Below are 49,225 nucleotides of genomic sequence, written 5' to 3' on the forward strand. Positions count from 1 at the left end.
TGTAGCAGTCCTCAACAGATTTACGGAATTAGGTCGACCACTTACCCAAGTTACGCCTTAAATTTGGCTCAATTAGGGGCGCTTTGCATTTCAAATCTTTGTGCAACAAAGCCTCTATAAATCAAAAACCTTAGAAGGCTTCATTCCTGCATTGAATCAAAGTGTCACATTTAAAGTAAAGAAAATTGATGCCGAAGGTGAGTTTGCAACGATAAAAACCACACGACAAACTGGTGGATATGATATTCGAAGCTTTAAATTCCATCTAAGCCCTACAAAGAATATTCCTGATCTCAAAGTTGGGATGAGCGTTTTATTTAATATCGAAGAGGCAAAGTAACACATGCTTGCCATAATGCTTCGTGAAATACGCTCTTTAAAGCGCTATAAAGCTGATTTATTTATGGCAATCATCGCGCCATTATTGGTCATTATACTTTTTGGCAGCATGTTTTCAGCTGGTAAACCTGATCACTTACCCATCGTTGTGATTGATCAAGATCAAAGCGAGATGAGCCGAAAAGTTATTCATGCTTTAAGCGTGAATCACACTATAAAAATTAAAACGATTACAACCAGTCAAGATGAAGCAGAACAATTAATCAATAAAACAGATGCTTGGGGTTTTGTATTTATTCCTGAAGGTGCTGAGCAGCGCTTAGTTAGTGCACAAGATGCACAAATTAGTATTGCTTATAATCAATCTTTCTTTAGCGTTGGGAATACAATCTCATCAGCGATGTTGATCAGCACCTTAAATGGAATTGCTGAATATATGGGAGATGATTATTTGTCAAATACCATCCCCTATATAGAAATACCTACACCTCACATAAAAATATCCACTTTATATAATCCTAATATGAGTTATGAACTGTTCTTGGAGCCATTTATGGTGCCAGCAGTTTTACATTTATTATTATGCTGTTGTGTTGCTTTTGCAGTTGGTCAGGAATTTAAACGTAATACATTCAATCAGTGGGTCACTGGTGGAACTGCAATCCACACTTTACTCGGTAAATTATTAGTTTATGTACTCATTTTTTGCTTTTGGACTTGGTGTTGGATGTTTTGGCTATCGAATATCCGAGGTTATTTCATACCAGGTTCCATCTGTTTAATCCTTACCGCTCAATTTTTCTTGTACTTCGCCTATGCCGTCATTAGTAGTTCTGTAGTATTGGCGACGCAAGATCTGGCAAAAACCTTTGGCTTTTTAGCTTTGTATGGTGGTTCTTCTCCTAGTTTTTCAGGAATCACCCTCCCCCTAAATAATGCACCTGTATTTACTCAAATTTGGTCAATGCTGATTCCCTACACACCTTATGCAAAGTTACAAACTGAACAATGGGTGATTGGCAGCGATCCAATAATTTCACTTATTCCACTTTCTATCTTAATTGCTTTCTCAGCATTGTTCTTCTTTGTGAGTATTCGATTACTTCGAAAATTGACTCAGGAGCAATGCGTATGAAAACATTTTTAAATTATTATCTGCAAACCTTTAAAAATATTGCAGCAAATACCTCAATCTTCACCACGCTCATTGCTGCTGTCATTTTATATAGTTTTTTTTATCCAACTGCTTATAAAGCACAAACAGCGGAAGATATTCCGATTGTTATCGTAGATGAAGAGCAAAGTGTTTTAAGTTCGAAAATCATTAGCCAAGTTTCAAATAGTCCTCATGTGAAAATCATGACAGTAACTGATAATTTCTTAGAGGCAAAAAAATTAGTTCAAAATCAGCAAGCAGAAGGTATTTTACTTTTACCCGATAGTCTGACCAATAGCATCACACGTGGTGAAATGGGAGGCATAGGTCTATATTTAAGTACAGCTTATTTCATTCAAACGAAAGAAGTTGGCATAGGTTTAGCAGGTTCTATTGAAGCAACCTTGCAAGAATTTTTGGAAAAATTCGGTGATGCAACTCCTTTTAAACCAGAACTTTCTATTCATCAAATTCCGCTCTTTAATACATTATCTGGATATGGAAGTTATATTTTTCCTGCTGTAGCGAGTTTAATCATTCATCAGACGCTGTTATTAGGTCTCGCTATGTTGATTGCGAGCTATCGTGAATCAGGTTGGATCGCAAAACCAATCGAGTTTTGGGCAACTTTTACAGCAATTCTCACAATAGGTTGTCTTGGTTGTTTATATCTCTTCGGTTTTACATTTTGGCTTTATGACTATCCTCATGGTGGAAATTTCTGGGGAATGCTGCTTACAACGCCAGTTTATGTAAGTTGTATTATCGGTCTAGCGATGCTGGTTGGATCTTTGGTGGATATGCCTGAACGTGTAGGACATTTAATTGTTGTCACCTCAGTTCCTCTTTTCTTATTAACAGGTACTGCTTGGCCACATGCCGCTATGCCTGAATGGATGCAATATTTAGCTTGGATTCTTCCATCTACACATGGTGTTCAAATGTTTGTGCAATTAAATCAGATGGGTGTACCTACAGCAATCGTGATACCTAAACTGATTTATCTAGCAACTCTTGGTGGAATCTTGTTGGCTTGCTCTTATTATCGTTTAGTCATGCTAAAGCCAATAAAAAAGGAAGCTAATTAGCTTCCTTTTTTTAACAACTTATAACTTAAGCTTCTGGAGTATCATCTTTAGGTTCTACTAAAGCTTCCTCAGAATTTAAAGCATCAAGCTCAGTATTTTCTACTGATTGCTCTATAGTCTCTAACTCTTCGTCTTCTTCTACAGCTTCAATAGATACAACACCAACTAATGTTTCAGCGTCACTCAATCGAATCAGACGAACACCTTGTGCGTTACGACCTGTGGTTGCCACTTCTGCTGCACGTGTACGAACCAAAGTACCACCATCAGAAATCAACATCAGCTCTTTGGTTTCATCAATCGATACAGCACTGATTAATTCACCATTACGCTCACTCGTTTTAATCGCAATAACACCCTTACCACCACGTTTCTTGGTCGGGAAGTCATCAACTGGAGTACGCTTACCATATCCATTTGCACAAGCACATAACACTTCACCTGTTTCTGGAACAACAACAAGTGAAACAATACGGCTTACAACATTAGAATCGGAAGAATCGTCATTATCATCGCTGTCATCATTTTCAACTTCAGCATCTTCTACGTCGATCGTGTTACTTGCAAAACTAACACGCATACCACGTACACCTTTCGCAGTACGTCCCATTGCACGAACATCTGTCTCAGCAAAGCGAATCGCTTTACCTTCATTTGAGAACAACATGATCTGCTGATTACCATCCGTAATCGCAACACCGATCAAGGTATCTTCTTCATTTAACTCAATAGCACGTAAGCCATTAGAGCGAACATTACTAAACTGTTCTAACTCAACACGTTTAACCGTACCTGATGCCGTAGCCATAAACACATAGTGATTTTCAGGGAACTCAGTCAACGGTAAGATCGCGGTAATCGTTTCATTCGCTTCCAATGGTAACAAGTTCACCATCGGGCGTCCTTTAGCACCACGAGAGGCTTGAGGTACCTCAAACACTCTCAAGCGATAAACTTTACCAACATTTGTAAAGCACAATACTGTCGCGTGGTTAGATGCAACAATCAAATGCTGAATAATGTCATCATCTTTCATTGAGGTTGCAGATTTACCACGACCACCACGACGTTGAGCTTGATAATCCGAAAGTGGTTGCGTTTTTGCATAACCTGTTTGAGAAACAGTGAGTACCACTTGTTCTTCAGGGATTAAGTCTTCACGACAGAAATCAACACCAGATTCAACGATTTCTGTACGACGTGCATCACCATACTGTTGCAGGATTAAAGCAAGCTCTTCACGAATTACGTTCATCAATAAATTAAAGTCATTTAAAATCGCCGTTAATTCAGCAATTTGACCTAAAATCTCAGTATATTCAGCGTGCAACTTATCTTGTTCAAGACCCGTCAAACGATGTAAACGTAATTCAAGAATCGCATTCACCTGTGTTGGTGATAAACGATAAATATCTCCTGACAGACCAAATGGACGTGCGGGATCTTCCCCTTCAATTTCATCTGGACGAACTGAAATAGCGCCAGCTTTTTCTAGAAGTGCGACAACACCACCACCAGCCCATTCACCAGCCTGTAAACGCTCACGTGCTTCACTAGGATTGGCAGAAGTCTTAATGGTTTCAATAATGGCATCAATATTCGCTAATGCAACAGTCAAACCTTCTAAGATATGCCCACGTTCACGTGCTTTGCGAAGCTCATACATGGTGCGGCGTGTCACAACTTCTTGGCGGTGACGGATAAATGCCGCAATAATATCTTTAAGATTCATCAATTTTGGCTGACCATTATCTAGGCAGACCATATTGATGCTGAAAGAGTTTTGCAGTTGGGTGTGTAAGAATAAATTATTTACAATGACTTCCGCGTTTTCGCCACGCTTCAAATCAATTGCAATACGCATCCCTTCCTTATCTGACTCATCTCGAAGTTCAGAAATTCCTTCAAGTTTCTTTTCTTTAACTAGTTCAGCTATACGCTCAATCGTTTTTGCTTTATTGACCTGATATGGAATTTCAGTAAAGACGATAGTCGTACGACCCGTTTTCTGATCTTCTTCGAAATGATACTTACCACGGATATGAAGACGACCTTTACCCGTACGATAAGCATCTACAATACCTGATTTACCGTAAATAATACCGCCAGTTGGGAAGTCAGGACCAGTAATATGCTCCATCAATCCTTCAATAGAAATATTCGGATTATTGGCATAGGCTAAACAAGCATTGACGACCTCAGTCATATTATGCGGCGCCATATTGGTCGCCATACCTACTGCAATACCTGTTGTACCATTGATCAAAAGATTAGGAATACGAGTTGGCATCACTTGCGGAATACGCTCAGAACCGTCGTAGTTATCTTCCCAATCAACCGTGTCTTTTTCTAAGTCGGCCAAAATTTCATGGGTAAGCTTTTGCATGCGGACTTCGGTATAACGCATTGCCGCCGCACTATCGCCATCGACAGAACCAAAGTTACCTTGACCATCGACCAACATATAACGCAAGCTAAAATCTTGAGCCATACGAACAATCGTTTCATAGACTGCACTGTCACCATGAGGGTGATATTTACCGATTACATCACCCACTACACGAGCAGATTTTTTATACGCTTTGTTATAATCATTGCCCAATTCGTGCATTGCGAATAATACGCGACGATGAACAGGTTTGAGACCGTCTCTCACATCTGGCAATGCACGAGATACGATTACGCTCATTGCATAATCTAAATATGAATGCTTGAGTTCGTCCTCAATGGCAATCGGTCTGATTTCCGATACGCTCATGCATACTCCTTGTTTACAGATAGAAACATCTACCTGTTTTTATGTCTTCAATCTTGCAAAAATTTAGCTCAAAAAGATTGAACTAAAAATAAAAAATACAGCGAAAAATTATAGCATAAACAACCAACTAACAGGGAGTTAAACCCATTGAAAATAGCATTTTTTTACAATAAAAAATTGATTAGAATTAGTAAGTTAAAAAATATTTTTTGATTGTGAACTTTCAACAATATTTTTTTAATGTGGTGGCTAAAATACGAGCAAAAACATCATAAAATTTTAATCTTAAAATCATTACTTCACGTCGATTACGAATTAAAATTTATGATCATTTTTATGTAATTAGCGATATAAATCTGCTTGCTCTCTTTGGAAATATATTAAATCCAATGCTAATGAAAAGCCTGTTATTTGAAAAATCATGCTATGCAGCTGACCACGGTGATGGGTCTGATGATTAAAGATATGCGCGAGCACTTCAATAAGAGGCTCAGTATGGCGCTGCCCGTGTCGTGTGTAAGAAATGGTACCATGAAATGCTTCATCATTAAGCTGCTGCACGAATGCAATCATGCTTTGATCTTTAAAGAATCTCGCATTAGTGAGCGAATCTAAGTCTGCATGAACAATCTCATCTAAAGCATACTGAGACTGCACTACTCTATGAATACGCTCGAACCATAAAATATCAGCGACCAATATATGATTTGCTGTACGAAACAATGACTCGAAATAAGCCCCACAATTTTGATTGATTTGGTCTTCATTTAAGTCTTTTAAAACAAAGAATAATTTTTGATTCGCCCAAGCGTTATAATTTGCCAACATCAAAAAATATTTTTTAAAACTATAACTCATTAATTAGATCCATTTTTTATTATAATTTTTAACATAAAAAAGCGCTCCTGAGCAGAGCAGTAAAGTATCGCTTTAACCGCCTGCGCAAGAGCGCTTTAAACTTTAATTCAGTGAATTAAAGTTTAGATACCAATTCTGGTACAACAGTGTTCAAATCACCAACTAACCAGTAGTCAGCAACGCTGTTGATTGGTGCTTCTTCGTCTTTGTTGATAGCAACAATAACTTTAGAATCTTTCATACCAGCTAAGTGCTGGATCGCACCAGAGATACCGATTGCCATGTATAGATCAGGCGCAACGATTTTACCAGTTTGACCAACTTGGAAGTCGTTAGGTACGAAACCAGCATCAACTGCTGCACGTGATGCACCTTGTGCAGCACCAAGCTTGTCAGCTAATGGGTCAAGTACTTTATGGTAGTTCTCACCAGAACCTACACCACGACCACCAGAAACAACAATGCGCGCAGCAGTTAATTCTGGACGATCAAGTTTCACGATTTCTTCGCTTACAAACTTAGAAATACCAGCATCTTTCGCTTCAGCAACAGCTTCAACAGCAGCAGAACCACCTTCAGCAGCTACAGCATCAAACGCTGTACCACGAACTGTACCAACGATAATTGCTTCATCTGATTGAACAGTTGCAATCGCGTTACCAGCGTAGATTGGGCGTTTAAATGTATTTGCAGATTCTACAGAAATGATATCTGTGATCATGCTTACATCAAGAAGTGCAGCAACACGTGGAAGAATGTTCTTACCAGTTGTTGTAGAAGCAGCTAATACGTATTTGTAACCTTTCGCTAAATCCGCAACTAAAGCAGCTACGTTTTCAGCCAATTGGTTTGCATAAGCAGCATTGTCAGCAAGTAATACTTTGCTCACACCAGCAACTTTAGCAGCAGCATCAGCAACTGCTTGAGCGCCAGAACCAGCTACTAATACAGTAATATCACCACCGATTTTTTGAGCTGCCGCAACAACGTTTAAAGTTGCACCGTTAAGTGTCTGGTTGTTGTGATCAGCGATAACTAAAATACTCATGATTGTATCCTTCTGTATTAGATCACTTTCGCTTCGTTTTTCAATTTTTCAACAAGCTCGTCTACAGACTTCACTTGTACGCCAGCTTTACGTTCAGCAGGTGCTTCAACTTTAACAGTTTTAAGTTTAGTACCAGTTGCAACGCCATAATCAGCAGGAGATTTAGTATCAAGTGGCTTCTTACGAGCTTTCATAATGTTTGGAAGAGCAGCATAACGTGGCTCATTCAAACGTAAGTCAGTTGTGATGATTGCAGGAAGTGCAAGCTCAACAGTTTGTAAACCACCGTCGATTTCACGAGTAACTTGAACTTTACCGCCGTCAACTTTAACTTCAGATGCGAAAGTACCTTGACCAGCACCAAGTAAAGCGCCAAGCATTTGACCTACTTGGTTAGAGTCGTCATCAATTGCTTGTTTACCAAGAAGAATAAGTTCTGGTTTCTCAGCATCAACAACGCCTTTGAGGATTTTAGCAACTTCTAGAGCACCAATTTCATCAGCAGTTTCAACTAAAATACCACGGTCAGCACCTAAAGCCATTGCAGAACGGATTTGTTCTTGAGCATCTTTAGGACCCACTGAAACAACAACGATTTCAGAAACTGTTCCTTTTTCTTTTAAGCGAACCGCTTCTTCCACTGCGATTTCACAGAATGGGTTGATTGACATTTTAACGTTAGTAAGGTCAACCCCACTATTGTCCGGCTTAACACGAACTTTAACGTTGGCATCAACCACACGTTTTACAGCGACAAGAGCCTTCATGTAATCCTCGGCTGTTCTAAGCAAGTAAATGTAGTGAAGAGTATTCTAACTCTTCGTTTGAAACTTTTTAGGTGCCCTATCTTGCAATGTATTTGGCATTTCGGTCAAGTCACAATTTCTGCTCGGGGTATAAAAAAGATGAAATGCTCAGTTCACTTATTTGTAGTTATTGATGTAATTGAATTGTTGTGTATTTAATAGGATATTCATTAGGCTTTGATTTTTTTAATATTTTAATATAATTCAACAACCTAAATATCGACTATTTTTTAAATTTGATGGATCTGTAACGGATCATTTCGTGCAAATCAAATCCCCTTTTAGGCTTCAAAAAATATTGGCAATAAAGTAAGAACCCAAAACCGACATGATTCACTCTCATCACATTTTAATAGTCGCTTATTAATCACCCAACTTTGCAACATAATATAACCAAATTTAGTCTTTTTGAGCCCGTGGATGGGTTTGATCATAAACTCTTGCCAATTGATCAAAATCAACATGTGTATAAATTTGTGTAGTAGACAAATTGCTATGTCCTAACATTTCTTGCACTGACCTTAGATCACCACTTGCAGATAACATATGACTGGCAAAACAATGTCTCAGCAAATGAGGGTGTAAATCAACATTCACTCCAGCTCTTTGTGCTTGTAGCTTTACCCGATTCTCAATTTGTCGAGGGGTAAGTCGATTACCACGTTGTGAGATAAAAACAGCACTATCTAAGTTAAATTCACCTTGCCAGATTCGATAAATTTTCAGCCATTCAATTAGACTATCTTTCGCTTTCTGACCAAACGGAACGATTCGAGTCTTATTGCCTTTACCTGTAATTCTTAACAATTGACGATTGAAGTCGATATCTTTAATCATCAAACCTTGTAATTCAGCGAGCCGCAGTCCACTGGAATAAAGTAATTCCAGTATCGCTTTGTCACGCAGCCACAACTGCTGTTCAATTGGTTTATCTGGTGGAGCTTGGTCTAAAATTTGATGTACAGTTTCAATATCGACCATACCTGGCAAGGGTCTAGGCTGTCTTTTTAACTTAAAATCTTCTGATGGATTTTGTTGTAAATATTGTCCTTGCTCAGCCCACTTCATAAACTGGCGTATTGAGGTCAAATGACGCTGCAAACTGCTTGAACTCAACTGATCTTTTTCAACACGATTTGCCAAATATTCGCGTAAGTCAGATGCTTCAATATCGTATAAAGCTAAACTCTTGCTGTCACAAAAGTTAAAAAAATCAGTAAGATCACGTTGATAAGCTTCAATCGTATGTTCTGACTGATTTTGAATAATTCGTTCTTTTAACCACATTGATAGCAGTTTTTCAGGAGCTTCCAAGCTATATTCTCTTGTTTGCATGTGCTATTTATAGCGTAGTTTAACAAATTTTTATTCATTAAAGATTATACAAGCATCGAAGATGAACAATTGATGTAATACAATAAATTTCAAGTTTCGAGCGGTGGCTTTATATAATGCTTACTCTTCTGATCCCTTACCTGATTGCAATCACTTTACTGACCATTACACCTGGATTGGATACAACTTTAGTTATTCGCACAGCAACTATTGAAGGAAAAGCTAAAGCCTTTCAAGCAGCTTTGGGTATCACGCTAGGCTGTATTGTTTGGGGTGTAGTTGTTGCTTGTGGATTAGGTGCGCTTTTAATGACTTCTGATTTGGCATTTAACATGCTGAAATGGATGGGAGCAGCTTACTTAGCTTGGCTTGGTTTAAATTTACTATTGAAACCACGAACTCAACTTGCAGATATAAATGATACGACGAATACTCAAAATTGGTTTGTTAAAGGTTTTTTGGGAAACTTACTCAATCCTAAAGTAGGTGTCTTTTACCTCTCCTTTCTTCCTCAATTTATTCCACACACTGCTTCTCCTGTGATTTGGACGATGGGCTTAGTCATGATCCATGTTGTGATTGGGATTATTTGGTCTATCATTTTAATTTCTGCGATGCAATCAATTTCTGATTACTTAAAACGACCAAAGTTTATTAAGTATATGGATCGTATTACTGGCAGTATTTTTATACTGTTCGCCTTAAAACTAGCATTTAGTAAAAGATAATCAATCCAATAATGTGTTTGTGGAACACCCTCGACATAAAGCTAAATAGTTTCTAAAAACTTATTAATTTGCAACGCGACTTTATTGGCACATTTTTCTGCCAACTGATGATCACCACCCTCGACAATATATAAATTAGATTTTTCAATTAAATGATTTAGATACTTACCTACCTCAACGGGGCTAATTGGATCATGATCACCCCAAATCAATAAGGTTTTGATATCTATCGAGGATATGAATTCCTCGTAATTGATGCTGGTTGTGATAAACCAGTTCGGATATTCTGCGTATTCTTTCTGATAAAATTCACGCCAATCTTGAACCTGAAACTGATCTAAATTGACCCCACCCGAGGTTGCAATCAAGATTAAACCTTTTATTAAAGAAGTTTTTTCTAGTGCAGCTTTGATCGCAAAGATTCCACCCATTGACTGTGCAATTAAGATTGAAGGTTGTTGAATCTGCTCAACAACATAATCACTCAAATCATCAAAACTATTTATATCAGGATGTGCAGCCACACCATGGAAACTTGGATAGGCAATCACTTGCTTTGTGTAAGTTTTGGGAAGTTGTGCAATTAAAGGATACCAAAATTGTGTATTACCTGAAGCGCCTGGAAGAAAAACCAAGTTATTCATTATTATCCTTGAGACTTATTATTCTTAGAGATAAACACCCTACTAAGTGCAAGGTGTTTATTTTCCACTCAATTTAGCTTTGGAAATATCTTAAATCCAGACGCGCATCATAAACATGTGTTGTTGGACCTGTCATCCATACCACATCGCCTTCACGCCAAGCTATATGCAATTTCCCACCAGCTAACTGAACTTCAACTTCATTAGCGAGTAAACCACGGCGCATACCACTGACCGCTGCGGCACAGGCACCTGTACCACAAGCTAAGGTCTCACCTACACCACGTTCAAACACACGTAAGCGAATATGTTTTTCATCAACAATTTGCATAAAACCAGCATTTACTCTTGCTGGAAAACGAGCATGTGATTCAACTTGAGGACCAATTCCTGCAACATCAGCCGTTAATACATCTGGCACGATCGTAACCGCATGAGGATTTCCCATGTTAACGACATCAATGTTGATGCTTTTATTATCAGCAAGACCCAGTTTGTAAAGACCTTCAGTGTCTTCGTGTTCATCCGTTAGGAATGGAATCTCAGCTGGAAGAAACTTCGGAGGACCCATGTTGACACGTACCCAACCATTTGCTCCCAATTCAGGCTCTACAATACCTGCTTTTGTTTGCACACGAATCTTGGTTTTAGTCGTCAGTTGGCGCTCATGTACAAATCGAGCAAAACAACGCACACCATTACCACACTGTTCAACTTCAGAACCATCTGCATTAAAAATACGGTATTTAAAGTCAGCATCTGGAAAATCAGGCGGTTCAACGATAAGTAACTGATCAAAGCCTACGCCAAAATGACGATCAGCTAAACGCTGAATCGTGACTGTATCTAAATAAGCGCGTTGGGTGACAAGGTCAACAACCATAAAATCATTGCCCAAACCATGCATTTTGGTAAATTCTAAATACATCCAATTTACTCCTCAGGCAATAAACGTTCTTTTTCCCAAAGTGATTCGATGGTTTCACGCTCACGTATTAAATAAGCTTGATCACCACTGACCATCACCTCAGCAGCACGACCACGTGTATTATAGTTTGAGCTCATTACAAAACCATAAGCTCCAGCACCCAATACCGCTAAGACATCATTTTCTTGCAGCGCTAAATCACGCTGTTTCCCCAAGAAATCACCTGTTTCACAGATCGCACCGACCAAATCCCATGTTTTTACTTCAACATCTGAATGTGGGGCAACAGATTGAATATCCATCCATGCTTCATATAAAGCAGGACGAATCAAATCGTTCATTGCTGCGTCAATAATTGCAAAATTTCGATGATTCGTTGGTTTCAACAAATCAACCTTTGTCAATAATGCACCTGCATTTGCAGAAATACTACGACCAGGCTCCATATAAACTTTCAAACCTAGTTTTTCTAATACAGGGCGCATCGCATTTGCATATTCAGCAACGGTTGGCGGTGTTTCATCTTTATAGCGCACACCTAAACCACCACCAATATCAATATGTTTGAGGTTGATGCCTAACTTTTTCAACTCTTCAATCATTAAAACCACACGATCAAGCGCATCAACGAATGGCTTGGTCTCAGTCAACTGTGATCCAATATGACAGTCGATCCCGACAATTTCTAAGTTTGGTAAAGACACCGCGTATTGATAAGTTTCATACACTGTATCGCTTGGGATACCGAATTTATTTTCTTTCAAGCCTGTTGAAATATAAGGATGCGTCTTTGCATCGACATCTGGATTGACACGCAATGAAATCGGAGCTTTTTTTCCAAGTTTAGCTGCAACTTTCTGAATACGATCAAGTTCAGCATAAGATTCAACATTGAAACAAGCGATGCCAACATCTAATGCTTTTTCAATGTCCGCTTCTGACTTACCCAAGCCTGAAAAAACGATCTTCGCTGGATTACCACCAGCCGCAAGAACGCGCGCAAGCTCTCCACCAGTCACAATATCAAAACCAGCACCTAGTTTTGCCAAAACATTAAGAACAGCTAAGTTTGAGTTTGATTTCACCGCAAAACAGATTTGATGATCAATAAAATCAAAAGCACGATCCATATCTAGATAATGTTTTTCCAAAGTTGCTTTGGAATAAACATAGAGTGGCGTGCCGAATTGCTGCGCGAGCTGATCAAGTGAACATTGCTCAGCATGCAATACGCCATTAATGCGAGTGAAACTCATGAAGATGTCCTTATTTACAAACTTAAGGTGAGATGGTTTTGACTACTGTGATGATGATGTTGAGTTTTCAACTTGAGTATCATCATCCTTTTGATCAGATGAGCTTTGAGATTGCGATGCATCGTTTTTGTAAAGCAAATACTTTGCTCTTTTATCATGGTTTGGATCAGACGGTAACTGTAAAGCACCAGATTGACCACACGCTGTTAATACAATACTGCTAAACAATAAACTGATCGAACAAATGACTTTAAGCATCTGAGCACCTAATTTTTACAATTCGGAGCAGTATAGCGTGAACCTCAAATTGGCTAAAGTCCAAACATAAAAAAACGCCAACATAAGCTGACGTTTTCATATATCACGGTTGATCTTATTTTTTCTTTGCGAAGAAATAACCAATGATCAGAATAATGAACCAAATTGGACTGACAATCAGAGATTTTCGAGTATCTTCATCCAATGCTAAAACGCCAATCGTACATAAGAAGAAAATAATCACGATCCAGCATGTCATCACACCACCTGGCAATTTAAAAATTGACTGTTCATGAAGTTCAGGAGATCGTTTGCGGTAGTTCATATAACTCCACATAATGATAATCCAAACGCAAATGAACAAAATCGTAGATAAGGTCGTTGCCAAAACAAATGCTGTTACTTCATCGTTAGTTCCGCTTTGTAACTTATATACAAACTGAATCATTGCGCCGATGAAAATACAGATCGCTGAGAAAATCAATGCATTTGCTGGAACAGCTGCTTTAGACAAACCTGCAAATAGTCGAGGCGCTTGTTTATCTGTTGATAAACCAAAAAGCATACGACTCGTTGAGAATACCCCACTGTTCATAGATGACATTACCGAAGATAACACCACCAAATTCATAATAATTGCAGCAGATGCAATACCAGCCTGAGAGAAAATATTCACAAATGGGCTGACTTTAGGATTGATCTGATCCCAAGGCGTGACACTCATTACGACAAAAAGAGCCAAGACATAGAAAATGATAATACGTATTGGAATCGAGTTAATCGCTTTGGGTAAGTTTCTCTGAGGGTCTTGAGTTTCAGCAGCCGTAGTTCCGACAAGCTCTACCCCAACAAATGCAAAAATTGCAATTTGGAATCCTGCAAGGAACCCTTCGAAGCCTTTAGGGAACATACCTCCATGCGTCCATAAGTTTGAAACGCTGGCTACAGTTCCCGATGTATTGGTAAAACCAGTGAAAATCATCCATAAACCTACAAGGATTAATACAATAATCGCTGTGATTTTCACCATTGCAAACCAGAATTCCATTTCACCAAATAACTTCACGGTAACGAGATTCAGACCCAATACGAATGCTATGGCAACGGTACTAATCAACAAACCACCTAAAGGCGTAAATGACTGTCCACCATTAAAAAATTCGAGGTAATAAATGATCGCGGACAGGTCAGCAATACCAATCGTGACCCAACATAACCAATACGTCCAGCCAACGAAATAACCTGCCCACGGACCAATCAAGTCAGTTGATAAATCAATAAATGATTTATAGTTTAGGTTTGAAAGCAATAATTCGCCCAATGCACGCATGACAAAGAACACCATCAAACCAATCAACATATAAATAAATAGAATTGATGGGCCAGCTAAACTAATCGTTTTGCCTGAACCCATAAACAATCCTGTGCCGATTGCGCCACCAATTGCAATCAGTTGAAGATGTCGATTAGATAGACTACGGTGAAGCCCACTTTGCTCGTTGACCTCACCTAAATTTTGATTCGACATTTTTACAAAAACTCTCCAGTATCTTTCGTTCATTAGCTAATGATCAAATCAAAATGACAATTCGCACCATTTAATGGCATCTTCTTGCACTGTAAATTGTTTTGATGATGTTTTAGCTAACCAATTTTTTGTCTGTACAACTCAACATTTCAAGTTAAATACAAATGGGCCTGATCATACGCACAAGGATGCACCAACTCAATGCACTTTTTTGACTCCATATTTTTCAATAGCTTAAAAATTAGGCAATAAAAAAGCAGCCTCTGAAGGCTGCCTTTCTATCTAGATTTTTACTTTAATTTATTATGATATTACTTTTGTTTATTCTTAATACGATCTTCCCAGAACGTAGCATTACGAATACCAAGTTTTACTGGATCAAAAGTAAACTCTTTAACACCTGCTTTTTGCTGCTGTTCATAATCTCTTAATGCTTTAATCGTTGGTTTCCAAATGAAGTAAGTTACAATAATACCAATGATGTTAATCCAAGCCATTAAGCCCACACCGATATCACCAATTCCCCAAATATAGCCTGTCGCACTGATTACGCCATATGATACAGAAAGAATGATGAAGCATTTGGTGATAAATAATAAAGATGGAGTTTTAGTAATATAACTTAAATAAGTAATGTTGGTTTCAGCGATATAGTAATATGCAACAATCGTTGTAAATGCGAAGAAGAATACAGCTAGTGCAACAAAGATTTGTCCAAAACCACCAAATACCGTGCTCACAGCCATTTGTGTAAATGCTGGCGAACCAATTTCAGCTGTAGCAGCAACATTTTGTACAATAAATTGACCAGCTTCTAATGTGCCTTGAACGTTATACATGCCCGTGATCAAAATCATAAACGCAGTTGCTGAACACACAAATAAAGTATCTACATAAATCGAAAACGCTTGAACAAAACCTTGTTGCGCAGGATGCTGTACCTCAGCTGCTGCAGCGGCGTGTGGCCCTGTACCCTGACCTGCTTCATTCGAATAAACACCACGTTTCACCCCCCAACCAATTGCGGCACCCAGACCTGCCATAGGAGAAAAGGCATCAGCAAAAATTAAGGAAATCACATCAGGTAACTTATCAATATTGATGAAGACAATAATTAAAGCCATCAAAATATAGCCTGCCGCCATAAATGGCACCACGAATTCAGCAAATTTTGCAATTCGTTTAATACCACCAAAGATAATGACCGCAAGTAATGCCACAATCACAACTAAAGCTAAAAGCTTATAAGTACCGACGTTTCCAAATACAATCGCACCTTCGCCAGTAATTTGAGTGAATGCATTACCAACCGCATTTGCTTGAATACCTGGTAAGAACAATCCGCAAGATACAATTGCTGCGATTGCAAATAGAATCCCTAACCAACGTTGACCTAGACCACGGTCAAAATAGAATGCAGGACCACCACGATATTGACCTTGATATTCAACTTTATAGATTTGACCCAAGGTTGATTCAACATATGCTGTACTTGCTCCTAAAAAGGCAACGAGCCACATCCAGAAGACCGCACCTGGTCCACCAAAACCAATTGCGGCAGCAACACCTGCAATATTACCTACACCAACACGACCTGACAGTGAAACAGCGAGTGCTTGGAACGATGAAATACCCTGTGCTGATGAACCACCTTTAATGAGAAGTCTCATCATTTCTTTCATTTGTCTAACTTGTACAAACCTTGTCAGAATAGAAAAAAATAGACCTGCACCTAAACATAAATAGATCAGAGCTTTGCTCCAAATAATACTATTTATCCAATCAACAATTTCTGCTGCACTCATATACACCAACCTTTTTTATATAATTAAAAAATATATCAATTGATACATTTTCATTTGTCTGAGCATCAGCAATATTTATGCCATTCAATATAATTCTTATGACAACAAATGAGCAAATGCTCAAAGACCTTCCGTGGAAAAAGTGAATTTAAAGAATTTTTCGACTCAAAAACATACTATATCTTACTTGTAAAAGTCTTATATCGTGTTATTTTTCTGAGCACTTCCCTTTAACCAGTCAATTACGAAAACACCGTTTACTCTTAATTCCTTATCAAGAAAATGAACGATATTGATCTTTTCCGTAATTACTCTACTTTTTAACTAATTTATCGCAAATTTTCAATTTTATATATGGCAAAAATTAAAACTGTTTATCGATGTGAACAATGTGGCGCCGATCATCCAAAATGGGCAGGACAATGCTCTGAATGTGGAGAATGGAATAGCCTCGTAGAAGTTCGCATAGAGCCAATCGTATCCCACAGAGCGCAATCAAAGATGGGAGGCGGTTATGCAGGTCAAGCAGCGAGCATCACAACTCTAAATAAAATTTCCGTTTCACATGAAACTCGTCTAGCTACTGGGATTGGCGAATTTGATCGCGTACTCGGTGGCGGTTTAGTGACTGGATCAGTCGTTTTAATCGGTGGTGACCCCGGTATCGGAAAATCGACCATCTTATTGCAAACAGCTACTCACATGGCAGCAGCTAAAAGTTCCGCTCTTTATGTCACAGGTGAAGAATCATTATCACAAGTCGCTTTACGTGCGCAGCGATTAGATTTACCTACAGACCAGCTCAAAGTAATGGCTGAAACCTGTGTGGAAAGAATCTGTGAAGTATTAGCTCAAGAAAGACCAGCCGTTGCGATTTTAGACTCAATTCAGACCTTATATACAGAAACCTTACAATCTGCACCGGGTGGTGTCTCACAAATCCGTGAATCAGCCGCCCTACTCACACGTTTTGCAAAAAATAGCGGAACAGCGTTATTTATCGTGGGGCATGTAACTAAAGAAGGTGCTTTAGCTGGACCACGTGTGCTTGAACATATGGTGGATTGCGTACTGTATTTCGAAGGTCAGTCGGATTCTCGATATCGTATGATTCGAGCCGTGAAAAACCGTTTCGGAGCAGTCAATGAGCTAGGTGTCTTTGGCATGACCGATAAAGGGTTACGAGAAGTCGCCAATCCCTCCGCTATTTTCCTCAGTCGTTATGATGAAGCCATTCCGGGTTCAATTGTGATGATTAGCCGTGAAGGCACTCGCCCATTACTCGTCGAAGTCCAAGCTCTTGTTGATGATGCACATGCTCAACCTCGGCGTGTTGCATTAGGACTTGAACAAAATCGTCTGAACATGCTGCTTGCAGTAATGCATCGACATGGTGGTGTTCAAACTGCGGGACAAGATGTTTATGTCAATGTCGTAGGTGGATTAAAGATCACGGAAACAGGTTCAGATCTAGCGGTATTACTCGCCTGCGCTTCAAGTTTGCGTGGTAAAGCATTACCACAACAACTGGCTGTTTTTGGTGAAGTTGGTTTATCGGGAGAAATACGCCCTGTTCCGAATGGTCAGGAACGGTTAAAAGAAGCGGCAAAACATGGTTTTAAATATGTGATTTTACCGAGAGCAAATGCGCCACAAAAAAGTATTGATGGTGTTCAAATCATTGCTGTAGCTCGTTTACATGAAGCATTGACTGAAGCAATGCAGCTTAGTGATGAGCTGACATAAAAAAACATACTTTTTTAGTTGAAATTATCAACGAATACCTTCATAAATACACTTACATCTTGGAATTAAATAGGAATTTTCGATGCAAGTACACCAGCGTGGCTTGATGGCAGCTTTATTGATGGCAACATTGGTCGCAGCACCAGTTGCAGAAGCTAAACGTGCGGGCGGTGGCAAAAGTCATGGTATGACTCGTTCAACAACGACGACTCAATCTCAGCCAACTACAACTCAATCGTACCAACAACCTACAACTAAAACTACGACGACTCAAAAATCAGGTCCAGGCGTAGGTTCTATGGTTGCTGCTGGTGTAGCAGGTGCTGCTGTAGGTGCAGTTGCTGCAAATGCATTGGCAGATGACAACAATCCTACCTCTGCTGAGCAGCAAGCTGCGCAAGAAGAGGAAAAAGGTGGTATCCCAGGTTGGTTATGGGTACTCCTAGCTGCTGCAGTTGCATTCTTTGTATTCCGTAAATTCGGTGCAAAAAAAAAATTAGCCGCAGCTAATCCATATGCTCCAAATAATAACGGTCAAAACAACTTTGGCCGTCCTGTAAGCCCACAACCAACTATGCGTCAAACGGCTGGTGACAACACCAATATTTTTGGTCAATCAGTTGGTGGTGGCGTTGCGACTCAGGCTCCGTTTGGTGGTGCCTCAATGAGCAGTGGCAACCAATTACCTGATGGGACTGAACCTGCTGCTTTCCTTCGTATTGCACGCCAACGCTTCAATCACATTCAATCTGTAAATAGCGCAAGCAATATCGAAGAAATTCGTCGTTACTTGACTCCTGAGCTTTATAACTCAATGTATAGCGACATCATGGCTAACCAAGACCAAGATGTGGCTGAGTTTAGCAATCTCAATGCGATGGTTGCTGAAAGCACAACTGAAAATGGACAATATGTGGTTAGCGTTCGTTTCACAGGTACGGTAAGTGAAGATTTAAATAGCTTGCCACAACCATTTACTGAAATTTGGCACTTTGTTAAACCTGTTGGCTCGCAACAAGATTGGGTTGTTGCAGGAATCCAACAAGCATAATTGCTAATATCATTTGAAAAAGGAGCTATTCAATAGCTCCTTTTTTATTGGTGCAATTATCTGAGAAATAAAAAAAGCCACTCTCGATTTCTGAGAATGGCGGAGTGTAAACGAAATTTAAGTAAAACGTTGTTTACAATAAGGATAACCAAACATATAGGCATCTTCATAATAATTAATATTTGTTAGGAAACATATTCCACATTTGGGGAATAGCCTTCACTTATTTGAATTTTTAGATGCACATGCTGCTGATTTGAATTTCATAGATGGATAGTTTAGTGCAAAGCTAAAAATGACTAGTTACAACGTAAAAAAAGAGCTGTAATCAATGTTTAAAACAATCTATTGGTTCAGGTGACTAAGCCTTTGCTTAGCAACAGATATACTAATAGTGCAATCAGCTCAAAAGATTAAAGCAATAAAAAAGCCTTGCCGAAGCAAAGCTTTTATTTCTGTTCTAAATCTTCTAACTATACTTAAGACACAAACTGTAGGAATACCCAGTACAAGCCACCTGACAAACAGATCGTTGCTGGCAAGGTAAATACCCAAGCTGAAAGAATGGTACGTACTGTCGCAAAATTCAAACCTGATTTATTTGCCACCATCGTACCTGCAACCGCACTATTCAAAACGTGTGTTGTTGATACAGGCATACCTAAACCATCAGCAGCTGCAATCGTACTCATCGCAACTAATTCCGCTGACATACCTTGACCATAAGTCATGTGGTTTTTACCGATACGCTCACCCACTGTGATCACGATACGTTTCCAACCCACCATCGTACCTAAACCAAGAGCAAGCGCGACTGCGACCTTCACCCAGTTTGGAATGTATTGTAAGAACGAATCTAAGTTACTACGATATTCTTTTACCAATTTTTCTTGGTCTTTATTCATTTCAGGTAAAGCATCTGCTTTATCTAAACGTTTAAATGTCGTTGTACTTAAATACATGTCATTACGAATTTCACTCACAGCAGCTTCAGGAATATCCTTTAAGTTGCCATAAGTCGCTACACGATCACCCAAATGAGAGGTCATGCTAGCAAGAGCAGGAACAACTTCTGGGGTTTGCTCTTTGGTTTGAATAAATTTCGTCAAAACTTCGCGAGCTTTTTCATCAGATAATTCATTCTGATTGACATTCAATACTGTCGCTGTTTGAGCCGAAAGCTGTTCGAATGATTGTAGATGTTGAGCATCTAAGTTTTTATTCAATGAATAAGCCAAAGGAACTAAACCAATCAAAATCAACATGATTAAGCCCATGCCTTTTTGACCATCATTTGAACCGTGCGCAAAACTTACACCCGTACAGGTAAAGATTAAAATCGCACGAATAAGTGGTGGTGGTGGTTTGTTACCAACAGGAGGTTGGAACAATTCCAATTGGCGCTTAAAGATTGTTTTAACCAGTAAGAATACAATTGCTGCAAATGCAAAACCGATCAAAGGAGAAAATAACAATGCCTTCCCGACTTTGATGACTTGATCCATATCAATGCCACTGGTTGCACCAGTTGATGCATTTAACAAGTGATTCATGATCCCCACACCCAAGATCGAACCGATCAAAGTATGAGAACTTGATGCAGGAATACCTAAGAACCAAGTTCCTAAGTTCCACAGAATCGCTGCAATCAACAGTGCAAAAACCATAGCAAAGCCAGCACCACTGCCGACATTCATGATCATTTCAACTGGAAGTAATGCAATAATTCCGTAAGCAACTGCTCCACTTGCCACCATAACTCCAAGAAAGTTACAGAAGCCAGCCCACATCACTGCAACAGGTGCAGGTAAGGCATTGGTGTAAATTACGGTTGCTACAGCATTCGCTGTATCGTGAAAACCATTTACAAACTCAAAACCTAAGGCAATGAATAATGCCGTAGACAAAAGAATAACTGAATATAAACTCAAAGGTGGTACATGCGCTAAATCAGCACTCACCTGAAATCCAATATATATAAGTGTTGAAACAATGATCGTCAAAAACACCGGCATAAAGAATTTCGGTGTAGGTACATGTACATTCGTCGATTTTGCCGAAGAGTTGGCAAGCGGTGAATCCGAAACAGGAGGAATATTAGAATTCATGTAGACGGTTAGAGGATAAAAAAATCCCCTGTATTGTTTAATTAAATTATGACAATTATATGACAAAGAGATGTCATATAAAGCTGATATTTCATCATTTCAGCTCATCTTGTGATGTTTTTTGTTCTAATCTTTAATCTATTAAATTAAATATCCCTTTAAATACAATATGATATAAAAACAAAAAGTCTTAAAAACTGTTTGTCTGATTTTGCAACAAATGCTACAAAATATGACATCAATTTGTCATATTTCAGTTCATTCGCTGGTTTTTGGAGCATTATTCCTCATAATTATTACAAATTAATGAAGGTTTTGTGACACATCAAAATTGAACTGAAGAATCAGTGCTCTGTGTTGTTGAAAATACGCGCTTTCTGTTCGCTTCTGTTACAATGCCTCAGCTTTTTATATTTGCCATATACTGGGGTTCCTTATGTCCACGCTTGCCACCCTAAAATCTCTTCTCGCCCAACGCATCTTGATTATTGATGGTGCAATGGGAACCATGATTCAACGCCATAAATTAGAAGAAGAAGATTATCGTGGTGAACGTTTCGCAGATTGGGCTTCTGATCTCAAAGGTAATAATGACCTTTTAGTACTGACTCAACCGCAGATTATTCAGGGTATCCATGAAGCTTATCTGGATGCTGGTGCAGACATTATTGAAACCAACAGCTTCAATGGTACACGTGTTTCAATGTCAGATTATCACATGGAAGATCTTGTACCTGAGATCAACCGTGAAGCAGCACGTCTCGCGAGAGCTGCGTGTGATAAATACTCTACCCCAGATAAACCACGATTCGTGGCAGGTGTACTCGGCCCTACATCACGTACATGTTCGATCTCACCGAACGTCAATGATCCAGCATTCCGTAATATTACTTTCGATGAACTAAAAGAAAATTATATCGAAGCAACACACGCCTTAATTGAAGGTGGTGCTGACATTCTATTGATCGAAACAGTTTTCGATACCTTGAACTGTAAAGCGGCAATCTTTGCGGTCAAAGAAGTCTTTAAGCAAATCGGTTATGAACTTCCATTGATGATTTCAGGTACGATCACAGATGCCTCAGGTCGTACATTGACAGGTCAAACTGCTGAAGCATTCTGGAACTCAGTACGTCATGGTAATTTGCTGTCAATTGGTTTTAACTGTGCATTGGGTGCAGATGCAATGCGCCCTCACGTTAAAACGATTTCTGACGTTGCAGATACCTTTGTTTCTGCCCATCCTAATGCTGGTTTACCGAATGCATTTGGTGAGTATGATGAAACCCCAGAACAAACCGCAGCCTTTATTAAAGAATTTGCTGAGAGTGGTTTGATCAATATTACTGGTGGTTGCTGTGGTACCACACCAGATCATATCCGTGCGATCTACCAAGCTGTTAAAGATATTCCACCACGTAAAATTCCTGAGACTGTTCATGCTTGCCGTTTGAGTGGTTTAGAACCATTTAATATCTATGATGATTCTTTATTCGTAAACGTTGGTGAACGTACTAACGTTACAGGATCAAAAAAGTTCCTTCGTCTCATCCGTGAAGAAAATTTTGCAGAAGCTTTAGAAGTCGCTCAGCAACAAGTTGAAGCTGGTGCGCAGATCATTGATATCAACATGGATGAAGGGATGCTCGATTCGCAAGGTGCGATGGTGCATTTCCTGAACCTCGTCGCTTCAGAACCTGATATTTCACGTGTGCCGATCATGATTGACTCATCGAAATGGGAAATCATTGAAGCAGGTCTAAAATGTGTTCAAGGTAAACCTGTTGTAAACTCGATTTCCTTAAAAGAAGGTTATGACGAGTTTGTGGAAAAAGCTCGCCTTTGCCGTCAGTATGGTGCAGCAGTTATTGTCATGGCTTTTGACGAAGTTGGTCAGGCAGATACCGCTGAACGTAAGCGTGAAATTTGTAAACGCTCATATGACATTTTAGTCAATGAAGTTGGCTATCCAGCTGAAGATATTATTTTTGATCCAAACGTGTTTGCAGTGGCAACAGGGATCGAAGAACACAATAACTATGCCGTAGACTTTATTGAAGCGACTGGTTGGATCAAACAAAACTTACCACATGCCATGATTTCTGGTGGTGTTTCTAACGTTTCGTTCTCATTCCGTGGTAATGAACCTGTACGCGAAGCGATTCACTCAGTATTCCTCTATCATGCCATCAAACAAGGCATGACTATGGGTATCGTAAACGCTGGTCAGATGGCGATTTATGACGATATCAATAAAGAGCTGAAAGATGCTGTTGAAGATGTTGTACTTAACCAAAATCAAGGTGAGACAGGTCAAGCAGCAACTGAAAAACTTCTAGAAGTTGCTGAAAAATATCGTGGTCAAGCGGGTGCTACCAAAGAAGCTGAAAATCTTGAATGGCGTAATGAGTCTGTCGAAAAACGTCTTGAATACGCTTTAGTTAAAGGTATTACCACGTATATCGATCAAGATACTGAAGAAGCACGTTTAAAATCAAAACGTCCGCTTGATGTGATCGAAGGCCCATTAATGGACGGCATGAACGTTGTGGGTGACTTGTTTGGTTCAGGAAAAATGTTCCTTCCTCAAGTCGTTAAATCTGCACGCGTCATGAAACAAGCTGTAGCATGGCTCAACCCATACATTGAAGCTGAAAAGTCAGAAGGACAATCTAAAGGTAAAGTCCTGATGGCAACGGTAAAAGGTGACGTACACGATATTGGTAAAAATATTGTGGGTGTTGTCTTGGGTTGTAATGGTTATGACATCGTTGACCTCGGCGTGATGGTACCTGCAGAAAAAATTCTGCAAACGGCAATAGATGAGAAATGTGACATCATTGGTTTGTCAGGTTTGATCACCCCTTCTTTGGATGAAATGGTCTTTGTTGCCAAAGAAATGCAACGTAAAGGTTTTAATATTCCTCTATTGATCGGCGGTGCAACCACATCAAAAGCACACACCGCAGTTAAAATTGATCCTCAATATTCGAATGATGCAGTAATTTACGTCGCGGATGCTTCACGTGCAGTGGGTGTCGCAACCACCCTACTTTCTCCTGAAATGCGCGGTAACTTCATTGCAGAGCATCGTGCTGAATATGCCAAGATTCGTGAACGTTTAGCAAATAAACAACCGAAAGCTGCAAAATTGAGTTATGCAGAATCAGTCGAAAACGGTTTTAAAATTGATAATCACTATGTACCACCAAAACCAAATGCTTTGGGTACACAAGTTATTAAGAATTATCCGCTTGAAACCTTAGTTGAATATTTTGATTGGACACCATTCTTCATCTCTTGGAGTTTGGCGGGTAAATTCCCGAAAATCTTAGAAGATGAAGTGGTCGGTGAAGCAGCGACTGATCTTTATAATCAAGCGCAAGCGATGCTGAAAGACATCATTGAAAATAAACGTTTCGATGCCCGTGCTGTGTTTGGCTTATACCCTGCTCAGCGTACTGGTGCAGATACCGTCAGCGTATTTGATGAATCAGGTCAAAATCGTACTCACACCTTTGAGCACGTACGTCAACAATCAGACAAAGTGACAGGTAAACCAAACTTGTCTTTGGCAGATTATATTAAGCCTTCTGAACAACCTGAAGATTATCTCGGTGGTTTTACGGTGTCGATCTTTGGTGCTGAAGAATTGGCAAATGAATATAAAGCCAAAGGTGATGACTATTCAGCGATTCTGATTCAGTCTTTAGCGGATCGTTTTGCAGAAGCATTCGCTGAGCATTTACATGAGCGTATCCGTAAAGAGTTCTGGGGCTATAAAGCAGATGAAACGTTGAGTAATGAAGAACTGATCAAAGAGAAGTATGTCGGTATTCGTCCTGCGCCAGGTTATCCTGCTTGCCCAGAGCATTCTGAAAAAGCGGTGTTATTTGATTGGTTAGGCTCAGAAGAAAAGATTGGTACAAAACTGACTGAACACTTTGCCATGATGCCGCCTTCTTCTGTAAGTGGTTTCTATTATTCGCATCCTCAAAGTGAATACTTTAATGTGGGCAAAATCTCTCAAGATCAACTTGAAGATTATGCAAAACGTAAAGGCTGGACTCTCGATGAAGCGAAACGCTGGTTAGCACCGAATTTAGATGATTCGATTGGATAAGCCATAAAAGAAAATCCCCTCAGTTGAGGGGGTTTTTATTAATCACCATTCAAAACGCTCACTATTTTGTTTATCTCTTTCTGCCTCTATCTTCGCTTGCTGATCAATAGCAACTAACCATTCTTTTTCTTTAGAAATAATAAGTGACTCTAATTCAGGAAATACCGATATTATTTTATCTTTCAGAGAATAAATATACTGTAATCTTGTTTGCATAGCTTGCGACCAGGAACCTGAGAAAACACCTCTCATCCTTAATATGTGATGATCAAAAAGTATATTTATTAGATTAGGTTTATCATTACACATATCAATCAAAGTGATTAACAGGTCTTTCCACACAATAGAATTTTGGTTTTCCTCACTAGATGGTTCTCTTTTTTTACTGTGATATAGCCTTGAATTTTTCACCCAAAAATTTATTTTTTCTTGATCGGAGTCAATCCAATCTAGTACCATTTTTTCATCTGCATAAGCAAGTACTTTGTCTATGTCATTCTGCCAAAATTTAGACATAAAATTTTGATCTTCAACGAACTCATCAATAAATTTACTAGTGTTACTTTCGATCAGCAGTCTTAATAATTTAAACTTTTTATCTTCACGATGAAAAGAGATATAAGATTCACTACTAAAATTCTCTTTAATATCATTAAATATTCTATTTTGGTAAAACTCGCCACAACCTAGTAAAACTTGCAAAGCTTCTTCAAAGTGATTGAAAGCATCCTCAGAACTAATAAACTCAGGGACATAGTCTAATAAAATAGATTGATATTTTTCAGGTAATTGTTTTTGAAAATAGCATTCTTCCATCAACTCGTATCCAACCATTTGATGAGGACCAACCAAAATCATCGTATCAGCAACCATTTCAAATTGTTTACTGGAAATTTTGCTATGCTTTTTTAACCATGCTAACCTTAAATTACGATTTAAATTAATTTTTTCTGTAAGTAATAAAGTGGTAAAAAAATCAAAATCTTCATCTGTTTTACAACTATAAAATAAGTATATACCGATTATTTTATTGAATCGTTCATCATTTACAAAGAATTCAACCAAGATTTTATATTCGTTAATATTTTTACTTCTAAACCCTTTCAGAATTCCAAAAATAAATTCAGAATAATTTAAACTTTCATCTACATTTATAGTTTTCAAAATCTGAATGCAATCATTTACTGACTGAAAGGCAGCTATACAACTTTCCCCTAAACTTTGCAAATACTGATTACCAATCCAACCAATTCTTGGATTGAGTAATATTTCAAAATTCTCTTTAAGAACCTCAATATTCTGAAGTTGAGAAGATATATAGTTAATTAATTCATCATAATTATCAAATTCAGGAATTGGAATTGCATAATCTTCATTACTATCTTTAGCTAGACGATATAAATAGTGATCATTCACCAATATATAAGATTTTATTAGTTCTGAAATATTGCTTTTTTGAGGTCTCAAGCTTTCTTCCAAGACTTCTAAATCTGATAATAATTTTGGTGCTTTAATTTTCAGCTCATCACTATTCCATTGAATAATATTCAATAGTTGTGAATGAGCATCTGAGAAATATAGTCTTTGATTAAATCTTTCTAAATATGTTTTAACAATATCAACTTTTCCACATTTCCAAATAATATTTTTAAGGCTATTTTTAAAAATCTCTCGTGCTTTGCTATTATTATGATTATCTAATTCATCTAGCACACTAAGTAAAAACTCAATCCACCCGCAAATTTCACTATAAGTTTTCGGCTGATAACTATACTCACTAGTCTGAGAATTTTCGGAATACTCTCTTACTAGATAACTCCCCTCATAGAAATTCAGTGCTTTAGATAAACAATCTAACAGCATCGACTCATATTCGGGCATCACTTTTAATTGATTCAGAGCGTCCTTTTTTTGCTCTAAATTTGCCATTGTTTCAGATGTATAAAGGCTAAACAACGATGTCACTAAATCTCTAATAGAATTATTTCTCTCATCTTCTTTTTCATCTTTAGCAAAATAAATTAGTAAGTCAAAAGCTTTTTTAAAATTATGGGGTTGATAGGCTAAAGATCGTATTAATCTAGAAATTTCAAAAAAATGTGTATTTTCTCTAGTTAAAAAATAAGGGGCAGCATTATGTTTTTGCTCTAGTAATTGTAATATTTGATCTTCCGAGATATGGGCAAGTAATCTGAATTTAACCAAATCCTGTGCATCATATTGATCATTTAAAAGTTTTTGCCCTAACCATCCAGTAGAAGAAAACCATGATGTCACTAATTCTTGTACCTTAGGGACATCATGCAAATAGCTTAAACGTTTAATACAAGACATCTGCAAACGAGGAGGCATATTTTGAATAAACTCATGTAGCTGTCTTACTAACTTCCTTGAAATACATTCTTTAGCTAAATGATTTGCTAGTACATGAGGTAAAATTGCACGCCATTTCCCTCGCTGTTGAACAATGTCTTTATTATTTAGCTCTTCAATTCTTTCAATTGCGTCATAACTATCAACTCTTGCAAATTTCGATAAATAATCTAATTCAGAATATTCTTCGCCTACATCCTCTAAATTAAAGGAATAAACTAATGCACAATTTTGAGCGACTTTATATAATTCATTATTACGCTGCCCTCTTTGCCAAAAAAGCCGCTCAAACAACTCGGAACTCGTAAGTAATGCCAAGTTATCAGTGCGTTCAATGTTAGAGGCTACTGCTAAAGCTAACCGATAGTTTCCCCCTGAAAAATCAGCAATTTTTCTTGCATTCAAATTATTAATTTGGGGGTAATGTCGTTCAATCACTTCCTTGATTATTTCAGTACTATTTGGTTTTAATTTGTAAACTTCCGTACTCTCAGGCAAATCGTCTTGAACATCATACTCAATAGTTAATAGTGCAATTTGAGTATCTTTAATTTTCTTCGTTAAACTGCCATGAGCATCTTGTCCACAATTATCGATAATTAAAATATAAGGTTGCTGTTTCTGAATGAGCTCTTCTACAAAATGCTGAGGCTGTGGATTAGGCGAATCACCAAAATCACAATACCAAACCTTTTTAATATCTAGGCTATTGATTCCGACACGATCATCGAAAAGGGCTTGCGCAAAGCGCGTTTTGCCTACACCTGAGAGTCCTACTAATCTTATAGAATTTCCACCTGTTGATAATTTTTCTCGGATTGTATTTATGCCATCAATCACACTAATTTCATTTTTATTATGATCTCTAGGTACAATAACTTTAACATCTTCATCGATTAAGTATTCCCCTTCAACTTTGTCTTTTGTATTTGACCAATCATCATAGCGTTGCCAACCTTCTAGCTTTTGCTCTGTGAAGAAGTATTTAGCTAAATCATCATGCGCTAAGCAAACGAATTCAGATTCAAAAAATGAAGCATCTCTCCATTCAAGATCAATCATTAATTCTTTAGCTTTAGCTTTAATATCTATTAAAGCCTGAGGGGACATCATCTTTTTTTCAATTCTATTGTATGCTTCTCCCCAAAACTGATTTGTATAAACCAATATTTTAGTTAGCGTGGGGTGATCTCTTTTTGCTTTATCTAGCATTTCTAGAAAGTCATCTTTATGCGTAGAAAGACTCGTAGAATAAAACTTGGCTTGAAAGCCAATAACTTCACCCTCTTTTTCAATTGGATTTTTTTCAATTCCAGACTGATTTTTAAATCCAAACCAGCCTTTGGGTAAATTGAATTCTCGGCAAAATAATAAATAAGCAAACCATTCAAATGTCACTTGTTGATTATTTGAAAATTTTGCTGAAAAAATTTCCCAATTTGGCTGAATCATTCCTTTACCTTATTAATATAAGACTTCTATATAATCATTAATTATAAACGAAAATCATACATAACATTCGCAAATGTGAGAAGTTAAGCTTCGCAATAAAAAGATTCAATATTTGGAATTGACTGTTAAATTTAATATATCCGCTCCACAGACAGCATCGATCTCTTTCAAAAAACTGATTTTTTATATTTAATTTACAAATAGTTATTTTCATAAACTAGATTATCACAAAGCTAATCTACTACAACCCCTTATTTTAATTTCTAAGTAGACATTCGCTCCACAAACAACACACCATCTAAATGATCAACTTCATGTTGAACAATGCGGGCAGGAAAACCCTCAAACGTTGTTTCAATCACCTCACCTTGTAAAGTGTGATAACGCACTTTGACACTCTGTGCTCGTTGCACTTGCCCACGCTCATCAGGAACACTTAAACATCCCTCTTCCCCCAAACAAGTCGCATGAGAAAATTCCAAAATCTCAGGATTAACCATCACCACAGCATCCATTTCAGGGGCATCGGGATAACGAGGATTGGGACGAGATGCCACGATAATCACACGCTTGGAGATATAAACCTGTGGCGCAGCAATTCCAACACCATTACGCTCCAACATCGTCGCATGCATCGCAGAAGCCAGTTGCAACAACCATTCACTATTAAACTCTGCATCTGAGACTAAAGCTGCTTTAATTTTTAAAATCTCTTCACCGCGTTGTGCTACTGGCAAAATTACACTCATCACAGAACCTTATAATTTTTAAATCGAACCTAGATTGATACTATTGGATAATGAATTTGGCTTCTATCATTTTCATTTAAGAATCTTGTCATAATATTTTCTAATAAAAAAACATATGGAATTGACATGAATGCACTAACGCTTTATTTGAGTGTTCTTTTTAGTTCGATTGGCTTAGGCTATTTTATATATGGTAAGAGACAGAAAATGACTGTGCCTCTGATCTGTGGCTTATTGCTTATGCTATTTACTTATTTTATTGAGAGTACAACTATGATCAGTATGATTGGGCTAATACTTTCCATAGTTCCTTATTTTCTGCGCTTCTAGACAATAAAAAAACTCCCCTTCATCAAACCTTTCTTCGTTAGATCAGTCGATTCAGGAGAGTTTTATTTTCAGCTTAAATTAAAGCTGTTTCTTTAATTCATCTTCTACAATTTCAATTTCAAGTTGGCTAAATTTACGAATTTCGCCTTCAGCATGCTTTTCAAGCATACCGCCAATCAAAGGTACTTTTACTTTCACATTCCAAGTCAGTGAAATATCTACTTTTTCACTATTACCTGTAACTTTACGTTCAGCTTTTGCTTCTAAAGGAAGGTTTGCGCCAAGTTCTACAGTCGAAGTTAGATTTTTAAGATTAGTGATATCTGAACGTTTTAAGCGGAATGCATTTTTTAATAATTTTTTAGCAACATCTGGAATGCTGACGTCAAGATTATATTCACGACGTAAAGTATAAATGTCACCATTTACATTTGATTCAAGAATTTCGAGGTTATCGCCAGGGATACGTTTACACACCGCTTCATGCAATGAGGTTTGAGCAACTAATCGTGTAAAATCTTCAATTGAAACACCGTGAATTGTTTCATTAACCGTAAATTGATGCGCCATTTTAAAATTTCCGTTTCGTTTTATTTGGGATTTCATCTCTGCTCGGAAGTATAGCATTGAGATAAAAATCGCAAAGGCTGTTCACTCTAAAATAGATGACTGCTCGGATTAATTATTTTTATTGTAGTCATGTCGCATGCCAAGTTTTACTGTGACCTTTTCAGTTCGACTGATATATAGATAGTGTCGCCCATACTCTATGATGGCGTAAAATTGCTCTGCCCCATCATCTAAGCCTGTCGCAGACCAAGTCGTACCTTGCGGAAACTCATCCAACCATTCTGCTTTATAAAAATCCGACACAGAATCAAATCCCAAATATTGATCAGGATCAGCCATGATTTTCGCAGCAACCTGATCAAACTTCTGCTGTTTAAATGCTTCTAAATTGAGTAACACTGAGATTCCTTTAGGTTAAAGTTCGATTAATAAAAAGAAGCAAACAGTCATGTGAGTTTTAAAGTAAATTACAAAAATACCGATATTTTGTTATATCTCTATTTTGCTGTGGAATTTACTGTATTGCAGCAATATTTTCAGTTTTATCATACATTTTTGATCATGGTCTAATTTGCTAGACGACGTTCAATATGCTATCAACATAATATAACTTTATCTTTTTACAACGATAAACAATAAGGAGCAAATATGTCTTATCAAAATATTTTAGTTGCAGTTGATGACTCTCCAATTTCTTATGCAGCCGTTGAGCATGCGCTGTCTTTAGCTAAATTATCTGGGGCAAAGGTCACGGTATTGAGTGTTGTTGCGGTTGATCCTTATGTGGGCGTAGATTTTTATCAAGTTGCACCCGCAATTACAGAGCATTTTATGCAAGCAGAGGCGCATGCTAAAACACAGTTGCAAGATATCGCTCAGTCATTTACCCGTGATGGAATTCAAGTAACCACCAAAATACATCATGGTCCTGCTAGCGAAGGGATTATCTTTGTCGCAGAGGAAGTCGGCGCTGACTTAATTATTATGGGTTCTCATGGTCGTACTGGCGTTAAACGTTTATTACTCGGTAGCGTAGCACGTGCTGTATTGACCGAATCACATATCCCTGTGTTGATCGTCAAACAGTAATAAACAAAGCTTCGAAAAAAACCTTGTGATTTTGCACAAGGTTTTTTCATTTTTTAAATTTATTAATTAACTTGCAGCTTGATAAAACGGTGCATCACCATTAATGGTGGCGCGGTGCATAATTCGATGCGCATCACCATAATCAAATAAAGCCTTATGCTGTGTGCAACGATTATCCCAAATCGCCACATCGCCTTCTTGCCATTGCCAACGTAAATGAAACTGCTCATGAGTCGCGTGGGCGAATAGATATTGCAATAACTCAGCACTTTCTGATTCATCTAGCTCATTAATACGTGTGGTGAAACCTTCGCTCACAAACAAAATCGGCTGTCCTGTCACAGGATGGGTTCTCACCACAGGATGAACAACGGGTGGATTACGTTTGAAGGTTTCTTCCAATTTCTTACGCTCAACGTCATTATGCGCAAAACGTTCAATCGGGAAAGACTGACGAATATCGTGTGTAGCCGTTAAACCTTTCAACTTTTGTTGCAAGCTTTGATCCAATGCAGTAAATGCGGCTACTCCACTCGACCACAATGTATCACCACCTACAGGTGGAATCTTGATGGCTTGCAAGACACACCCTAATGGCGGATTTTGACTGAAAGTCACATCAGTATGCCAAAGCTCGTTGTCACGTAAATCTTGCTTCCAGCTGTCTAGAACAATAATTTCAGGCACATTTTCTACTGTCGGGAAAATAGGATGAATATGTAAAGAACCAAAGCCACGTGCAAGTTCAGCTTGAGCCTGAGGTGCAAGCTGCTGATTGCGGAAGAAAATTACATGATGATCCAGCAAAGCCTGTTGAATTTGTTGTGTGGTATTTTCATCAACCGTATTTAAATCAACATCGTGAATAATTGCACCAATGGTTGGTTGAATAACTTCAATATTTAACGTCATCTTCTACTACTCACACTTATAACTGTTGACCATACCAAGGAGAGAGTTGCTTCTGTAACCAACGCAAAAACAACTCAAAACTCACTGCAACGATCGCAATAACAATAATGCCGAGAACCACAGTATCGGTAATCAAGAATTGAGCTGCTGACTGCACCATAAAACCAATACCACGATCTGCTGCAACTAATTCTGAAGCCACTAGAGTCGACCAGCCCACACCTAAACCAATACGAATACCCGTTAAGATATGCGGTAAGGCCGTCGGCAGAATCACATGCCAAAACACTTGCGATTGGCTTGCGCCTAAAGATAAGGCTGCACGCTCACGATTGAGCTGATGGCTGATTACGCCATGAGTGCTACTAATAATGACTGGTGCAAGGATTGAAAAGAAAATCAAAAGTACTTTAGTAGTTTCACCAATCCCGAACCAGATCACCAATAATGGCAAATAGGCTAGAGGGGGTATGGGACGTAACAGCTCAACCAAAGGATCAAGTACCGCGCGCACCCATTTGTTCAAGCCCATCCATAAACCTAAAGGCACACCAATCGCAATTGCAGCAAATAAAGCCAATAAGACACGAGAAATACTGGCGGCTAAATGTTGCCATAAAGTCGCTTTCATAAAGCCTTGTTGACTGACTTCAAGAAACTTCTGCCATACCGCATGTGGGCTTGGCAAAAACAAACTTGGAACAATTTTTAAAGCAGTGATCAAATACCAAATCACCAGCACACTGATAACGCTCGATAAACTAAGCACCAAACTACGATGACGCGCGAAAAAATCACCTACAGCATTTCGTCCTGAAGCTGATTTTTTCGGCTCAATTTGTGCAAATTCTGCTGTGTTACTTAGCTCATAGGCTGTATTTTTTGCTTGTCCCGTCATACAGTCACCTCATACCCTGCTTGTTTCTGTACACGTAGGCGTTCAAACAATTGCTCACGTAATTGAATAAATTTTGGATCGGATTTAATTGTTCGAATTGATTCGCCTTGCTTATAGCGCTCTGCAAAATCTAGTTTTAAAGTTTCAACGATCTTTCCTGGGCGAGTTGTCATCAATACCAGTTGATTGCTGAGCAATAATGCTTCTTCAATGTCATGGGTAATGAGGAAAAAAGATTTATTTTGTTGAATCCATAAATCCAACACCAACTGCTGCATGGTTTCACGGGTAAATGCATCCAGCGCAGCAAAAGGTTCATCTAATAAAATAAAGGCTGCATGGCTAATCAAGGCACGTGCAATACCAACACGCTGTTTCATACCACCTGACAGTTCCCAAATATTGGCTTGTGCAACATGGCTCAAACCTACTATCTTCAGGATGGATTCTACTTGCTGATGAATATGTTGTTCTTTTAAACCCTTAAGTCGTAAAGCAAAACCGATATTTTCAGAGACATTTAACCAAGGTAATAGCGCATGATCTTGGAATACCACTGCACGGCGAGCATCAGGTGTCGTTAGTACTTCATTATCAAGTTTGATCTGTCCTGAACTTGGTTTTTGAAAACCAGCCAAAATATTGAGCAATGTGGTTTTTCCACAACCAGACTCACCCAAAATTACCGTCAAAGTACCCTCTTCAATTTTGAGATTAATATCTTGCAAAACAGGCACGGTCTGGTTTGGAAAAGTTAGATGAAGATGCTCAGCAGCTAATACGCTCATTTCGATCTCCTATGGTTGTAAGAATTGAGTCGTGACATTGGCTTGATAGTTAGGTTTTACTTGATCCACCTTGCCTTGGCTTCTTAAGAAAGTGGCTGTATCGAAAATGTTCTCTGCAAATTCACCAGATAAAGTGGCTTGTTGCTGCTGACGATCAAGGTATATATTTCCAGAAAGAAGCAATGGAATATCTTTGGCATCAGAACCCGTCAATTGTGCGATTTTCTGGATGTTGTCTGCATTTTGCTCAAATGCTTTAGGATCTTGGTTATAGCTTTCAATCTGCTTTAAGCTGGTTCTCACGAAGGCTTTTAAGAATTCTGGATTTTTCTCAGCGAAATCTTTACGAACCACCCATAAATCATAGGTTGGTGCGCCCCACTCGCCGACTTGTTTCGAGTCTGTTAAGACATGACCAGTGGCTTTGACTTTGCTTAAGGCAGGTTCCCAAACATAGGTCGCATCAATATCACCACGCTCCCAAGCTGCTGTGATTTCTGGTGGACGTAAGTTAATAATCTTGACTTGGTTATCCGCAATATTCCAATGCTTAAGTGCTGACAATAGGCTGTAATGCGTGGTTGAAACGAATGGCACAGCAATGGTTTTACCAATCAAATCTTGCGGGTTTTTAATGCCTGATTTGTTGCTCACCACCAATGCCTCTGAACCGCCTAATTTAGCCGTCACCAGAAAGACTTCTATCGGTAAATCACGACTTGCAGCAGCAGCCAAAGGACTAGAACCGATATTGCCGATCACTACATCACCCGAAGCCAATGCATTAACTACATCTGAACCAGCATCAAATTTACGCCATTGAATTGCTTGATTAGTATCACGTTCATATTCTCCATTTGCCTGTGCAACCTTGGTCGGATCAACACCTGTTTGATAAGCTATCACAATAGCTTTGTTGTTTTTAGACTGAGCTGGTACAGCATCTTTTTGATTTTGATAGATAATAAAAGCAACAATCGCCACAAGGACGATCGCTGTTACAATCAATGGCTTGGTGTTCTTGATGCCCATAATTAGATGATCTTTCAATAATATAGGCTTATGGTATGCGTCACACTTTATGATTAAAAATAAGAAAAAATGCGTTGTTTATGCAATTTAAAGATATATAAGCTAGATTCTTTGATCTTTAGACGTGAAATAAATTTAAGAAAAGTCATCAATTTGAATTATCAAATCAATAAAATATATAAAGAAATAAATTGGATTCATCTAGAATCATCACCTTCGTATGATGTGCCATAAACTCGCGATATTCAAAAAATAAACGCTCTATTTGAGAATGATTATGCAGCAATCTGATGCAACAACCGCACCTGACCACGTTCCTTTTTGGCAAGCCTTTTTATTTTGGCTAAAACTTGGATTTATTAGTTTTGGTGGACCCGCAGGTCAAATTGCAGTGATGCATCAGGAGCTAGTTGAACAAAAGCGCTGGATCTCTGAAAAACGATTTTTACATGCACTCAACTATTGTATGTTATTGCCTGGACCTGAAGCTCAGCAACTTGCTATCTACATCGGCTGGTTAATGCACCGTACTTTAGGTGGTTTAGTGGCAGGCATTCTATTTGTACTGCCTTCGTTGTTTATCCTGATTGCCTTGTCATGGATTTATGTACAGTTTGGAGATGTCCCAATTATCGCAGGTTTATTTTATGGAATTAAACCAGCAGTCACGGCAATTGTCTTTCATGCAACTTATCGTATAGGTAGTCGTTCACTCAAGAATAAATTCTTATGGCTCATTGCAGCCGCAGCATTTATCGCAATATTTTTCTTTAATATCCCATTTCCATTGATTGTATTCAGTGCCGCAATACTTGGATATTTACTCAGTAAAAAGCAGCCACATTTATTTAGTCAGCAAGCATCTCATCAAAGTAATCAAAAAAATTATGGTGCAGCACTGATTGATGACAATACACCACCACCTGCCCATGCTATTTTTCGCTGGGCGAATCTCGCTAAAATTATTCTTATCGCAGCATTTTTATGGTGTATTCCGATCTTACTGTTGACCTTCAGCCTAGGCTGGCAACACGCTTATACTCAAATGGCATGGTTCTTTACTAAAGCAGCCTTGCTTACTTTTGGCGGAGCATATGCTGTGTTGCCTTATGTCTACCAAGGTGCAGTGAATTATTACGGATGGTTAAACCCAACTCAAATGATTGATGGATTGGCACTCGGAGAAAGTACACCTGGCCCTTTAATTATGGTTGTCGCATTTGTAGGATTCTTGGGTGGTTTTAATCAAGCTTTACTCGGAACTGAACATCTGTTTCTTGCAGGTGCCATGGGTGCAGTAATTGTTACTTGGTTTACCTTTCTCTTTTCCTTCGTTTTTATTTTCGCTGGCGCACCACTAATTGAATCTACACATAACGAACTTAAGTTTACCGCACCACTCACTGCGATCACCGCTGCTGTTGTAGGTGTCATTCTTAATCTTGCTCTATTCTTTAGCTATCACGTGCTATGGCCAAATGGTTTTGATCATGCATTTAATTACGAAGCGGCAATCATTACCGTTGCAGCGATGATCGCACTCTTTAAATTTCAGATTAATGTTCTTTACGTGATCTTTGCTTCAGCACTTTGTGGTTTGATCCTATATCTCTTTGTTTAAACTATTAAGCTAGAGTTGAGTTATTCGACTCTAGCTTCAGTCTCAGAAATATTAAATATGATGAATCTCAACTGAGGCATGCACAATTTCTTCATGTATGGATAGCTCACGTTTGACTTGATCAGGAGTCAAATCAGCTATCGATGTTTCCAATCCTAAAATACAAGAGAATTTGCCTTTCCCAACTTTCCATACATGTAGGTCTGTGATTTCTACGTGTGGAAGTTGGGCAATTACATCCTTTATTTCTTGTACCACGGGGTGCCCCATTTCAGCATCTAATAAGGTTTTACCTGTTTCTTGAATTAATCCCCAAGACCATTTGGCAACCAGTAATGCACCAATAATTCCAAGCAAGGCATCTAGAAAATTCCAGCTAAAATATTTTGCAGCAAATAAAGCAATAATTGCGAGCACTGAAGTCACTGCATCTGCCACTACATGCAAAAATGCGGCTTTTTGATTTAAATCATGGTGATGATGGTGATGCTCATGTCCACTATCATGTAATAACCATGCACAGACCAAGTTTATAAGTAAACCTACAACCGCAATTGGAATCGCTTCATTGAAATGAATCGTAACGGGATTAAATAATCGTTCAATCGACTGAATCCCCATCAGTAGCGCAACGACCAACAATAGAATAGCACTGCTATAGCCTGCTAAAATTTCTATTTTCCATGTTCCAAAACTAAATCGGGAGTCACTTGCATACTGTCGAGCCATTCGATAAGCAAAGTAAGCCAAACCTAGTGCTAGCATGTGGGAACTCATATGCCAACCATCAGCCAGTAATGCCATCGAATTAAAAATCCATCCCCCTAAGATTTCTAAGATCATCATCACAGCGGTTAAAATTGTGGCGATCAAAATCTTTTTCTGGGCTAAAGGATTTCCCTGATCAAATTGATGAGAATGGCGTCTTTCTAGGTTAGTATGCTGCATTTGCTTTAACTTTAAAATATACTCCCCCTCAGTATATATTTTTTCAGGAAAAATGTATGTCTCATCTACACCATGACAAAAAAATTCTAAATCGAGTGAAGCGCATTCAAGGACAAATTACCGCGGTTGAAAAATCATTAACCGATCCAGAGAGTTCATGTATCGAAGTTTTACAGCAAGTCGCCGCGGTTAAAGGTGCTGTAAATGGTTTAATGAATCAATTAATTGAACAACACTTAAAAGAACACGTACTAAAGGATGCTGAACATATTAATGAAGAAGAAATAGAAAAGTTTCTTGCTTTATTACAACGTTATTTATAGATACCAAATCTCGTGAGTGAGTTGTTCGATTTCTGATTTATCATGACTCACATACAGCATCGGAATTTTTATCTCTGCTTTGATTTTTTGAAAGAAAGGAATAATCTCTTTTTTGTGCGCGGAATCAAGAGCAGAAAGTGGTTCATCTAATAGTAATAATTGTGGTGAGTACAGCAAGGCACGCCCAAGAGCAACACGTTGTTTTTCCCCTCCTGAGAGCTTAATCGGCATCCTTTGAGTTAAATGATCCAATTTAAGCAATTCAACAATATAATCGAGTTCAAAGTGTCGCTGCTCGGGGCAAATATGTTTGAAACCAAACAATAGATTCTGCATTACATTTTTATGAGGAAATAACTGCGCATCCTGAAATACCAAACCAATCCGACGCTGTTGTGTACTCAGGTTAATGTTCTGTGCCCGATCAAACCATGTTTGATTTTGTATTTTAATCCAACCTGATTGAGGTTTAATCAACCCAGCAATACTATGCAAAATCGTGGTTTTTCCTGAACCTGAAGCGCCAAATAAACCAATCACAGACTGATCAGATTGAAAGCGTTGATCTAGAGAAAATTGTCCTTGGGTAAGTTGGATATGACAATCAATCATGCTTAACGACCACGTTTATTTTTCTGATAACGATTGAACCATTGCGCAAACCATAGAGCAAAGAAAGCTACAGATAACGATAAGATAATTAAACGCCAAACTGCAGCTTCAGTATCAGGTTGCTGCATCAAACTATACATGGCTAAAGGCAAAGTCCGTGTTTCACTGGCAATATTCCCCACGAAGGTAATGGTTGCGCCAAACTCACCTAAACTTCGGCAAAAACATAAAATACTTCCCACCAAAATTCCGCTGCTTGCAAGTGGCAAAGTTACCTGCATAAATGTGCCGAATGCAGAAGCCCCTAAAGTTTTTGCAGCCATTTCTAAACGCTGATCCACCAGTTCAATCGCCAATCGAATTGATTGTACGAGTAAAGGAAAGCCCATTACCGCAGATGCCAATACTGCTCCTTTCCAATTAAACGCAAACTCCAATCCTAGTGGTGCTAGATATTGTCCTATGATGCCTCGATTGCCAAAAATTTGAAGTAACAAATAACCAGGTACAACTGGTGGTAACACTAAAGGTAAGAAAACCAGTGTTTCAAATAGTGATTTACCCCAGAACTCTTTCCTAGCTAAAATCCAAGCAATCAAAATTGCTGGGATTAAACTCACAATCAAACATGTTGCTGCCACTTTAGATGACAGTAGCAACACTTCAAGTTCTTCAGGAGTCAGAATCATCATTTAATTACTTAAGTACGCTAAAACCATATTTTTTAAATACTTTTTTTGCCTGACTGCTTTGTAAAAACTTATAGAATTTCATTGACTCTGTATTCTTCTTTACTAAACCTATTGGATAAATAATAGGTTGATGGGTATTTTCTGGAAATGTTCCAATGATGACGACATTTTTGCTGATCGCTGCATCAGTAGCATAAACAATTCCTAACTGACATTCACCAAGTGCCACAAAGTTTAAGGCTGCACGTACATCTTCTGTTTCCACTAGACGAGTTGAAACCTTATCCCACCAGCCGATCGAATTCAAAGCCTGCTTTGCATATTTCCCCACAGGTACACTCTTAGTATCACCTGTACACCATTTACCTTGAGCAACCCTAGTGAAATCAAAACTTTTATCTATTTTTAATTTGATTGGACGAGCTTTAGGAGCAATCACTACCAAACGATTACCCAATAAATTCACGCGATCATTTGCCGATACCAACTGTTTTTTTTGCAAATAATCCATCCATTGAACATCTGCTGATATAAAAATATCAGCTGGCGCACCTGCTTCAATTTGTTTGGCTAAAGTTGATGAACCTGCATAAGATGTTTGGATTTGAACTTTATTTTTCTGCTCATAGATCACATCTAATTCATTGATCGCATTGGTTAAACTTGCAGCTGCATATACTGTAACTTTATCCACCGCAAATGCTTGTGTGTGGCTAAATAAGCCGACGCATACAGCCAAAGCATATCGGTATTTTTGTATCATCACCAATGGAACGACCTCATCCTTAGAATTCGATATATTCTTGCGAACATATCGCTTAATAAAGATACACTAAAAAAGAAAGATTAAGTAATCCCTAATTTTCTAATAGTTATATAAATTAAATACAAAATCGAGTTGTTTTCTAAGAATTAGATTTCTATATAAAATTAAGTAGCCGGAAAAAAAAACCACATCGTGAGATGTGGCCAAAGGTGTAGCCATGCTTGAACTGTCATGCTGCATTTTTAGAATAAGCGAGAAAACTTAATTTAATATTAAGTCAAAAAATAATTTATTTAGCTTTATTCCGAATGTTTAAAATTCGATTGTTTGAATGAATCATTTTTAAACAACAAGTCATTCAAGGATCTTATATTCACAAGAATTTTACAGTACTGCACCTATATTAAAATTTTGTACTGGTGACAAGCCTATGCGGTACGGCTTAATCTTAGGAGATCAGCTTTCAGAGCAAATTGCCACACTCAAAGTGCTTGATAAAGATCAAGATCTCATTTTGATGGCGGAGTTGGTTGAAGAAGCTACCTATGTGCAGCACCATCCTCAAAAAATCGCATTTATTTTCAGTGCAATGCGCCATTTTGCAAAATCATTAAAAGCACAAGGTTGGAAGATTCGTTATCAAACATTTGACCGTACACAAGCTGCTCAAGGATTTATTGATTTTATCCAAGCACAATTAGAAAAAAATCCAGCTGATGCATTGATCATCACAGAAAGTGGTGAATTTCGATTACAACAAGCGATTGAAACCACATGGTCTAAGCAACTTAAAATTCCAGTACAAATCCTTAATGACGATCGTTTTTTTTCCTCTCCCCAAGCTTTTCGCAACTGGGCTTCAAATACCAAAACCTTACGCATGGAATTTTTCTATCGAAAGCTAAGACAGCAAACCGGTTACTTAATGAATGGTAATGAGCCAATCGGTGGGAGATGGAATTATGATACCGAAAATAGACAAGCTTGGAATAAGAATGACCCAATCCCCTCAGCTCTACAATTTCATCGAGACCAAATTGACTTAGATGTCATTGAATTGGTTAAAACAGAATTTAAAAAACATATCGGTCAGATCAATCATTTCAACTGGGCAACGACTCGACAACAAGCCCTAGAAGCACTCCAATATTTTATTGATTATCAATTAATTCATTTTGGTCAATATCAAGATGCAATGGTCACTGGGAAAGATTACCTCTTTCACAGTCTGCTTTCTCCCTATCTAAATTGTGGTCTACTTTCTCCAAAAGAAGTCTGTGATGCTGCGCAACAAGCATACTTTGATCATCATGTTCCGCTAAACGCTGCTGAAGGTTTCATCCGTCAAATCTTAGGTTGGCGTGAATTTATTCGAGGAATATATTGGTTAAAAATGCCAACTTATCCTGATTTAAATGAGTTAGAGGCAGATCGTAACCTTCCTGATTATTTCTGGACAGCTGAAACAAAAATGCTATGTTTGCGTGAAGCTTTAAGAAATTCTTTGGAAAATGCTTATGCCCATCATATACAACGATTAATGGTGATTGGGAACTTTACTTTATTAAATGGTATTTCACCTAAACAAGTGAATGATTGGTATCTCAGTGTTTATGCAGATGCTTTTGAATGGGTGCAGCTACCTAATACTCACGGTATGGTTTTGTTTGCAGATGGTGGTCTCGTGGCAAGTAAACCTTATGCAGCTTCAGGGAACTATATTCATCGTATGTCTAACTACTGTCAGAACTGCCACTACAATGTCAAAACCAAAACTGAACAAGATAGCTGTCCTTTCAATAGCTTATACTGGAATTTCTTAGCCAAACACCGTGTTTTCTTTAGCTCCAATCACAGAATGTCAATGATGTATAAACAATGGGATAAGCTTAGCCAAGATGATCAAAATACAATTTTGACTCATGCGAATGATCTACAAAAACGTATCGAAGAACTCTAATCATGCATAAGAAACTTCATTTACCTGAAAAAATTTGTGCTTATTGTTTACGCCCTTTCACATGGCGAAAAAAATGGGAAAGAAGCTGGGGTGATGTGAACTTCTGTTCCCAAAAATGTAAACAGCTTGCTAAGCGAAAAGCGAAGATAGATGTGAACAATCACACCTGACTGAATCGATTATGGTGAAGTATGAGTTGTTTTAATTAAATTACTTAAATCATAACCTTGCTGTTTGGCGGTTTGTAAATAGGATTGATAAGTCGCTTCATCGATAGTCGGAGTTTTTGAAAGTATCCATAAATACTTTGTTGATGGTCCGCCAACTAAAGCAACTTTATAATCTGGATCAACTCTCAATACCCAATAATCGCCTTTGGTGAACGGTAACCAACGTAATCCTTTTGGCAAAAAGCTCACTTTCAACTGACTTTTTCCCTGATTTTGTGGATAGGCTACGCCCTCTGAACTTTTCATTTCTCCAGAAGCAGTACGACAACTATTAAGTACTGAAATTGTATTGTCAGCTTTAATTGCATATTTAGCGCTGGTATCACTCACACATTGACGTTGAAAATACATCGGTAAATGTGCGATTTCATACCATTTACCTACATATTGATTTATATCAATTTTATCAACTGCTTTTGGTGTGTTTGCAAAGGTTGGGAAGCTTAAAGTGCTTAATGAAATAGACAATACAGATAGACTTAATAGCGTTTTTACTTTCATTTTATCCTCTTCATCGAAAACTATACTTTTCAACTATAAGTAGCTCAACGTGAAAAAAATGTGAGTCATCTCTAAAAGTAAGTTTTATTCTTTTTTATATAAAAAGAAAGTTGGAGATGCCACTCCAACTTTCCGATTAAAAATTTAATTTACTTGTTTATCTTTATAGAACATCGCATAACTTGCATAACAAGCGATGATAAACAAGACACAACATACAAATCCAACTTGCATTGATGGATCAGTCACCATACTAATACATGTAATGACGCAGAATACCCCACCTAAAATAGGAGTTAATGGGAATAACGGCGCAGCAAATTTGAGATCTTTAACGGTGTTACCTGATTTAATCCATTGTCTACGGAAGTTAAATTGAGAGACACAGATCGAAATCCACACTACAACCATAGTGAATGCAGCAACACCTAATAAATTTTTGAAAATTGTTTCAGGGGCAAAGTGCTCAGACAATAAACCAGGTATGGCACCAAACATCGTCACGATAATTGCAATAATCGGTGTACCTGAACGTGTCAATTTTGCGAAAACTTTAGGTAACTGATTTTTAGTCGATAGTGACCACATCATACGTGAAGCAGCAAATAATCCAGAATTCGCAGCAGATAACAATGCAGTGATAATCACAAAACGAATAATATCTTCAGCATATGGAATACCGATGTAATTGAATACAGTTACAAAAGGACTATTACTTACCGAATTTGCATTTAAACCTGCCATGTCATAAGGCAATAAAGCACAAATCACGATAATCGTACCAACAAAGAAAATCAGGAGTCGCCATATCGCAGCATTGATTGCTTTAGGAACGGTTTTAGCAGGTTCTTCTGCTTCACCCGCAGCAACACCAATCAACTCAGTACCTGAGAATGCAAAATTCACAATTAACATGGTCGCAAAAATAGGAAATATTCCATTTGGAAACCAACCGTGCTCTGTTAATTTACTAAATAAAGGCGCTGATTCATGCCCATGATAGGAAATAGCTCCGAAAATAGCGGCTAGCCCCAAACCAATAAAGCAAATGATGGTTAAAACTTTAACCAACGATAACCAAAATTCAGATTCTGCAAATAAACGGGTTGAACTGACATTCAGTGAAAAAATTAATCCTGCAAATAACAGCGTCCATGTCCACATGGAAATGGATGGAAACCACTCCTGCATCAATAATGCTGCCGCAGTAAACTCCGTCCCCAATGTTGCGGTCCAAGTTAACCAATACAACCACGTAATCATGTAACCTGTACCAGGTCCAATATAAGTTCTGGCATATTCACCGAACGAACCTGATACGGGCATATGCACGGCTAACTCGCCTAAGCACAGCATGACCATGTAAGCAATTACGCCCCCAAGGAGATAAGATAAAATTGCTCCAATTGGGCCAGCTTGAGAAATAACATCTCCTGAACCAAGAAACAGTCCTGTTCCAATCGCACCACCTAAAGAAATCATGACCAAATGACGTTTTGTCATTGCACGTTTCAAAGGTTTAGTGACATCTACTTCTGACAACGAAGTATTTAAATGGCTTGATGTGTCTTGTTGCGGCACATATTGCTCACTCAGGAGTTCACCTGAAGGAAATGTTTTTTCATTATTGTTACTCATACACGATCACTCCAACGATATTCTTATGACAACCTGTCCTTGCTGTTTCACTTTCATAACAATCAATATCCAACGGATATCTTTTTTCTACATATTTTTCTACTGAACATCCATATTCAAACTCCATATACATCATTTCCTTGAACCGCTTAAAATCTTTCGAATGGTGTTATCTACATTATTTCTTTGAGAATTAGCCCTGCTCTTAATCCTACTTTGACGTTCGGATTTGGAAATAAAATCCAAACTTGCTGATCGCTTGCAATATAATTTCCTGCCTCTTGAGTCGCGATTACATCGCCTTTTTCAAAGGTCGAAAAATTAGGTGCATTCGCATCTAATCGCAGTTGAAAATCCTCACTTTGTTTAACAATTGAATCTACAACCTTGAATTGACGAAGCGATGATTTTTGTCTTCGAGGTAAAGCTTCACCTGTAATTACGGCACGAAGTACTTGATCAATTGCAGCAAACTCAGCTAAATCATTTTGACCAAATGGCTTTGCTTTACCTAACTCCAAAGTACTGCTAGCAGCCTGAAAATACTCTGTTGTAAAATGAGTAAAAGTTTTACCAACAGCGTTGTGATACACCAAAGCATCAAGATCAGCAGCGTTGAGGCTATCTATGAGAAAATCATCGTAGGGTTTCGTCTGATAAGGGAATAAGGCAAATACAGCTAATAGTGATGTGTGTATAGCCGTATGCAAATCATAATGATAGCGTTGAGCATCACTACGACTTTGCTGGAAAAACTCTGCGGTAATTTGCTCTAAAAGCTGAGCACGTTTTGTTTCTTCATCAGAATTTAATTGTTGATAAGCTCCACAAAACATGCGGTTCATATCATTTTCTAGATAACGTACACCTTTGCGAATTGCTTGAGGATTACCAAAAACAAAAAGGACTCGCTCCGTCAAACGTAAACGAGACGCGAACAGGTCTTGAACCATCTTTGCGAGTAATTCAATCGGTGCCGTTTCATTTCCATGGATACCCGCAGAAAATATGATGGCCTTGTTATAGCTTGTTTTAGGCGTGCATACCAATAACCCTTCACCTAGCCATTGCCAAGTAAATTCAGTTGTTTCACCTTGAGTTTGATTAGGTGCTTGCTGTGCAAGAGTTAATTCGAGTAGATCAACCATATGCCATCATTCCCTTGTTTAACCACCTCAAATCCGATGCCATAGTGAGCATTCGGATTTGAGGAAAATCCATATCAATCTTTTAACTACGATGATTAGCGTTGAAAGTGATAAACAGAACCTAAACCTAAAATTTTGGTTAATTCATCTAACGCTGTACGACTCTCAATCAACAAACTTGGATCAGCTAAATCATCCTGAGTTAATTCATCACGATAGTGTTGATCAACCCATTGGTTGAGGGTCTTAAACAAACCGTCATTCATAAATAAATTTGGATTAACTGCTGCTAACTCTTTTTGATTGACCGCGACACGTAAGCGCAAACATGCTGGTCCACCGCCATTACGCATACTTTCACGCAGATCAAACACCTTAATGTCATCAATTGGCGTACCCATCTGAATCATGTCATTCAAATAGCTCCAAACCGCTTTATTTTGACGAGACTCTTCAGGTACAACGATACTCATCCCACCATCTGCTCGTGTCAAAATTTGGCTATTGAATAAATATGTCGCAACAGCATCTTCAACACTCACACGGTTTTCAGGCACTTCGATCGAAATAAATTCTTGCTCAATCCCTGCCATTTTCTGGCGAATTTCATTCAAGGCTTGTGTTTGATTCAAAAACGCATGTTGATGATGAAAAAGTACCTGTTGGTTACTTACCGCAATCACATCGTTATGAAATACACCTTGATCAATCACGTCAGGATTCTGTTGAATAAATACCGTCCGTTTTGCATCTAAACGATGTAAACGTGCAATCGCCTCACTCGCTTCACGGGTTTGACGTGCAGGGAATTTCTTCGGCGCAACCGTACCACCGAGCTGTTGCTGTCCGTAAACAAAAACTTGCACGCCAGCTTGCTCGTATCCACCGCCTAGACGGTTATGATTGGCTGCACCCTCATCACCAAATAGTGCTGCGTCAGGTAAGGCTTCATGATGCGCGAAATATACATCATTATCGAACATCGCTTTAAGGATTCGCGTTGTCGTATGATGTTCAATTGAGCGATGGAACTTATTATTTAGATTTGCGGCTGTAAAATGTACACGTCCATCCGCACTATCAGCCGATGGTGACACGGTGCATGAGTTTGCAGTCCACATTGAAGATGCTGAACTGAGTGAAGATAACAAGGCAGGTGCAGTTCGCATTGCCTGTGCAATGACATCAATATCACTACCTGTAAAACCTAAACGGCGTAAGGTCGGAACATGTGGACGCTCTTGTGGAGCAAACACCCCTTGTTTAAGCCCTAAATCCGCAAGGGCTTTCATCTTCATTAAGCCCTGTTTAGCTGCTAATTTAGGATTGGACGCATTATTACGGTTTTTTGTTGAAGCAACATTACCAAAAGAAAGACCTGCATAATGGTGAGTTGGTCCAACCAAGCCATCAAAATTGATTTCATAACCTGACATTTTTTCTCCATATCGTCACGGCACGATTTAACTTAGAGCACAATGCCCGGTGATAATTTTGACGGCAGTGTAACGCTATCACTTTCCAGTGAAGCCATCGGCCACGCACTATAATCTGCTGCATAAAACGCGCTTGCACGATGGTTCCCCGATGCACCCACACCACCAAATGGAGCAGCACTCGATGCGCCAGTTAATGGTTTATTCCAGTTCACAATGCCAGCTCGTGCTTCGATCAATACTCGATCAAATAATTCACGATCAGGAGAAACCAAACCTACAGCTAAACCAAAACGTGTGTTATTGGCTATTTTGAGTGCTTCATCAAAATCGTGATAACGATAGATCGTTGTCAAAGGACCAAAGTATTCATCATCTGGGATTGCATTCACTTCACTCACATCTAAAATGCCTGCACTGAGTAATGAACTATCAGCTTGAGGACGAGTCATTGCTAACAATGGTTTTGCGCCTAGTGCGATCAATTTGCTTTGTGCAGCCATCATCTGATCTGCCGCATGAGATGAAATCACCCCGCCCATAAATGGTTGTGGTTCAGCATCCCAAGCCCCGATCACTAAGTTCTTTGTGACTTCAACAAAACGTTGAATGAATGCATCACCATTAACGCCATGTTTTACAATGATACGGCGTGCACATGTACAACGTTGTCCCGCAGACACGAAAGCGGATTGAATAGCTAGATTCACCACTGCATCAATATCAGTTGCTTCATCAATGATTAAAGCGTTGTTCCCCCCCATTTCAAGGGCTAGGATTTTTTCAGGTGCGCCTGCCATTTGTTTATGCAGGTGATAGCCAGTGTTGGCACTTCCCGTAAACAGTAAACCGTCAATTTGTTCAGCAGCAGCTAAAGCCTCACCAGTCGTACGACCACCTTGCACAAGGTTGAGCACACCATTTGGTAACCCTGCCTGTTGCCACAATTTTGCAGTTTCTTCGGCTGTCCAAGGCGTTAATTCGCTTGGCTTGAACACAACCGTATTACCTGCAATTAATGCAGGAACAATGTGTCCATTAGGTAGATGTCCTGGGAAATTGTACGGTCCAAAAACTGCAAGTACCCCATGAGGACGATGACGTAAAGATGCGATGCCATCTGGCATTTCAGTTTCACTAAAACCAGTCCGTTGGTGATATGCACGGATTGAAATCGCGATTTTTCCAATCATCGATTGAACTTCTGTGAGTGTTTCCCACAGTGGTTTACTGGTTTCTTGACTGATGACTTGTGCAAGTTGATTTTTATTTTATTCAAGTAAACTCGCAAAGCGTTCAATAATAGCTACACGTTGCTCTAAACCTAAGCGTGCCCATGCAGGAAAAGCTGTTCTAGCAGCATTACAAGCTGCCTCAACATCAGCAACATTAGCTTCATAACCAGACCAAATCTGTTGATTGCTCACAGGGTTGGTTTTAATAAAGCTTGTACCCTTTCCCTGTACCCAAGCACCATTAATTAATAGACTTCTTGCAAAAATCAAAAAACGATCAACGTTTTGTTTGTTTTTTATCCACATTAAAAAGTCATGTTCTACTATCATGAGTACATGAAATATGAAAAAGTAAAGAT

At 38.5% G+C, this 49,225-nt stretch carries 40 protein-coding genes and 2 pseudogenes; 13 read left to right on the top strand and 29 right to left on the bottom strand.

The features are described from left to right. Positions 1 to 109: 109 nt before the first annotated feature. The 3 genes and pseudogenes from ACSC97_RS07415 to ACSC97_RS07425 form a co-directional block, all read left to right on the top strand. A pseudogene (locus tag ACSC97_RS07415) lies at positions 110 to 340 on the top strand (HlyD family secretion protein); the annotation flags it as partial. Between the two features lie 3 nt (positions 341 to 343). Beyond that, positions 344 to 1,474, top strand: a complete 1,131-nt coding sequence (locus tag ACSC97_RS07420) for an ABC transporter permease (RefSeq protein ID WP_436660156.1) — start codon at positions 344 to 346, stop codon at positions 1,472 to 1,474. Further along, the gene (locus tag ACSC97_RS07425) at positions 1,471 to 2,583 is read left to right on the top strand and encodes an ABC transporter permease (RefSeq protein ID WP_436660158.1); all 1,113 of its coding nucleotides are present in this window, start codon (positions 1,471 to 1,473) and stop codon (positions 2,581 to 2,583) included. Before ACSC97_RS07420 ends, ACSC97_RS07425 begins: the two co-directional genes overlap by 4 nt. Before the next feature lie 25 nt (positions 2,584 to 2,608). Here the strand turns inward: ACSC97_RS07425 and gyrA are convergent, their stop codons facing one another. The 5 genes from gyrA to xerA all read right to left on the bottom strand — a co-directional run bounded on the left by gyrA (position 2,609) and on the right by xerA (position 9,340). Further along, positions 2,609 to 5,341: a DNA gyrase subunit A gene (gene gyrA, locus ACSC97_RS07430; protein WP_346808967.1), complete on the bottom strand. Its 2,733-nt coding sequence runs from the start codon at positions 5,339 to 5,341 to the stop codon at positions 2,609 to 2,611. Between the two features lie 342 nt (positions 5,342 to 5,683). Next, positions 5,684 to 6,199 carry a DinB family protein gene (locus tag ACSC97_RS07435; RefSeq protein WP_436660160.1) on the bottom strand — a complete coding sequence of 172 codons (516 nt, stop codon included), beginning with the start codon at positions 6,197 to 6,199 and terminating at the stop codon, positions 5,684 to 5,686. A gap of 115 nt (positions 6,200 to 6,314) precedes the next feature. Continuing rightward, positions 6,315 to 7,247: an electron transfer flavoprotein subunit alpha/FixB family protein gene (locus ACSC97_RS07440; protein WP_004952903.1), complete on the bottom strand. Its 933-nt coding sequence runs from the start codon at positions 7,245 to 7,247 to the stop codon at positions 6,315 to 6,317. Positions 7,248 to 7,264: 17 nt separating this feature from the next. Then, on the bottom strand, positions 7,265 to 8,014 hold the full coding sequence (locus ACSC97_RS07445) for an electron transfer flavoprotein subunit beta/FixA family protein (RefSeq protein ID WP_004952901.1): 750 nt from the start codon (positions 8,012 to 8,014) through the stop codon (positions 7,265 to 7,267). A 438-nt stretch (positions 8,015 to 8,452) separates the two neighbouring features. Beyond that, positions 8,453 to 9,340, bottom strand: a complete 888-nt coding sequence (gene xerA, locus ACSC97_RS07450; protein WP_171053812.1) for a site-specific tyrosine recombinase/integron integrase — start codon at positions 9,338 to 9,340, stop codon at positions 8,453 to 8,455. A 164-nt stretch (positions 9,341 to 9,504) separates the two neighbouring features. On the opposite strand from xerA, the gene ACSC97_RS07455 reads away from it, so the two are divergent. Next, entirely contained in the window at positions 9,505 to 10,116 is a 612-nt protein-coding gene (locus ACSC97_RS07455) for a LysE family translocator (RefSeq protein WP_436660163.1), read from the top strand. 41 nt (positions 10,117 to 10,157) lie between these two features. Here the strand turns inward: ACSC97_RS07455 and ACSC97_RS07460 are convergent, their stop codons facing one another. The 6 genes from ACSC97_RS07460 to ACSC97_RS07485 all read right to left on the bottom strand — a co-directional run bounded on the left by ACSC97_RS07460 (position 10,158) and on the right by ACSC97_RS07485 (position 16,535). Continuing rightward, complete coding sequence (locus ACSC97_RS07460) at positions 10,158 to 10,760, bottom strand: alpha/beta fold hydrolase (protein ID WP_436660165.1); 603 nt, start codon at positions 10,758 to 10,760, stop codon at positions 10,158 to 10,160. 73 nt (positions 10,761 to 10,833) lie between these two features. Then, on the bottom strand, positions 10,834 to 11,688 hold the full coding sequence (gene dapF / locus ACSC97_RS07465) for a diaminopimelate epimerase (RefSeq protein WP_004913683.1): 855 nt from the start codon (positions 11,686 to 11,688) through the stop codon (positions 10,834 to 10,836). Between the two features lie 5 nt (positions 11,689 to 11,693). Beyond that, entirely contained in the window at positions 11,694 to 12,944 is a 1,251-nt protein-coding gene (gene lysA / locus ACSC97_RS07470) for a diaminopimelate decarboxylase (RefSeq protein WP_075696255.1), read from the bottom strand. Positions 12,945 to 12,986: 42 nt separating this feature from the next. Beyond that, positions 12,987 to 13,202, bottom strand: coding sequence for an LPS translocon maturation chaperone LptM (gene lptM / locus ACSC97_RS07475; protein WP_004913686.1), 216 nt, complete (start codon positions 13,200 to 13,202; stop codon positions 12,987 to 12,989). A gap of 115 nt (positions 13,203 to 13,317) precedes the next feature. Then, positions 13,318 to 14,730, bottom strand: a complete 1,413-nt coding sequence (locus tag ACSC97_RS07480) for an amino acid permease (RefSeq protein WP_336948939.1) — start codon at positions 14,728 to 14,730, stop codon at positions 13,318 to 13,320. A gap of 311 nt (positions 14,731 to 15,041) precedes the next feature. Then, on the bottom strand, positions 15,042 to 16,535 hold the full coding sequence (locus tag ACSC97_RS07485; RefSeq protein ID WP_436660168.1) for an alanine/glycine:cation symporter family protein: 1,494 nt from the start codon (positions 16,533 to 16,535) through the stop codon (positions 15,042 to 15,044). A gap of 354 nt (positions 16,536 to 16,889) precedes the next feature. Between ACSC97_RS07485 and radA the strand changes: the two genes are divergently transcribed. Both radA and ACSC97_RS07495 read left to right on the top strand, forming a co-directional pair. Next, on the top strand, positions 16,890 to 18,281 hold the full coding sequence (radA, locus tag ACSC97_RS07490; RefSeq protein ID WP_004952884.1) for a DNA repair protein RadA: 1,392 nt from the start codon (positions 16,890 to 16,892) through the stop codon (positions 18,279 to 18,281). 82 nt (positions 18,282 to 18,363) lie between these two features. Then, positions 18,364 to 19,332, top strand: coding sequence for a Tim44 domain-containing protein (locus ACSC97_RS07495; protein WP_004913693.1), 969 nt, complete (start codon positions 18,364 to 18,366; stop codon positions 19,330 to 19,332). A gap of 479 nt (positions 19,333 to 19,811) precedes the next feature. Here the strand turns inward: ACSC97_RS07495 and ACSC97_RS07500 are convergent, their stop codons facing one another. Further along, the gene (locus ACSC97_RS07500) at positions 19,812 to 21,440 is read right to left on the bottom strand and encodes an inorganic phosphate transporter (protein WP_004952882.1); all 1,629 of its coding nucleotides are present in this window, start codon (positions 21,438 to 21,440) and stop codon (positions 19,812 to 19,814) included. Between the two features lie 436 nt (positions 21,441 to 21,876). Here ACSC97_RS07500 and metH point away from each other — a divergent pair, with 436 nt between their 5' ends. Beyond that, entirely contained in the window at positions 21,877 to 25,563 is a 3,687-nt protein-coding gene (metH, locus tag ACSC97_RS07505; RefSeq protein ID WP_436660172.1) for a methionine synthase, read from the top strand. A 42-nt stretch (positions 25,564 to 25,605) separates the two neighbouring features. Here the strand turns inward: metH and ACSC97_RS07510 are convergent, their stop codons facing one another. Both ACSC97_RS07510 and def read right to left on the bottom strand, forming a co-directional pair. Next, positions 25,606 to 29,388, bottom strand: coding sequence for a hypothetical protein (locus tag ACSC97_RS07510; protein ID WP_436660174.1), 3,783 nt, complete (start codon positions 29,386 to 29,388; stop codon positions 25,606 to 25,608). 263 nt (positions 29,389 to 29,651) lie between these two features. Continuing rightward, a complete protein-coding gene (def, locus tag ACSC97_RS07515) occupies positions 29,652 to 30,137 on the bottom strand; it encodes a peptide deformylase (protein WP_436660176.1) in 486 nt (161 codons plus the stop codon). 126 nt (positions 30,138 to 30,263) lie between these two features. Between def and ACSC97_RS07520 the strand changes: the two genes are divergently transcribed. Next, a complete protein-coding gene (locus tag ACSC97_RS07520; protein WP_005403039.1) occupies positions 30,264 to 30,467 on the top strand; it encodes a hypothetical protein in 204 nt (67 codons plus the stop codon). 78 nt (positions 30,468 to 30,545) lie between these two features. On the opposite strand, the gene ACSC97_RS07525 is transcribed toward ACSC97_RS07520, so the two are convergent. Both ACSC97_RS07525 and ACSC97_RS07530 read right to left on the bottom strand, forming a co-directional pair. Continuing rightward, the gene (locus tag ACSC97_RS07525; RefSeq protein ID WP_004913708.1) at positions 30,546 to 31,037 is read right to left on the bottom strand and encodes a DUF2505 family protein; all 492 of its coding nucleotides are present in this window, start codon (positions 31,035 to 31,037) and stop codon (positions 30,546 to 30,548) included. 108 nt (positions 31,038 to 31,145) lie between these two features. Next, on the bottom strand, positions 31,146 to 31,436 hold the full coding sequence (locus tag ACSC97_RS07530) for a hypothetical protein (RefSeq protein WP_004913710.1): 291 nt from the start codon (positions 31,434 to 31,436) through the stop codon (positions 31,146 to 31,148). A gap of 249 nt (positions 31,437 to 31,685) precedes the next feature. Here ACSC97_RS07530 and ACSC97_RS07535 point away from each other — a divergent pair, with 249 nt between their 5' ends. After that, positions 31,686 to 32,126, top strand: a complete 441-nt coding sequence (locus ACSC97_RS07535; RefSeq protein ID WP_004913714.1) for a universal stress protein — start codon at positions 31,686 to 31,688, stop codon at positions 32,124 to 32,126. A 66-nt stretch (positions 32,127 to 32,192) separates the two neighbouring features. On the opposite strand, the gene tauD is transcribed toward ACSC97_RS07535, so the two are convergent. From tauD to tauA, 4 genes are read right to left on the bottom strand one after another with little or no spacing between them, the layout of a single operon-like run. Then, on the bottom strand, positions 32,193 to 33,038 hold the full coding sequence (gene tauD / locus ACSC97_RS07540; RefSeq protein ID WP_436660179.1) for a taurine dioxygenase: 846 nt from the start codon (positions 33,036 to 33,038) through the stop codon (positions 32,193 to 32,195). A 16-nt stretch (positions 33,039 to 33,054) separates the two neighbouring features. Then, positions 33,055 to 33,936 (bottom strand): taurine ABC transporter permease TauC, encoded by an 882-nt coding sequence (tauC, locus tag ACSC97_RS07545; protein ID WP_436660181.1) that lies wholly within the window; start codon positions 33,934 to 33,936, stop codon positions 33,055 to 33,057. Then, on the bottom strand, positions 33,933 to 34,724 hold the full coding sequence (locus ACSC97_RS07550; RefSeq protein WP_436660183.1) for a taurine ABC transporter ATP-binding protein: 792 nt from the start codon (positions 34,722 to 34,724) through the stop codon (positions 33,933 to 33,935). The genes tauC and ACSC97_RS07550 overlap by 4 nt, the downstream gene beginning before the upstream one ends. 9 nt (positions 34,725 to 34,733) lie before the next feature. After that, positions 34,734 to 35,774 carry a taurine ABC transporter substrate-binding protein gene (gene tauA, locus ACSC97_RS07555; protein ID WP_436660185.1) on the bottom strand — a complete coding sequence of 347 codons (1,041 nt, stop codon included), beginning with the start codon at positions 35,772 to 35,774 and terminating at the stop codon, positions 34,734 to 34,736. Between the two features lie 259 nt (positions 35,775 to 36,033). On the opposite strand from tauA, the gene chrA reads away from it, so the two are divergent. Further along, the gene (gene chrA, locus ACSC97_RS07560) at positions 36,034 to 37,377 is read left to right on the top strand and encodes a chromate efflux transporter (protein ID WP_436660187.1); all 1,344 of its coding nucleotides are present in this window, start codon (positions 36,034 to 36,036) and stop codon (positions 37,375 to 37,377) included. 51 nt (positions 37,378 to 37,428) lie between these two features. On the opposite strand, the gene dmeF is transcribed toward chrA, so the two are convergent. After that, positions 37,429 to 38,325: a CDF family Co(II)/Ni(II) efflux transporter DmeF gene (dmeF, locus tag ACSC97_RS07565; protein ID WP_436660189.1), complete on the bottom strand. Its 897-nt coding sequence runs from the start codon at positions 38,323 to 38,325 to the stop codon at positions 37,429 to 37,431. Positions 38,326 to 38,381: 56 nt separating this feature from the next. On the opposite strand from dmeF, the gene ACSC97_RS07570 reads away from it, so the two are divergent. Continuing rightward, positions 38,382 to 38,648 (top strand): metal/formaldehyde-sensitive transcriptional repressor, encoded by a 267-nt coding sequence (locus tag ACSC97_RS07570; RefSeq protein ID WP_169109049.1) that lies wholly within the window; start codon positions 38,382 to 38,384, stop codon positions 38,646 to 38,648. Here ACSC97_RS07570 and ACSC97_RS07575 read toward each other — a convergent pair. Genes ACSC97_RS07575 through modA form a run of 3 tightly spaced genes read right to left on the bottom strand, consistent with a single transcriptional unit; the run spans position 38,643 to position 40,715 of the window. Beyond that, positions 38,643 to 39,260 carry an ATP-binding cassette domain-containing protein gene (locus ACSC97_RS07575; protein WP_199955353.1) on the bottom strand — a complete coding sequence of 206 codons (618 nt, stop codon included), beginning with the start codon at positions 39,258 to 39,260 and terminating at the stop codon, positions 38,643 to 38,645. The two genes, ACSC97_RS07570 and ACSC97_RS07575, sit on opposite strands and share 6 nt — an antisense overlap. A gap of 2 nt (positions 39,261 to 39,262) precedes the next feature. Then, the gene (gene modB, locus ACSC97_RS07580; protein WP_004952841.1) at positions 39,263 to 39,952 is read right to left on the bottom strand and encodes a molybdate ABC transporter permease subunit; all 690 of its coding nucleotides are present in this window, start codon (positions 39,950 to 39,952) and stop codon (positions 39,263 to 39,265) included. A gap of 4 nt (positions 39,953 to 39,956) precedes the next feature. Continuing rightward, a complete protein-coding gene (gene modA / locus ACSC97_RS07585) occupies positions 39,957 to 40,715 on the bottom strand; it encodes a molybdate ABC transporter substrate-binding protein (protein WP_436660200.1) in 759 nt (252 codons plus the stop codon). A gap of 433 nt (positions 40,716 to 41,148) precedes the next feature. On the opposite strand from modA, the gene ACSC97_RS07590 reads away from it, so the two are divergent. Further along, positions 41,149 to 42,678 (top strand): cryptochrome/photolyase family protein, encoded by a 1,530-nt coding sequence (locus ACSC97_RS07590; RefSeq protein ID WP_436660193.1) that lies wholly within the window; start codon positions 41,149 to 41,151, stop codon positions 42,676 to 42,678. 2 nt (positions 42,679 to 42,680) lie between these two features. Further along, complete coding sequence (locus ACSC97_RS07595) at positions 42,681 to 42,848, top strand: DUF2256 domain-containing protein (RefSeq protein ID WP_416689110.1); 168 nt, start codon at positions 42,681 to 42,683, stop codon at positions 42,846 to 42,848. 9 nt (positions 42,849 to 42,857) lie between these two features. Here the strand turns inward: ACSC97_RS07595 and ACSC97_RS07600 are convergent, their stop codons facing one another. The 5 genes and pseudogenes from ACSC97_RS07600 to astD form a co-directional block, all read right to left on the bottom strand. Further along, complete coding sequence (locus ACSC97_RS07600) at positions 42,858 to 43,409, bottom strand: lipocalin family protein (protein ID WP_004952799.1); 552 nt, start codon at positions 43,407 to 43,409, stop codon at positions 42,858 to 42,860. Positions 43,410 to 43,553: 144 nt separating this feature from the next. After that, complete coding sequence (locus ACSC97_RS07605; protein WP_126131916.1) at positions 43,554 to 45,047, bottom strand: amino acid permease; 1,494 nt, start codon at positions 45,045 to 45,047, stop codon at positions 43,554 to 43,556. Positions 45,048 to 45,220: 173 nt separating this feature from the next. Continuing rightward, positions 45,221 to 46,195 (bottom strand): succinylglutamate desuccinylase, encoded by a 975-nt coding sequence (astE, locus tag ACSC97_RS07610; RefSeq protein WP_436660196.1) that lies wholly within the window; start codon positions 46,193 to 46,195, stop codon positions 45,221 to 45,223. Between the two features lie 95 nt (positions 46,196 to 46,290). Then, positions 46,291 to 47,631, bottom strand: a complete 1,341-nt coding sequence (gene astB / locus ACSC97_RS07615) for an N-succinylarginine dihydrolase (RefSeq protein ID WP_436660198.1) — start codon at positions 47,629 to 47,631, stop codon at positions 46,291 to 46,293. A gap of 32 nt (positions 47,632 to 47,663) precedes the next feature. After that, a pseudogene (astD, locus tag ACSC97_RS07620) lies at positions 47,664 to 49,172 on the bottom strand (succinylglutamate-semialdehyde dehydrogenase). Positions 49,173 to 49,225 lie beyond the last annotated feature (53 nt).

The organism is Acinetobacter sp. P1(2025), from assembly GCF_051390655.1.
GTDB lineage: Bacteria > Pseudomonadota > Gammaproteobacteria > Pseudomonadales > Moraxellaceae > Acinetobacter > Acinetobacter junii.

Bases quoted from the DNA above. Each gene is read 5' to 3' on its own strand.
- ACSC97_RS07495 (WP_004913693.1), top strand. From the start codon at position 18,364: ATGCAAGTACACCAGCGTGGCTTGATGGCAGCTTTATTGATGGCAACA.
- astB (WP_436660198.1), bottom strand. From the start codon at position 47,631: ATGTCAGGTTATGAAATCAATTTTGATGGCTTGGTTGGACCAACTCAC.
- ACSC97_RS07520 (WP_005403039.1), top strand. From the start codon at position 30,264: ATGAATGCACTAACGCTTTATTTGAGTGTTCTTTTTAGTTCGATTGGC.
- ACSC97_RS07575 (WP_199955353.1), bottom strand. From the start codon at position 39,260: ATGATTGATTGTCATATCCAACTTACCCAAGGACAATTTTCTCTAGAT.
- ACSC97_RS07605 (WP_126131916.1), bottom strand. From the start codon at position 45,047: ATGAGTAACAATAATGAAAAAACATTTCCTTCAGGTGAACTCCTGAGT.
- astE (WP_436660196.1), bottom strand. From the start codon at position 46,195: ATGGTTGATCTACTCGAATTAACTCTTGCACAGCAAGCACCTAATCAA.
- chrA (WP_436660187.1), top strand. From the start codon at position 36,034: ATGCAGCAATCTGATGCAACAACCGCACCTGACCACGTTCCTTTTTGG.
- ACSC97_RS07510 (WP_436660174.1), bottom strand. From the start codon at position 29,388: ATGATTCAGCCAAATTGGGAAATTTTTTCAGCAAAATTTTCAAATAAT.
- ACSC97_RS07590 (WP_436660193.1), top strand. From the start codon at position 41,149: ATGCGGTACGGCTTAATCTTAGGAGATCAGCTTTCAGAGCAAATTGCC.
- ACSC97_RS07570 (WP_169109049.1), top strand. From the start codon at position 38,382: ATGTCTCATCTACACCATGACAAAAAAATTCTAAATCGAGTGAAGCGC.
- lysA (WP_075696255.1), bottom strand. From the start codon at position 12,944: ATGAGTTTCACTCGCATTAATGGCGTATTGCATGCTGAGCAATGTTCA.
- modB (WP_004952841.1), bottom strand. From the start codon at position 39,952: ATGATGATTCTGACTCCTGAAGAACTTGAAGTGTTGCTACTGTCATCT.
- def (WP_436660176.1), bottom strand. From the start codon at position 30,137: ATGAGTGTAATTTTGCCAGTAGCACAACGCGGTGAAGAGATTTTAAAA.
- dmeF (WP_436660189.1), bottom strand. From the start codon at position 38,325: ATGCAGCATACTAACCTAGAAAGACGCCATTCTCATCAATTTGATCAG.
- ACSC97_RS07480 (WP_336948939.1), bottom strand. From the start codon at position 14,730: ATGTCGAATCAAAATTTAGGTGAGGTCAACGAGCAAAGTGGGCTTCAC.
- metH (WP_436660172.1), top strand. From the start codon at position 21,877: ATGTCCACGCTTGCCACCCTAAAATCTCTTCTCGCCCAACGCATCTTG.
- modA (WP_436660200.1), bottom strand. From the start codon at position 40,715: ATGATACAAAAATACCGATATGCTTTGGCTGTATGCGTCGGCTTATTT.
- dapF (WP_004913683.1), bottom strand. From the start codon at position 11,688: ATGTATTTAGAATTTACCAAAATGCATGGTTTGGGCAATGATTTTATG.
- ACSC97_RS07440 (WP_004952903.1), bottom strand. From the start codon at position 7,247: ATGAGTATTTTAGTTATCGCTGATCACAACAACCAGACACTTAACGGT.
- ACSC97_RS07500 (WP_004952882.1), bottom strand. From the start codon at position 21,440: ATGAATTCTAATATTCCTCCTGTTTCGGATTCACCGCTTGCCAACTCT.
- tauD (WP_436660179.1), bottom strand. From the start codon at position 33,038: ATGACGTTAAATATTGAAGTTATTCAACCAACCATTGGTGCAATTATT.
- ACSC97_RS07425 (WP_436660158.1), top strand. From the start codon at position 1,471: ATGAAAACATTTTTAAATTATTATCTGCAAACCTTTAAAAATATTGCA.
- ACSC97_RS07595 (WP_416689110.1), top strand. From the start codon at position 42,681: ATGCATAAGAAACTTCATTTACCTGAAAAAATTTGTGCTTATTGTTTA.
- ACSC97_RS07535 (WP_004913714.1), top strand. From the start codon at position 31,686: ATGTCTTATCAAAATATTTTAGTTGCAGTTGATGACTCTCCAATTTCT.
- ACSC97_RS07600 (WP_004952799.1), bottom strand. From the start codon at position 43,409: ATGAAAGTAAAAACGCTATTAAGTCTATCTGTATTGTCTATTTCATTA.
- ACSC97_RS07455 (WP_436660163.1), top strand. From the start codon at position 9,505: ATGCTTACTCTTCTGATCCCTTACCTGATTGCAATCACTTTACTGACC.
- ACSC97_RS07420 (WP_436660156.1), top strand. From the start codon at position 344: ATGCTTGCCATAATGCTTCGTGAAATACGCTCTTTAAAGCGCTATAAA.
- tauC (WP_436660181.1), bottom strand. From the start codon at position 33,936: ATGACGGGACAAGCAAAAAATACAGCCTATGAGCTAAGTAACACAGCA.
- ACSC97_RS07445 (WP_004952901.1), bottom strand. From the start codon at position 8,014: ATGAAGGCTCTTGTCGCTGTAAAACGTGTGGTTGATGCCAACGTTAAA.
- ACSC97_RS07550 (WP_436660183.1), bottom strand. From the start codon at position 34,724: ATGAGCGTATTAGCTGCTGAGCATCTTCATCTAACTTTTCCAAACCAG.
- ACSC97_RS07460 (WP_436660165.1), bottom strand. From the start codon at position 10,760: ATGAATAACTTGGTTTTTCTTCCAGGCGCTTCAGGTAATACACAATTT.
- gyrA (WP_346808967.1), bottom strand. From the start codon at position 5,341: ATGAGCGTATCGGAAATCAGACCGATTGCCATTGAGGACGAACTCAAG.
- xerA (WP_171053812.1), bottom strand. From the start codon at position 9,340: ATGTGGTTAAAAGAACGAATTATTCAAAATCAGTCAGAACATACGATT.
- ACSC97_RS07485 (WP_436660168.1), bottom strand. From the start codon at position 16,535: ATGAGTGCAGCAGAAATTGTTGATTGGATAAATAGTATTATTTGGAGC.
- radA (WP_004952884.1), top strand. From the start codon at position 16,890: ATGGCAAAAATTAAAACTGTTTATCGATGTGAACAATGTGGCGCCGAT.
- lptM (WP_004913686.1), bottom strand. From the start codon at position 13,202: ATGCTTAAAGTCATTTGTTCGATCAGTTTATTGTTTAGCAGTATTGTA.
- ACSC97_RS07525 (WP_004913708.1), bottom strand. From the start codon at position 31,037: ATGGCGCATCAATTTACGGTTAATGAAACAATTCACGGTGTTTCAATT.
- ACSC97_RS07435 (WP_436660160.1), bottom strand. From the start codon at position 6,199: ATGAGTTATAGTTTTAAAAAATATTTTTTGATGTTGGCAAATTATAAC.